This is a genomic window from Maribacter aquivivus (assembly GCF_900142175.1).
Lineage (GTDB): Bacteria > Bacteroidota > Bacteroidia > Flavobacteriales > Flavobacteriaceae > Maribacter > Maribacter aquivivus.
Genome location: NZ_FQZX01000003.1, coordinates 337,103 through 394,773 on the forward strand (window position 1 = coordinate 337,103; position 57,671 = coordinate 394,773).

61 protein-coding genes and 1 pseudogene (2 of these 62 running past the window's edge) are annotated in these 57,671 nt (G+C 31.2%); 13 read left to right on the plus strand and 49 right to left on the minus strand.

The features are described from left to right. The 5 genes from BUC31_RS17105 to BUC31_RS20395 form a co-directional block, all read left to right on the plus strand. Positions 1-509 carry the 3' portion of a hypothetical protein gene (locus BUC31_RS17105; protein ID WP_139252001.1) on the plus strand. It extends 148 nt beyond the left edge of the window, so the window shows 509 of its 657 coding nt (coding positions 149-657); its start codon lies beyond the left edge, outside the window; it ends in the stop codon at positions 507-509. Positions 510-706: 197 nt separating this feature from the next. Then, entirely contained in the window at positions 707-1,183 is a 477-nt protein-coding gene (locus BUC31_RS17110; RefSeq protein WP_073246538.1) for a hypothetical protein, read from the plus strand. 128 nt (positions 1,184-1,311) lie between these two features. Next, positions 1,312-2,490: a hypothetical protein gene (locus BUC31_RS17115; protein WP_073246539.1), complete on the plus strand. Its 1,179-nt coding sequence runs from the start codon at positions 1,312-1,314 to the stop codon at positions 2,488-2,490. Between the two features lies 1 nt (position 2,491). Continuing rightward, a complete protein-coding gene (locus BUC31_RS17120) occupies positions 2,492-3,601 on the plus strand; it encodes a hypothetical protein (RefSeq protein ID WP_073246541.1) in 1,110 nt (369 codons plus the stop codon). A 158-nt stretch (positions 3,602-3,759) separates the two neighbouring features. After that, positions 3,760-3,945, plus strand: a complete 186-nt coding sequence (locus tag BUC31_RS20395; RefSeq protein WP_073246543.1) for a hypothetical protein — start codon at positions 3,760-3,762, stop codon at positions 3,943-3,945. On the opposite strand, the gene BUC31_RS17130 is transcribed toward BUC31_RS20395, so the two are convergent. The 4 genes from BUC31_RS17130 to BUC31_RS17145 form a co-directional block, all read right to left on the minus strand. After that, a complete protein-coding gene (locus BUC31_RS17130; RefSeq protein ID WP_073246545.1) occupies positions 3,942-4,178 on the minus strand; it encodes a hypothetical protein in 237 nt (78 codons plus the stop codon). The two genes, BUC31_RS20395 and BUC31_RS17130, sit on opposite strands and share 4 nt — an antisense overlap. A 204-nt stretch (positions 4,179-4,382) precedes the next feature. Then, complete coding sequence (locus tag BUC31_RS17135) at positions 4,383-4,724, minus strand: hypothetical protein (protein WP_073246547.1); 342 nt, start codon at positions 4,722-4,724, stop codon at positions 4,383-4,385. A 47-nt stretch (positions 4,725-4,771) separates the two neighbouring features. Beyond that, entirely contained in the window at positions 4,772-5,134 is a 363-nt protein-coding gene (locus tag BUC31_RS17140) for a DUF2493 domain-containing protein (protein WP_073246549.1), read from the minus strand. Between the two features lie 5 nt (positions 5,135-5,139). Continuing rightward, positions 5,140-5,439 carry a hypothetical protein gene (locus BUC31_RS17145; protein WP_073246551.1) on the minus strand — a complete coding sequence of 100 codons (300 nt, stop codon included), beginning with the start codon at positions 5,437-5,439 and terminating at the stop codon, positions 5,140-5,142. Positions 5,440-5,822: 383 nt separating this feature from the next. Between BUC31_RS17145 and BUC31_RS17150 the strand changes: the two genes are divergently transcribed. Then, positions 5,823-8,036: an NHL repeat-containing protein gene (locus tag BUC31_RS17150; protein WP_073246553.1), complete on the plus strand. Its 2,214-nt coding sequence runs from the start codon at positions 5,823-5,825 to the stop codon at positions 8,034-8,036. 19 nt (positions 8,037-8,055) lie between these two features. Here BUC31_RS17150 and BUC31_RS17155 read toward each other — a convergent pair whose 3' ends face one another. The 19 genes and pseudogenes from BUC31_RS17155 to BUC31_RS17245 form a co-directional block, all read right to left on the minus strand. Beyond that, on the minus strand, positions 8,056-8,982 hold the full coding sequence (locus BUC31_RS17155; protein ID WP_073246555.1) for a hypothetical protein: 927 nt from the start codon (positions 8,980-8,982) through the stop codon (positions 8,056-8,058). 321 nt (positions 8,983-9,303) lie between these two features. Continuing rightward, the gene (locus tag BUC31_RS17165; protein WP_073246559.1) at positions 9,304-10,521 is read right to left on the minus strand and encodes a leucine-rich repeat domain-containing protein; all 1,218 of its coding nucleotides are present in this window, start codon (positions 10,519-10,521) and stop codon (positions 9,304-9,306) included. 82 nt (positions 10,522-10,603) lie between these two features. Further along, positions 10,604-11,452 carry a hypothetical protein gene (locus tag BUC31_RS17170; protein WP_073246561.1) on the minus strand — a complete coding sequence of 283 codons (849 nt, stop codon included), beginning with the start codon at positions 11,450-11,452 and terminating at the stop codon, positions 10,604-10,606. A 134-nt stretch (positions 11,453-11,586) separates the two neighbouring features. Then, entirely contained in the window at positions 11,587-12,291 is a 705-nt protein-coding gene (locus BUC31_RS17175) for a hypothetical protein (protein WP_073246563.1), read from the minus strand. A gap of 228 nt (positions 12,292-12,519) precedes the next feature. Beyond that, entirely contained in the window at positions 12,520-13,152 is a 633-nt protein-coding gene (locus tag BUC31_RS17180; protein WP_073246565.1) for a hypothetical protein, read from the minus strand. Between the two features lie 213 nt (positions 13,153-13,365). Next, a complete protein-coding gene (locus tag BUC31_RS17185; RefSeq protein ID WP_073246566.1) occupies positions 13,366-14,274 on the minus strand; it encodes a hypothetical protein in 909 nt (302 codons plus the stop codon). A gap of 148 nt (positions 14,275-14,422) precedes the next feature. Further along, a complete protein-coding gene (locus BUC31_RS17190; RefSeq protein ID WP_073246568.1) occupies positions 14,423-15,343 on the minus strand; it encodes a hypothetical protein in 921 nt (306 codons plus the stop codon). A 316-nt stretch (positions 15,344-15,659) separates the two neighbouring features. Next, positions 15,660-16,535 carry an ankyrin repeat domain-containing protein gene (locus BUC31_RS17195; RefSeq protein WP_073246570.1) on the minus strand — a complete coding sequence of 292 codons (876 nt, stop codon included), beginning with the start codon at positions 16,533-16,535 and terminating at the stop codon, positions 15,660-15,662. 163 nt (positions 16,536-16,698) lie between these two features. Beyond that, positions 16,699-16,926 (minus strand): hypothetical protein, encoded by a 228-nt coding sequence (locus BUC31_RS17200; RefSeq protein ID WP_073246572.1) that lies wholly within the window; start codon positions 16,924-16,926, stop codon positions 16,699-16,701. 33 nt (positions 16,927-16,959) lie between these two features. After that, on the minus strand, positions 16,960-17,544 hold the full coding sequence (locus tag BUC31_RS17205) for a ParA family protein (protein WP_073246574.1): 585 nt from the start codon (positions 17,542-17,544) through the stop codon (positions 16,960-16,962). A 2-nt stretch (positions 17,545-17,546) separates the two neighbouring features. Then, entirely contained in the window at positions 17,547-17,999 is a 453-nt protein-coding gene (locus BUC31_RS17210) for a DUF6730 family protein (RefSeq protein WP_073246576.1), read from the minus strand. A gap of 2 nt (positions 18,000-18,001) precedes the next feature. Further along, positions 18,002-18,865 (minus strand): relaxase/mobilization nuclease domain-containing protein, encoded by an 864-nt coding sequence (locus tag BUC31_RS17215; protein ID WP_073246578.1) that lies wholly within the window; start codon positions 18,863-18,865, stop codon positions 18,002-18,004. Further along, complete coding sequence (gene mbpA / locus BUC31_RS17220; RefSeq protein ID WP_073246580.1) at positions 18,862-19,167, minus strand: mobilization protein MbpA; 306 nt, start codon at positions 19,165-19,167, stop codon at positions 18,862-18,864. Before mbpA ends, BUC31_RS17215 begins: the two co-directional genes overlap by 4 nt. A 94-nt stretch (positions 19,168-19,261) precedes the next feature. Continuing rightward, positions 19,262-20,023, minus strand: coding sequence for a DUF6371 domain-containing protein (locus BUC31_RS17225; protein WP_170861979.1), 762 nt, complete (start codon positions 20,021-20,023; stop codon positions 19,262-19,264). An 84-nt stretch (positions 20,024-20,107) separates the two neighbouring features. Further along, positions 20,108-20,278, minus strand: a pseudogene (locus tag BUC31_RS20695) (PG0870-related protein); the annotation flags it as partial. Between the two features lie 200 nt (positions 20,279-20,478). After that, on the minus strand, positions 20,479-21,828 hold the full coding sequence (locus BUC31_RS17230) for a DUF3987 domain-containing protein (protein WP_073246584.1): 1,350 nt from the start codon (positions 21,826-21,828) through the stop codon (positions 20,479-20,481). Positions 21,829-21,922: 94 nt separating this feature from the next. After that, positions 21,923-22,213, minus strand: a complete 291-nt coding sequence (locus BUC31_RS17235) for a hypothetical protein (RefSeq protein WP_073246586.1) — start codon at positions 22,211-22,213, stop codon at positions 21,923-21,925. Between the two features lie 85 nt (positions 22,214-22,298). Further along, on the minus strand, positions 22,299-23,114 hold the full coding sequence (locus tag BUC31_RS17240; RefSeq protein WP_073246587.1) for a hypothetical protein: 816 nt from the start codon (positions 23,112-23,114) through the stop codon (positions 22,299-22,301). Beyond that, positions 23,105-24,379, minus strand: a complete 1,275-nt coding sequence (locus tag BUC31_RS17245; protein WP_244534071.1) for a tyrosine-type recombinase/integrase — start codon at positions 24,377-24,379, stop codon at positions 23,105-23,107. The genes BUC31_RS17240 and BUC31_RS17245 overlap by 10 nt, the downstream gene beginning before the upstream one ends. A gap of 605 nt (positions 24,380-24,984) precedes the next feature. Here BUC31_RS17245 and BUC31_RS17250 point away from each other — a divergent pair. Both BUC31_RS17250 and BUC31_RS17255 read left to right on the plus strand, forming a co-directional pair. Continuing rightward, positions 24,985-25,269, plus strand: a complete 285-nt coding sequence (locus BUC31_RS17250; RefSeq protein ID WP_073246591.1) for a TIGR03643 family protein — start codon at positions 24,985-24,987, stop codon at positions 25,267-25,269. Between the two features lie 138 nt (positions 25,270-25,407). Next, the gene (locus tag BUC31_RS17255) at positions 25,408-26,865 is read left to right on the plus strand and encodes a cryptochrome/deoxyribodipyrimidine photo-lyase family protein (protein ID WP_073246592.1); all 1,458 of its coding nucleotides are present in this window, start codon (positions 25,408-25,410) and stop codon (positions 26,863-26,865) included. Between the two features lie 475 nt (positions 26,866-27,340). Here the strand turns inward: BUC31_RS17255 and BUC31_RS17265 are convergent, their stop codons facing one another. The 3 genes from BUC31_RS17265 to BUC31_RS17275 form a co-directional block, all read right to left on the minus strand. Then, a complete protein-coding gene (locus BUC31_RS17265; protein WP_073246596.1) occupies positions 27,341-27,862 on the minus strand; it encodes a glutathione peroxidase in 522 nt (173 codons plus the stop codon). Positions 27,863-27,982: 120 nt separating this feature from the next. Next, a complete protein-coding gene (gene folE, locus BUC31_RS17270; protein ID WP_073246598.1) occupies positions 27,983-28,681 on the minus strand; it encodes a GTP cyclohydrolase I FolE in 699 nt (232 codons plus the stop codon). Beyond that, positions 28,644-29,054 (minus strand): 6-pyruvoyl trahydropterin synthase family protein, encoded by a 411-nt coding sequence (locus BUC31_RS17275; RefSeq protein ID WP_073246599.1) that lies wholly within the window; start codon positions 29,052-29,054, stop codon positions 28,644-28,646. Before BUC31_RS17275 ends, folE begins: the two co-directional genes overlap by 38 nt. Before the next feature lie 424 nt (positions 29,055-29,478). On the opposite strand from BUC31_RS17275, the gene BUC31_RS17280 reads away from it, so the two are divergent. Further along, the gene (locus tag BUC31_RS17280; RefSeq protein ID WP_073246601.1) at positions 29,479-30,801 is read left to right on the plus strand and encodes a GAF domain-containing sensor histidine kinase; all 1,323 of its coding nucleotides are present in this window, start codon (positions 29,479-29,481) and stop codon (positions 30,799-30,801) included. On the opposite strand, the gene BUC31_RS17285 is transcribed toward BUC31_RS17280, so the two are convergent. The 17 genes from BUC31_RS17285 to BUC31_RS17365 all read right to left on the minus strand — a co-directional run bounded on the left by BUC31_RS17285 (position 30,798) and on the right by BUC31_RS17365 (position 48,296). Next, a complete protein-coding gene (locus tag BUC31_RS17285) occupies positions 30,798-31,817 on the minus strand; it encodes an adenosine deaminase (protein WP_073246603.1) in 1,020 nt (339 codons plus the stop codon). The genes BUC31_RS17280 and BUC31_RS17285 overlap by 4 nt on opposite strands. Before the next feature lie 139 nt (positions 31,818-31,956). Continuing rightward, positions 31,957-32,997: a succinylglutamate desuccinylase/aspartoacylase family protein gene (locus BUC31_RS17290; RefSeq protein WP_073246605.1), complete on the minus strand. Its 1,041-nt coding sequence runs from the start codon at positions 32,995-32,997 to the stop codon at positions 31,957-31,959. An 11-nt stretch (positions 32,998-33,008) separates the two neighbouring features. Continuing rightward, a complete protein-coding gene (locus BUC31_RS17295; protein WP_073246607.1) occupies positions 33,009-33,392 on the minus strand; it encodes a DUF3037 domain-containing protein in 384 nt (127 codons plus the stop codon). Then, a complete protein-coding gene (locus BUC31_RS17300; protein WP_073246609.1) occupies positions 33,382-34,161 on the minus strand; it encodes a HipA family kinase in 780 nt (259 codons plus the stop codon). Before BUC31_RS17300 ends, BUC31_RS17295 begins: the two co-directional genes overlap by 11 nt. Positions 34,162-34,205: 44 nt before the next feature. Further along, a complete protein-coding gene (locus tag BUC31_RS17305) occupies positions 34,206-34,541 on the minus strand; it encodes a hypothetical protein (RefSeq protein ID WP_139252004.1) in 336 nt (111 codons plus the stop codon). A 32-nt stretch (positions 34,542-34,573) separates the two neighbouring features. Continuing rightward, positions 34,574-35,251: a hypothetical protein gene (locus BUC31_RS17310; RefSeq protein ID WP_073246613.1), complete on the minus strand. Its 678-nt coding sequence runs from the start codon at positions 35,249-35,251 to the stop codon at positions 34,574-34,576. Between the two features lie 117 nt (positions 35,252-35,368). Next, a complete protein-coding gene (locus tag BUC31_RS17315) occupies positions 35,369-36,100 on the minus strand; it encodes a YoaK family protein (RefSeq protein ID WP_073246615.1) in 732 nt (243 codons plus the stop codon). A 232-nt stretch (positions 36,101-36,332) separates the two neighbouring features. Next, positions 36,333-38,033 (minus strand): DMP19 family protein, encoded by a 1,701-nt coding sequence (locus BUC31_RS17320; protein WP_073246617.1) that lies wholly within the window; start codon positions 38,031-38,033, stop codon positions 36,333-36,335. Between the two features lie 97 nt (positions 38,034-38,130). Continuing rightward, the gene (locus BUC31_RS20400; RefSeq protein ID WP_170861980.1) at positions 38,131-38,448 is read right to left on the minus strand and encodes a hypothetical protein; all 318 of its coding nucleotides are present in this window, start codon (positions 38,446-38,448) and stop codon (positions 38,131-38,133) included. Positions 38,449-38,523: 75 nt separating this feature from the next. Continuing rightward, entirely contained in the window at positions 38,524-39,348 is an 825-nt protein-coding gene (locus BUC31_RS17330; RefSeq protein WP_139252005.1) for a hypothetical protein, read from the minus strand. 119 nt (positions 39,349-39,467) lie between these two features. Further along, a complete protein-coding gene (locus tag BUC31_RS17335) occupies positions 39,468-39,788 on the minus strand; it encodes a hypothetical protein (protein ID WP_073246890.1) in 321 nt (106 codons plus the stop codon). Between the two features lie 418 nt (positions 39,789-40,206). After that, positions 40,207-40,602, minus strand: coding sequence for a hypothetical protein (locus tag BUC31_RS17340; protein ID WP_073246621.1), 396 nt, complete (start codon positions 40,600-40,602; stop codon positions 40,207-40,209). A gap of 384 nt (positions 40,603-40,986) precedes the next feature. Beyond that, a complete protein-coding gene (locus tag BUC31_RS17345) occupies positions 40,987-41,178 on the minus strand; it encodes a hypothetical protein (protein ID WP_073246623.1) in 192 nt (63 codons plus the stop codon). Positions 41,179-41,184: 6 nt separating this feature from the next. Beyond that, entirely contained in the window at positions 41,185-43,482 is a 2,298-nt protein-coding gene (locus BUC31_RS17350) for an aminotransferase class III-fold pyridoxal phosphate-dependent enzyme (RefSeq protein WP_073246625.1), read from the minus strand. A 290-nt stretch (positions 43,483-43,772) separates the two neighbouring features. Continuing rightward, positions 43,773-45,119, minus strand: a complete 1,347-nt coding sequence (locus BUC31_RS17355) for an OsmC family protein (protein WP_073246627.1) — start codon at positions 45,117-45,119, stop codon at positions 43,773-43,775. Between the two features lie 678 nt (positions 45,120-45,797). Then, on the minus strand, positions 45,798-46,397 hold the full coding sequence (locus BUC31_RS17360; protein WP_073246629.1) for a GNAT family N-acetyltransferase: 600 nt from the start codon (positions 46,395-46,397) through the stop codon (positions 45,798-45,800). Between the two features lie 618 nt (positions 46,398-47,015). Next, a complete protein-coding gene (locus BUC31_RS17365) occupies positions 47,016-48,296 on the minus strand; it encodes a DoxX family protein (protein WP_084135081.1) in 1,281 nt (426 codons plus the stop codon). Between the two features lie 377 nt (positions 48,297-48,673). Between BUC31_RS17365 and BUC31_RS17370 the strand changes: the two genes are divergently transcribed. Beyond that, positions 48,674-49,210 (plus strand): DinB family protein, encoded by a 537-nt coding sequence (locus BUC31_RS17370; RefSeq protein WP_084135082.1) that lies wholly within the window; start codon positions 48,674-48,676, stop codon positions 49,208-49,210. A 357-nt stretch (positions 49,211-49,567) separates the two neighbouring features. Here the strand turns inward: BUC31_RS17370 and BUC31_RS20700 are convergent, their stop codons facing one another. Beyond that, on the minus strand, positions 49,568-49,900 hold the full coding sequence (locus tag BUC31_RS20700) for an immunity protein Imm33 domain-containing protein (RefSeq protein ID WP_073246636.1): 333 nt from the start codon (positions 49,898-49,900) through the stop codon (positions 49,568-49,570). A gap of 296 nt (positions 49,901-50,196) precedes the next feature. On the opposite strand from BUC31_RS20700, the gene BUC31_RS17385 reads away from it, so the two are divergent. From BUC31_RS17385 to BUC31_RS17395, 3 genes are all read left to right on the plus strand, one after another. Further along, positions 50,197-50,892: a cupin domain-containing protein gene (locus BUC31_RS17385; protein WP_073246638.1), complete on the plus strand. Its 696-nt coding sequence runs from the start codon at positions 50,197-50,199 to the stop codon at positions 50,890-50,892. Positions 50,893-51,074: 182 nt separating this feature from the next. After that, entirely contained in the window at positions 51,075-51,941 is an 867-nt protein-coding gene (locus BUC31_RS17390) for a helix-turn-helix domain-containing protein (RefSeq protein WP_073246640.1), read from the plus strand. A 32-nt stretch (positions 51,942-51,973) separates the two neighbouring features. Further along, positions 51,974-53,095, plus strand: a complete 1,122-nt coding sequence (locus BUC31_RS17395) for an acyl-CoA dehydrogenase family protein (RefSeq protein WP_073246641.1) — start codon at positions 51,974-51,976, stop codon at positions 53,093-53,095. A 189-nt stretch (positions 53,096-53,284) separates the two neighbouring features. Here the strand turns inward: BUC31_RS17395 and BUC31_RS17400 are convergent, their stop codons facing one another. The 5 genes from BUC31_RS17400 to BUC31_RS17420 form a co-directional block, all read right to left on the minus strand. Further along, entirely contained in the window at positions 53,285-53,674 is a 390-nt protein-coding gene (locus BUC31_RS17400; RefSeq protein WP_073246642.1) for a hypothetical protein, read from the minus strand. A 344-nt stretch (positions 53,675-54,018) separates the two neighbouring features. Further along, a complete protein-coding gene (locus tag BUC31_RS17405; protein ID WP_073246643.1) occupies positions 54,019-54,618 on the minus strand; it encodes a GNAT family N-acetyltransferase in 600 nt (199 codons plus the stop codon). 399 nt (positions 54,619-55,017) lie between these two features. Continuing rightward, the gene (locus BUC31_RS17410; RefSeq protein WP_073246644.1) at positions 55,018-56,301 is read right to left on the minus strand and encodes an alkaline phosphatase family protein; all 1,284 of its coding nucleotides are present in this window, start codon (positions 56,299-56,301) and stop codon (positions 55,018-55,020) included. 173 nt (positions 56,302-56,474) lie between these two features. Beyond that, complete coding sequence (locus BUC31_RS17415; RefSeq protein ID WP_073246645.1) at positions 56,475-57,392, minus strand: helix-turn-helix domain-containing protein; 918 nt, start codon at positions 57,390-57,392, stop codon at positions 56,475-56,477. Between the two features lie 60 nt (positions 57,393-57,452). Continuing rightward, positions 57,453-57,671: the 3' portion of an oxidoreductase gene (locus tag BUC31_RS17420; protein ID WP_073246646.1), read on the minus strand. It continues 648 nt past the right edge of the window; only the last 219 of its 867 coding nucleotides appear in the window; its start codon lies off the right edge, out of view; it ends in the stop codon at positions 57,453-57,455.

A 57,671-nucleotide genomic window follows, 5' to 3' on the forward strand; every position in this document is an offset into this window, starting at 1 on the left:
TTAAAAAAGCTAGTGCACAAATAAATGAAATCGTCCACGCTGTTGGAATAATAAATTCATTACCAAAAATCTTATCTGAAAATGAAATAGTGACAAACCTATCTCTTGCAGCCGGAGCAGAGGGAGATGGATTTGATTTGGAAACGGACAAAAGAGTTGCGGAATTTAAGTTTTCGAAATGGCAAGACGGAGGAGCGAAGAATGGAATGCGAAAACGGCACGTGTTTGCCGATTTCGTCAATCTAACAATCCTGAAGACAGATAAGAAGAAAGAATTGTATGCTGTTAGTGCTGAAAGTATTTTGAAATACTTAAGTGGACGAGCAAGTTGGGAAAGGGTTTTGTCTAAAAGCGGCGGTGTTCAATATAAATTAGCGGACTACTTAAGAGAAATCAATCGTACTGAAATAAAAACTTTAAGGGAGGTATTTGAAATTTCCAATGTGCAGGTAATTGATATTGAAGAAGTGCTAAAAAAGCCAGTTGCCAATACAGGCGATAGCAAATAGGGAGTAATGAGCTATATTTAAAGGCTTGGGCGCATTTTTAAAGTCCAACAAATCTTTTGTATATGGAAATTAAAAAAGAAAAAATAATTACAAAACAAAAAGCTCTGGCTCGTAGACCAGACGGAAACTAAAACTTTCCTTACCGCCCTACTTGCCATAAATCAGAACGTTGAGCTTAATTTACCGGAACCAAAGAAATGGAACAAATAAGAGATTATAATTTAGAAGAATTTGAGAAACTTACATTAAGTCATTTTAAGAATATATATGATTTAGAATTACTAATTCTTAAAGGACATATAATTACGGAATTTACTATTAACTGTTACCTTGAAAATTTATCCAATAATTTTGAAGCAAACTTTTTCAAAGAAAGATATAGTCATAGTTTGAAAATTGGAATGATAGAACATTTTGGGAAATTTGGCGGGAAAAGTTTGGCTTTAGTGAAATCTCTTAAACTCCTGAATAAAATAAGAAACGGAATTGCTCATACTTTAAAGGTTAATGAACAACTAATCCAAGAGTATATTAATTCAGTAAATCAGATTGCTAGAGAGGGATTTATAAATCCTGAATATGAATTAAGGTTAAAGTTCTCAATGGCTACAGGTTATATATGTGCCGAAATATTTAGCGAATATTATGAACTAAGAAAAGAAGAAAAAAACTAAGCCCAACACTGTATAAAAATAATTTTGGTTAGTGCTTAATTAAAGGTCAATTCGTGTTTGTAAGGTCTGATTTTTATTCGGAAAATCCTCGTATACAAAAACGTTGTGGGCAACAAAAAAAACAGATTATGAAATTAATAAATAACATTTTTGATAATCGAATTCAAGCTAACAATTTATTGTTTGAGATAAGCTTAGGAGACTATTATCAAATGTCTAAGTCAGTTTTGGACAAAAATGAATTCCAAAGACGAAGAGTAAAATCATCTTCAACAGTTTACAGCCTGCTCAAGAAAGATTTATTAGAAGGTTGTATTATTCCACCAATAGTTTTAGCCTTATCCGATAAAGATTTTGATCCTAAGAAGGGTTTTGAAGAAGATGTTATAACTGAATACATCCTAAGAGAACAAAATCGATTAATAATTTTAGATGGTCTGCAACGTACTTTTACGATACGAGATTTATTTCGAGATTTAGAATCTTCTGAAGATGAAGATAAATTGAAAAAACTTAAGTCTCAAAAATTGAGAATCGAAGTATATCTTGGAATCAATAAAATTGGAATTCTATATAGAATGTTGACTCTAAATACAGGTCAGACCCCTATGTCAATGAGACATCAAATTGAAATTCTATACTCAGATTATTTAGAGCAAGATTTAGACGGTATAACATTATTATTGGAATCAGAAGATAGAACACCTAGACATAATAAGGAATATAAATTTAAAGAAATTGTGGAAGGATTCAATTCTTATCTAGACAGAGACTATCTGCCAATGGATAGAAATTCCGTACTAGAAAATATTGAAAGCCTTGAAAAATTATCTACTGAAAATCAAAACAGCGATCTTTTTATTGACTATTTAAAAGCATTTGATCGCTTAATTCAAACCTTAATTAATAAATCTGATAATTGGGAATTTGATGATGAAAGTATAGAAACAACACTCTCCGGGCAGCCATTTGGGAAGAATTCAGAAAAACTTTTCAAAAGGACTCAGTTAATGACAGGCTTTGGTTCTGCAATAGGAAAATTAATTGATTTTAAGTCAATCGATAAACTAAATGATGTGCCCAATTTATATAAAGATATAGACTTAGGAGATATTAATGATACATTCAATAATTATATCGCCAGACTAGATTACATTAGAAGAGTTGCTAAGAAAATTGGTAATGATCAGCGTATGTTTTTTCATCATTTGTTTAGAGAATTATTTGATAAAAAAGGTGACTCCTATCTAAACTTTAATAAATCCATTGATGAAGCATTTTCAACTTACTTAAGAAAAACACAATAGAATGCCTATTTATTACAAGGGAATGGCCTTATCTAACCTGGAGTTTATAAAACAGGATATAAATGTTTTCGTTAAGGTTTATGATACTAAAGAGCAAAATGAAATTATCGTTGAATATCGTCCAGTTTTAGAGGAAGATTTTAACTATGAAAATTTTCAATTAGTTCTTTTCGAAAACAATTATTTGAATGCCGAAAATGACGTATTCCAAATTTACGATAAAGAAGAGAAAATTAGAATTGGATGGATTTTCCCTTTGTCAAACCTAGAGGGGAAAGAAAACGATTTTATTGATAATACATTCTTAAACAGGTATAAATACGTAGCTTTTCAATTACTACTATTAGCTAAAGAAAAGAATATAATTCTTAAGGAAATTAAAGAAGAATATTCGATTTCAGACTTTTATCCTAACAATCCTATTGTTTTAATTCTTTCTAATGAAAATACTTCAGAAATAGAAGACTTCTCACCTGAAAATTACATTCCTAGTCTATCCAAGTATGGCTACTACAAGCACAATGATTTCAAAAATCAATTAACTCTACGTTCAAAAAATAACTTCTGCCTAAAATTCAGAGGTAAAGAAAAACTAAATCTATTTAAGTCGCAAAGAGATCTAAATAGTGATAGGTTTTTTACTGAACTATTTTCAAAGCATTTAAAATCATTAGAACATCATTTAGTTAGGTTTCATATTCTGTACCAAATTATCGAATACATATTAACGGAAAGATTTGATGTTGTTTTTAACAAACTAATCGGAGAGTATAATGAAAATAATATTCTAAAAAATGACTTCATTGAAAAAATAAATGAACTCGGGAAAGAAAGAGTAAACATCAGAAAAGTGGTAGATTGTTTAAAACAAAAACAATGCGATTTTGAAGTAGTAGACCTTGAAAGAGATTGCAAGGATTTACTTATTGCCCATAACAAAAAAATTAAAAATTCTTTAGGTGATTTAATCTATGATGTCCGAAATCTTATAGTTCATAATTATCGTGATATAGAAGATTCCGAAATTGAGGTAATAGAAAATATTACCCACGAACTTGAACTTTTAACAATTAATATAATAGAAAAATACTGCCCAAAACAATGTGTATAGTGAATAGTACTCTGAGGGATGCTACGACACCAAACAGGGAACGTTAGCCATAATTGAAAAACATACTTAACGAAAATTGACTTATACCTAAAGTTTGAATAAGTTTTCACTGATGATACCTTGAAAAGGAATATTTTATCTTTTGTGTTCCTTAACACTTGAAAAATATCCAAATAAAGCATGCTTATAAATCAAAAAATGAATTATATAATCAAGGTCCATCTACATTGCGAGAATATGTCATTATTTATTTAGCAAGTCCTATTCGGGCACTACTACATTTACTATCAACGGAAGAGTATATTCCTGATATTCAACCAAAAGGGGAGGGTGTAGAAAATTAAAACATTTTAGGAAGGTTACTATACCGGTCTAAACTTTTTCCGGCAACAAAGCTAGAAATACCTATTATTTTATTTTCAAAAGAGTTGTATTGAACTTCCACCCAGAAATAAGATAGTGAATAGAGAACATATTTGACGTTGCCGCTTAAAACAGTATCAACAAATTTTCCTTTTGTAAATACTGTGTCATATTTATCGTGATCTGTAAGAATGTTAAAATCGTATATACCCATTTACTTCTTCAATTGGTCTTTGGTCGTTAGTTGCTTCAAGTTCTTTATCTATGCATTCTGTGACAATTTTCCGAGAATCATATAATGGGTTGGACACCGCAGAATTCCTTTACGAGAACACTATATGAAAATGAATAATTTGGGATTTTTTGAAAGGTAACACTTGATACTTAACCATTGTTTGAAGTGTAACAATCCAAACTGTTATAACTGTAATTTTTTTTCGTTATAATTTGAAAAAAGTACCCTTAGATCTTCCATTGCCATTTCAGTGGCGATTTGGTTTGGTAGCGCTATTGATTCGTAATAGCTAACCTGGTCCAATAGGTAGTAATAAGAGTGAATTATAAATTCGTCTACTCCTTCGCTCACGGATAACATTAAGCGTAAGTTCTCATATTCCTCAAGTGTCAATCTTGCAAAATCGATTAAGGGTACACTAGCTTCGCTGTCTATAAGTGAAAGGTTGAACCTGTAGGTTTCAGGTTCTGAAGTAATCTCGTCACGAACCTTTTTGTTGATGTAATATTCTTCTGCTGTAAGCATGTTCTTGTTTTTTAATATTAAGGATTGTTTGAAAGGTAACCATTGCACTATATGGCCACAATTTTAACCTCTATTTTATTCTTTTTAGCTAGCGATATCATCGACTTTGTGCCTCTGCTTTTACCATCCCAAAAAGAAAGCAAGTGTGTAGCATACTCCGCCATTTGAGCATTCCTTTTTGGACCTGCAGCTCTTCCGTATTTTGTCCAATCTGCAGGAAAAACAATTACATCTAAACTATTTTCTTCAGCAAAACGCTCACCCATGGAATCGACACCTTTAGCACCTCCGGAAACTATCTGAACGGCATCCCCGTTTTCTATTTCAGAAAGAAACAAAGAAGCTTCTTTGTTCAATAGTTCGTAATCATTAAAATCTCTGCCGCCCGCTATTATTACTTTATTGATCATAATTTTTATTTTAGAATATCATCTACAATATCCTTGTTAGGTATATTCTTAAACATTAAAGGCTTTCCGTGTTCGTGTATTTGTTGCAGAATTTCTTTTCTCCAATCATTGGAAGATTCAACTGTTAACATAGGCCACTCTACAGAAATTCGTACATAATCAGGAGTAATATCGAAAAATTGGATATTACCACACGAACAACCTTCTTTTATCCAAAGTGCCTTTCCTTTGTGATGGGTCGTATTACAAATTAAACAACCTGCTTTGCTGTCATCACCGAAAAAAGATTTTATGTGGATTTTCATTTCACTAAAGTACTTATTATTTGTAATTATTCCATGTTTATGGATTATATCCTTTAATTCTTAAATGAAATTTGCTATTCATTAACTGGGATTAGCTTTGTTTTTTAGGGGTTCTACAATTATATAAATCTATAATTATAGAAGAGTTATGTCTGGGGGTCAGAATCAAAACCCAAATCTTACCAAAACTAATACTATGAAGTGCGAGGTGAATTTATAGAGTAGGGGCAAGCAAAGATCAAGATATATAATGTAGTGTGTGAAATATGGATTTATGCAGTTAAATAAAATCGCATATTTTTAGATTCGATAAATTTATAATATGTAATACTCGGTCTCCGTTGTAGTTACAAATAACCATTTATTTTCTTAAAACTTTTAAAATGATTAGAGCAAGCTCAATAAAGAAACTACGAGATGAAATTATAATAAAAGGGATTATGCCTTTTTTAGAGGAGAATGGTTTTAAGTATTTTAAAAGTAAAAATTGTTTCCGAAAATCTCATGGTATCTATGAGCAAGTACTTAGTTTATCTACACCCCATTCCCCTTTGGAATGGGATGATGAAAAAGATGAGTTAAAGCTTAAATTTCATTTACGATCTAGTATTGAGTCTAGCCAATTTGATAAATGGAAGAAAAAAGAATTAGAGAATGATAGGTCTTTTAGTCATTTTATAAAGGTTATTCATGGTATTGAAATTGTCGACTTTATTTTATTGGAGAAAAGTGACTTTTTTGAGCCAACTGAAAGTAGAAAATTTAAAAATGCTGTTTCAAGTAGTTTAAGTGGACCGGATGAGGAAAATAGAATTAATTTAAGCCAACTCAAAATCGAGTTGGTTAGTCTTTTTAAAGAACTGGATGCTAATTGTGACTCGGTATCTCTTTGGGAAAATAAGAATTATCCAGACAATGGTCATATTGAATTGTTAGTCTTTACGGACAAAAAGGAGTTAGCAGAAAAAGCTTTAAAAGAGAGATACAACGAACTATGTACATCTATTGAAGAATCGACTATAGAATACGGTGTTGCTCCAAGAGATACAATTAAAATATTGGAATTTTTAATTCTTAGAACAAAAAGATTAGTGGGAGTTAATTTTGAAAATCCTTACCAAAGAGATATCAAAATAAAAGATAATCAGAATAAAAAAGTAAGATTAACAACTGACCTTGGTTATTCTGAACAGCTACGTTTAGATTTAAGTTTGGTAGAATTAAATGGGCATGCTATAAATGAGGAAGGGTTATGCCTTTTAGTATTTGATAAAAAGAACATTGTCCTTATGAATTCTGAAGGTATCAAACTTAAAGAGTTTGAAATCAATTATCCAAAAGGAGTTGAATATCCAGGATCTTATGTTATTACATGGATTGATTCTATAAAAACCTTCGTTTGCAATCATATCTTAATTAATACGGAAAGTCTAGAAGTAATAGAATTACCCTATAATATTGATTTTTCTAAATACAAAAACAAAACTATTAGACCCGCATTAAATGATATAGTTTATAACGAAAAAGCTAAAGAGTATGTTACTCTTTTTACAGTAGATTATAAAGAGAGTGTATTGTCTATTTACAATGGGCAGGGGAAATTAAAATCAGAATTAACAATTAAGGGGTATGCTAAAAAAATAAACCTTCCCCGTAAAGAGGTTTTTGTTACCGGGGAGAAAAACTCTTATGACATTTTTAATTTTAAAGGCGAATTTGTTCGGAATATGAAATTTGGGAATGGTAATGATACAATTACAATTGCACCCAATGGTAATTTAGTCGTCTTACATTCTTATTCAACAAAATCTCAATATTTCGATTTAAGCAAGAAAAGCGAGAAAGCCTTATGGGCACATCCCACATATTTAAAAGGTTACAAAGAAGCTTTCTACAATGATATAAACCATAATTTCGGTATGGGATATACCCAGTTTACACCGGATAATAAATTTATTATAGGAGGGGCCGATCATGGTAAATATGTTTATTGGGATACGGATAAACTGGAGAGAAAAGAATTAATTCCGAATAAAGTATATTGGGATATGTTTAAAAGCTCTAGTTCAACGACTTCGATAAAAGAAACTGTTGTAAAAGTTTTTAAGCCACACGTAGTTCAGCACGAAGGCACTGAATTATTTATAAATAGAAGAAATTTTTTAGGTGGTGTAAGTTTTATTGAGAAAAATAAATTGATTGTTACCCAGATGGGAGACAACAAATTGGTTTGGGATAATCAATTGAACAACATTGGGCATGTATACGGTTTGGGTAGTGTTAAGTTTGCTAGTCATGATTATTTCGTAACACAACAAGGCATGGAATTAATATTATTTCAAAAAACAAATGACTTGGATAATAACTTTGAAACATCCGTATTTAAAGAACCTTCGGTTTTGGTTGATCAAATAATCAAAAATAATATTTCTGAGCCAGAAGAGATAAAAGAGGAGATTCTGCCTGTAAAAGAAATTATTCCGGAGGAGAAAGTCACTGACATTAAAAAGGAAGTTAAAACAACTGAAAAACAAATTCCTGAATTACAGGTCGAGCCTAAAAGAAGTTTTTGGTCTAGGTTATTTGGTGGAAAATAAGAATTAATTGGTTTTAGACTTAATCATTCCACTCGTCAATTACGTCTCCAATAGGTTTTGGACCTCCTGACCTAGGATAGTTTTTATATCTACCAATCTGATCAACAGGAGTAATTGATAGGTGGACATCCCCATTTTCTCTTGGATATAGAAGATACGAGTGAAGTACTCCCGCCTTTATAATTATGTCCTGTTCAGGTATGAAGGTTCCGTTATTCAAAGGGTCATCCGAGGAGCTACGTTTTTTATTTTTTAACATCCTAAAACTAAGTTTTGAAAGTGTTTGCTTGGTCGTAGTTTGTGGATTTATAGAGGGATTTATATAGGGTTTTATGTGGTCTTCAAGATTATGTAACGGATAATGTTCAATAATGTAATTTTTGTTATTCTTTACTAGGTCAACAAGACCGTACTCGTCCGCTCGATATAAAATACTCCAATACTTTTTTTCTTTTAATTCAATTAGACGTTTAATCAAAACTTGGGTAGAGGGAGCCTGTAGCATTTGACTCAAGAGCTTTAAATCTTTTCTGTTCAATTTATACCATGATTGCTCTGATATTGCTTTAGCGAACTTGTTTGCTCTGTTTTCGAGAAGTAACTTTTGTTCATGTGCTAGTCTTTCGGATTCTGCTTGCTGATTTTCCTTTATACAATTACTACATATCCAGGAAGGTTTTAAGTATGCCTTTGCAATAGTTATAGTATCAGCTTTAAGCTCTTCAATTGATTCACAGTCAGAGCAACTTCTAGTGATTTTTAGGTAACTAAATTTTTTTGCGATTTTTGAAACTTCGAAACCACTTAACCCAAAAGCTTTACCGATTTTAGAAGGTGTTTCTATGAATTTGTCATTATCTAAAAACCAATACCTTTTAATGATATTAAGATTCTCTTCACTTAATTCTTCATTAATTACTATTTCAATTTCATATTTGTTATCCATAAAAAAAGCGTGGAACTGAACGTGAAGGAACCAGAGGTATCGCCAGACACCCAGACCACCAAACAAGAACAGCCCACGCAGAACGTGGGCGTCTTGGCTTTGATATTGGTAGTCTTTAAAACTGGCGATTTTCTAGTCCCAAATCAAAAGCTAAACGCTTTTGTATTTTATAATTCTTTACTGTTCCTTATAAGTTTTGATTTATTATTATTCAAATTTAGTTTAAATCTATATATTTTATATTTTGATTTAAAAAATCAGCTTAGCAATGATTACATCTGGTGTGTGACATTAGAAGCATGATGTTCATATATATTGTTATCAGCTTTTTTCATGAAGCTTCTTAAATATGAGTTTACGTTGTTCTTGGGTAATATTTGTATCATCAAAAGATAGGTACTCCAAGGATTCAATTGTAAAAAGTTCATCTGGTAAATCATTAATGGTATTACTATTCAAATACAGTGTTTTTAACCTCACTAGTTTTGAAATATCCTTTGGAACAACGTTGATTCGATTATTACTGATATCGAGAGTTTCTAAACTTGGGATGTTTATAACCCAATTTGGTAATTCTGATAGTTCACATTCTCTAAGCGTCAGAGATTTTAAGTTTTTAAATCCATTAATATCAGTACTTAGTCCGCTTAAATCTATTCGTGTGAAGGATACCTTCTCCAATGAATCTATTTGAGAAAAAACTGATAGCAAATTATCTGGCTTCAAATTGTTGTTCCCATAAACACGAAAATCTTTGAGTCTTTGACATTTCGCTATTTCAATCGGAAGGATTGTTAAGTGATTGTTCTCAATAGTAAAAAACTCAAGCTCTTTTAATTCTTTGATTTCAGGTGGAATAATTTGAATAGAATTATCGTATAGATGAATTTTTTTAAGTTTTTTGAGTTTTACTATATCTGTTGGTATTTCCTTGATGTAATTTAAATGCAAAGCCAACTCTTCTAACTCTATAAGGTTGAAAAGTCCATCAGGGAATTTAGATAGGTTTAGTCTCCCCATAGACAAGAATTTCAATTTTCTTAATTCGTACAGTTCACTAGGTATCTCTCCTTTAAACGAAGAGGTGATATCAAGGTAGGTGAGATTTTTTAGTTGAAGTATAGGCTTTGGAAAACTTGGAAGTCGATTGGTACGGAAGTTTAGATATTCAAGAGATGTCAGTTTAGATATTGCACTTGAAATAGATGATATTCTATTGTTGGATATATCTAATTTCGTAAGTGAAGTTAGGTTACTTATTTCATCAGGAATATTGGTTATTTCATTATTATTTAAGTGAAGCTCCTCAAGTTTCCTGAGTTCAAATATTTCTGATGGTATTTTACTTAAGTGTTGATAGTTTATACGAACTATTTTTAAATTAGGATAGTAAGGGATTTCCTTTATTATAGTTGAGTCAGTAATTTTTAGATCAGTGATAGTTATGTCATAGCTCAATTTAATATCTTGACTATATACCATACTAGCCATTAGAAAAAATAACAATATGATAACTGACGTTAATTTTATTTTTTTCATTTTATTGCTGAGAAAGATAAATATAACAAACGTTGTTCTCTCGAAGAGCAACTATGTTTTGTTATATAGTGTTATCTACTTTTTATTTTTCATAATTACTTTCATTCAAGTCAAATATCATCTCTCCGTTTACTGTTGACTCGAATAACCTTATTAAGAAATCAATATCTGATCCTTCCTTCCTTTCATATTGACTTCCTAACTCAAGCTTTTTTTCTTCTTGATTATTAGTCTCACCTGTAAGCAAGTCAATTTGTGAGATTTTAATTTTAGATTCTACTAATTCTGCAATTTGTTTAATGTTTTTATTAGAAGAAGTTAGCGTTATTCTCTTGTAAGGAAATTGTATAAAATGTGTTCTAATAAATATTTCTTCTATTGTCAGATTTCGCTTATATGGTCTTGAAACTTCCTCTTTTGTGTCATAAAGTTGATGATAGTTGGAGAAATTATAATAGGAAAAGTCATTAAAATAATAAGAAACAATATCACTATTCACAGTTATTCCCATTGGGATGCCATTATTGTATAACTTTAATTTCTGGAAAATAAATGCTACCCAGCTATGGTATATGTCATAACAGACATTACTTAAATCTCCATTATCCGATTCAAAATACGGGCTATAAATATCATCTTCATCTATAAACAGCATAAATTCCTTATCTATTTCCTCTTCATCAAGAGCAATTGACATTGGAAACTCACATAACTCTCTCCAAAAATAAAGTGTATTAGTTCTATCATATTCCTTTGGAGTTTTTAAGTCATTTAATTTTGAAAACTTATATTTTTCTCCAATTTGTTCCATTTTCATCTCCAGTTTCACTGTAGATTTATTTAAAGAGTCAAAGAATCTTTCTAGTTCAATTAAACCTTCTTGATCTATTGTAAAGTTTTCCTTTAAGTATTTAAAAATTTTGTTAAACATTTATATTTTGAAAATTGTAGATAAAGCTTATTGTTTAGTTTTATTTTTTCTTGTCCAAAGCTAAATCTATAAGATTTAGCGACTTTATAAATATACACAGACCTTTCCGGTTAGCCCTAAAGTCCGCATTACGTTTAGGTTTTGTTGCCTACCGGCTTATTTTTTTCATGTTCAATTGTAATTTTTATTATTTGATATATATAGTTTTCAAATATTTTCAAGAAATTAAACACGAATATTTTGTCATTTAATTTAATCCACCCGTTACTATCGATTACTATTCCCTCAAGTTGTGATAGTTCTTTAGTTAATTCAGACTGGTTATTACCAAATCTAGAATTATTGTGCGCTATTTTATTTCGTATTTTCTGATATTTAGTTATCGAAGACCATAATTTGTCGGTTTTTGATAAGTCAAGTCCAACTACTTTTTCTAAGTATTTTTTTGACTTAGAAATATAATTAGTTCCAGATAAATCATCTGCAGAGATATTAAATTCAAAGTATTTCATATAGTTCTCTGTCAAAGACTTTAAATAATTTTCAAAAAGTGAGTATGTTGTGATAAAAGTACTTTCCAATTTTAATTTTTTAAAACCTTTATTAAAGTCTTGATAATCCTCAATAAAAATTGTCATTCTCGAAGGGTCTAGAATATCATTGTTAGATTGGTATTCGCTTATCTCCTTTTCTATTTCCAAGCTTCTTGCAATAAAGTATTTATCTACTGTAGTTAAATAATATCTTATAGTATCAATCTTATATTTACCAACCATAAACAAGTCATATTCCAATTGATTTATAAACTCTTCAAATGATATTTCTCTTGACTTAGACATTTTAGTTTAATAGAGTTTTTAGCTTGTTTGCAACGATTAGTATATGGCAAGTAGGGCTGAAACAAGCGATTATTTTCGGTTTAGCCACAAGCCAAAACTTTTGCATTTTATTTTAATTTTTCTTCTTTAATACCAAATCAAAAGATTTGGCGACTTTGTAAATAGACAATAAACTTTGGGTTGAACACTAATTGTCCTATTTGCTTAATATAGTGTTAGCACCTTTTATTATTTAGAGGGTTTGAATTCATAGATTAGGATTTTTTCATCATCTACTGCGTAATCACAACCATTTTTGTAGATGTCTAAGTAGTTTACTAAATCGACATCAGCTTTAATTAATCCAGAAAGAAGTGCATTTACTAAATAGCTATCCGAAGCAATATTATAAAGAACTTCTTTTAGTGCATACAATCGTTTGTCATTATCAATATTTTCTATGACGAAATCTACAACTCCTTCATACAATATTGTATTGTTATCTGTCTCTCTAGCTTCATAAAGTTCATCTCTATCAGTAACAAATAGAAATTTAGGAGAGTCTATTATCTCTTTCAGTTCTTTAGAATCAGGTATATGCTCAATAATCTTTCGTTTTTCTCTTAAATCATTTATTACCCAATCTTTAACGTTACCTTGACTTTCTTTCTCATTGCTGAAAGCATACTTTATATTTTTGTAAATCGAGCTGTCAAAGTATTTTGTGATTTCCGTAATGAATTTGTCAAATTCAGGAGTGTATCCTTCTAAAAGAGTCTCCATTAACAAAGTTGAAAAATGAAAGCTATCAAATTCCTTTTTTTCTTCACAAAAGTCACACCAGTCATTAAGGAGGTCATTATCAAAGGAAGCCTTATACATTGTTTTAATTTTTAATTGGTGCTAACGTTTCGGCTATGGTTAGTACGGGATTTCGAAGGAATGAACTTTCGATTAAGCACTTAGCCAAATTTTTAATTTTTTCTTTATTTCAATAGACACGCAAAATTGAAAATTTTGCGGACTTTATTCAAGGTACTCCACTTTAGGTTAAGCACCAAAACCCGTATTAACTATAGCCATTGTTGTACATAGTTATTCTTCGATTAGACTTTTTAAAAGTTCTTCTTTAGGTGTTATATATTTTTTGTCTAGTTCCTCCCAAACAAGTTCATTATCTAGTTTTTTACAAAAGTGACCGCCATTTCCAATCGTCATTTTCATTTTGTTTTTATAAAGCATTGAAGTTGTAGCAACTTCTGGATATAAAAATTCATCTACTATACTTGTAGGTAAGACTAAATTTGCTCCAACATAGCTAGTTTGCACACTCGGATAAGTAATTCCTTGAACATCCTTGTGTGTCAATACTAATTCTGTATAAGCAGTTGAAATTTTATAATCGTTGTGACTTTCTGCAATACGAGCATATTCGTTACTTATAAAAATTAAGAAATCTTCAAAAAATCCTGTATCAACACCTTGTAATTCTTTTGCAAGCTGTTTTTGTTTTTCATATGAAGCTTTTATGTCTTCGTTATTTTTAATTGCCTCTTCGGCAAAAACAACTTCTGCGATAATTAGTTCTTTTTTATTTCTCCATCTACTAACTGTAAAAAGCTCTCCATCCATTTGCACAGAGTTGTTGTCTAAAAATAATCGTGAAGTTTCAGCAATTGCTGTTACACGTGCTTTGTCAAGTTTAGATGTTTGAATAGCTGAATAAAATAGTACTTCGTGTGGTTTGTTTGCTCTTCCAAATTTGCTAAGCTTTTTAATAACTTCTTCATTCTTTATATATCCTAAATCTTCGATGGATTTAAAAAGAGGAGTTCCGTTATTAGCTCTGGCTCTTTCAATAGAACTTTCAGGTCGGAGCTTTGCTAGCGGAATAGGAATTTTACTGATTGAGTTTTTAAGAATATCCATCAGTTCTCCATATTCAACACTTTCTAAGTTCTTTGAATACTCTTGTAGTTTTTTAAATGCTTCTATGTAGTTCATTTTCTAATTATGTACAACGTTTTTGTGTATGATTTCGTTGCGTGTTTCAGCAACTAATTTAGCAAATACAAACCGAATAGAAAATCCGCGAGGATTTTCGTAAGTAGGCGAGTACTAGCAATGAATTATACACGGTGTTATGTGCAGTTTATTTCTGCATTTTTTCTAATTCAACTATTAATGAAATAGGTGAAGCCGAAACAAACGAATTGAATTTATCATTATGCTCTTTAATATTAACTCCTAATTTTCCTATTTCTAAAAATCCTCCTACTAAACCTCCAATAGCCGCAACTCCTGGTGTTCCTAACATAATAGACCCAAAAACGATTCCTAAAGTTCCAAAAAGAGATTTCGAATTTGTTAATGATTTTAAGGTTCCATTAACCAAATCTATTCCGTGTTTTTTACAAGCGTTTTTATAATCTTCGGTTTGAATTTGTAAGTCATCGCTTATAAATGATATGTCTTTTCCTTGATAATTCTTGTTGATAAATAACCCGAATCTTTTGACTTTATCGATAAAATCAGAATCTTGTTTTGCTTGTAATATCTGATTCCATTCTAATGACTCTGTATTAATTACAGGTGCATTAATAATTTCAATTTCGAGTTTATTCGTTGATTTTTGAAACTTGTAATCTTCGATTAGTTTTTCTAACAAGATGCTTTCATCGAATATTGGTATCCCTAAATTATTTTCTTTATTAACCTGTTTAGATAATTCTAAAACGGATAAATTTCCAACTTTTTTATAGCCCTCGTTAAATACGTTTTCAAGGATTTCTATAACTTTATCTCTTTCAATATCAGTAACATTTTGTTTTTCAAAATATTCAGGAAGTATTCTGTCAGTTAAATAAGTTATATCTCCTTTACCGTGTTTTTCTTTATCAATTTCAATTAGTTTTTCAACTTTAGAATAATCAATTGGTATTTTAGAAATTAATTTTTCGGGAATATTATGTTCTTTTCCTATTGGAATAATAGAATCAAATAATATTGCTGCTAATTTCAGTTTATCCGCATCAGAAACAATTCCAACCGTATTATATTTATTGATAATCATTAAGTTAGTTTTTTTGTCAAATTGCACATAACGACTGAGCTAAGCGTAGTGCGGAAGTAAGGAAACTCTTCGTTTCCGTATTTGCACTAAGCTAAAGCTTATTGTTTAGTTTTATTTTTTTTCTAAAGCTACCCCGAAGCGTCGGGGCATTCCCGATAGCTATCGGGATTAGCGACTTTATAAATATACACAGACCTTTCTATTTAGCCCTAAAGTCCGCATTACGTTTAGGTTTTGTTGGCAAATCGTTTTTTTCTAGTTTATCGCTAAAATCAGTTCATTGAAATTAGTCCGACACGGTAAAAACTGAATCTTTTTAATTCGATTTTAATAACTTTAGTACTTCTTTAGAATTAAAATTATTCCATTGCTTTGCGGCTATTAATGCACTAGTTTTTTTACGCCCATTATCAAACACTTTGTTTGGGTCTGCACCTGCTTTTAAAAGTAAATCAATGACCTCCAAACAACCTTCTCTAGATGCATGTACTAAAGTATTTCCGCCATAGCCCTCAGGATTGGCGTCAGCACCTCTAGATATGAGTAAGTTGAAAATTTCAGGAGATTTTACAGCTCTATAAATTGCATAGAATTGGTCATTGTAATAATTTGTTCCATTTGGATTTGCTCCATAATCTATAAGGAAATTGACTATTTCTATATATTGGTGTTGAACAGCTTCCACTAAAAAACCGTCTAACATCTTATCTGTAATTTCATCTTTGTACATTTCTAAATACATTTCTAAATAGGGTAAATTACCGTTTTTAACTGCACCAGAATAAGGATGTTCTAAAACCATTTTTTTTGAATGTATCAATACAAGTAGCTCATTCCGTTCTTTTAAATCTTCCTTTTTCATAGTAAATCTTGGAGGTAAACAACCTTTTTGATTGCTATCGAATGATTCAATATCACCAATTACTGCTGAGAACAAGTATTTTAACGTGTTATTATGAAATGAATAATTTTTAAGTACATTGTTTAATAACTTGAGTTTATCTTTCCGATAAAGCCATCGTATACTAACATAATCCAAAATGCTGTCTTTGCCTTGATTTTTTTCATTAAAATATTTAATCCCTTCATCTTCATTTATTGCGTCATAATTAGAAAAGTTATTGAAATCATCAAATTGAGAAAAACAATTCAATGATAATAACACTACAAACACAAATATTAAGTTTTTCATTTTTTTTAATTAAAGGTTTGTTAAAATGTTTGCCAACGAAGGTATAATGAACATATGTTCATTATACCTTCTAATATAAGTTGTTTGCAATATCTGAATATTATTCGGGTAAACTTATTTGATATTTAAATTTTCTAAAGTAGACGGTTATAAATATCCAGATTTATTGATTTAGATAATTATGGATGCTTTCGTTAATTATAGATTTAACACTCCTATCTTCTTCCAAAGCTTTAGTTTTTAATTTTCTCAAAATTGTTTTATCAATATAAAAAGAAAATTGCTTTTCGTTTTTAGTAATTGATATTTCTGGAACTACTTTTTGAATGGATGTATTTGGCTTAGAAGCTTGCGCTTTGGCTATTAAACTATAAAACTCATTTTTCGACATGGTATAGATTTATATAATTATATATTTCCTGATTTATATTAAAGTTGTTAAGACCTCTTTTGTTAAGCTATCAATTTGCCTTTGCGCATTTCTATCGGCTGTAACACCCTTAAGCAAAGGAGATCTAGTAAATGCTACCAAATCACTTATCATTGTTTGCGCTATTTTTATTTTATGAGAATCAAGGCTTTTCAAGATATCTTCGGTAATGGTTGTATTAGCTTTTACCATGTTCAAGATAATCATGGTATTGTTCTCTTTCATTTCGTCTTTAATCAAACTTATCGTATTGTCAATAGCTAGCAAATCAAGTATTCCGGCTTTTGTTGGTACTAATATTAAATCTGCAATTTTGATAAGTCCTTTCAACTTTGACGATAGGTAAGGAGGTGTATCAATAAAAATAAAATCTAAATTGTTGTCAATCGTTAAAATATTTTCATCTGTGGTTATTTGAAACGAATTAACAATTTTTGAAAGCTGAGATAGACTGCCTTGAGCATCGATGTCGAGAATAGCAACTTTTGAATGCTCACTTAAATTTTGAGCAAGATTGTAGGTTAATGTACTTTTTCCCACTCCACCCTTTTGATGTGTAATTAAAATGATTTTTGCCATAGTTATTCAGTTTTAGTTTTGCTCCATTTTTGATAAGTATCGTTGGCTTCTTTATTTTCTTTCAAGAAGGTGCTGAAGTGATTTATCACTTCATTTTGACCCTTTTCATAATATTCGTTATTTGTTTTTGATGCATCCTTGATTTCGTAAATTGAATAGCTTGTCAATGAAAAACAGAACAAGATCAGTGTTCCAAATAAGACCAAAAGCCAAGTAGGGTAGTGGTTTGATTTTGATAATCTCTTGGTCAACTCGGAAATTTTTTTGTGTTGTACTGTGGATAGTTCTTCTTGCTGTTTCAGATTGATGTTTAAGACCGACTTCATTTCCTTTATATCTGGCGATACAGGAGTAGTTCTTAATTTTTCAGACAATTGTTCCATTCTATGGAGTTGTACCTTAAAATCGCTTAATTCCTCTACTAAAAGCTCTGCTAAATCATCAATTTTTGCCATGGTTATAATCCTATTTCAATTCCCTTAGTTATAATTTGTTTCACTGCCTTTTTTGTTAAACCCATTATCATGTTAGTACTTAATTCGAGGACTCTACCTGCTATGTTCACAGCTTTGTTAGAATGTTGAAGTATTTGTCCGCTACTATTAATGGATAGGCCATTTGCAATCTTACCACCGCTCATGGAACGGTGTACTTCACTTCCTTTGAGGTTTATACCTTTGTACTCAAATCTAAAACCTTGTAGTTTTCCTCCCTTATTAATACTTGGGATTACTTCTACATTTCTTGAAGCCATTTTTTTTATGTAATCGTTAAAAGTTTTGGGGTGTTCCTTTTTTAAAATTTGAAGATGAATTGAGTGTATTTCATTTCTAACTTTTTGTAATGGTTTAAGTTTCTCAGCTTGTACTTCTTTTACCGTTTTTAGGTCCATTTCAACAGCTACTTGTCTAGCAGCTTCATTACTACGTTTACCTATGAAACTATCTGGATATGCTTTACCTTTAAAATCGATTCTATTGACATACAAATGAATATGAGTGTGTGCTTTGTCTCTGTGAACAAAAGCGATTGCCTGTCTTTCGGTTAAATTCATATTTTCTATAAATTTTCTAGAAATAGTACCTAGTTGATTTTTAGAAAGTTTTTTACCATCCTCAATGGTTGGGCTTAAAACAAAGCTTAATGTATTTCTATTACAATTCTCGTTCATACTCTGAATGATTTCAAATTCCTTGGTAAGTTCCTGTGGAGTTTCTCCTGCTAGATATTCTTTTAATACTATAGATGCATCTTTTTCCTGATTCATACCATACGACATTGAGGCATTTGTATGTGATATGGATTTACCTTTCCCAATCATTTTTTGAATTTGTTAAGATGTTCTTTAAGCTCCTTAGATAGAGCATATACTTCATCGCTTAATTGAGGGTTTCTTTTTCGAAACATATTACCTATCAAAGTGAAATTTCTACTATAGGTTGAAATGGTTTTGAATGCTTCAATTTCCTCTTCGGTTAATCTTGCGGTTATTTCTTTATTGAACGCCGCCCTAAAACAAAATTCACTCAAGGATAGCCCCGAGTTTTTCGCCTTAATTTTCAAAAGTTTTTTTTCGTAAATAGTACATCTGAATTTGGTGATTACCCTTTCTTTTTTTCTCATTTGTTTCTATTTTATTTTGCGACCATCGGGAGAAAAATCAAGATTGTGGGCCCAGCACACACATCTTGAATTCTTACTCAAACTCTAAACTTGATTACCGCATTAATTCTAGGTCAAATACTTCAATTAGATTCTGTAGTTGAATGTTTAGTTTTAATAACTTATTTAGATTTTCAGATTTTATATCGTTAATAATTATTCTTTCTTTATTGACTTTTAAAAAATAATCTGCGATGTCATAACCCTTAGTTTTTTGTTCCTCGGTAGCCTTACTTTCTAATAAATCTGATGTGCTAATATTGTAACCTTTCCTAAATAAGTCATCTGATTTTTTCTTCCATTGTGTGTATGGATTTTCGTTAATTCTGGATACACCCAAGTCTGGATAAAGAATAATTCTTCTGTCTTTTATTGGACTTAATTTCTTTTCGTTTATACCATTTAAACTTCCTGCTGCTAACCAAATGTATTTGTCAAAGAGGATACTCATTATACAGGCAGTTTTTTCAGATTCGACTATTGCAATAGCATTGTTACTTTTATTAATCAAGTGTAGTCCAAAAAAGCATTGACTCAAGTTGAACTCCCTTAATTGATTATTTTTGATTTGATAGGAATGCATCCAGTTAATTATTTTGGAACGTTTACCGTTTTTAGAATACATCATCATTTTGCCACTACGTATTTTTTTAAAATTGTCTATTTGCCAAAAAATTGTAGCATTGTTCCAGAATGTTGCAGTACCTACTTGATATAAATTAATTATGTTTTCAACTTTATCAGTTGGGAATATTGATTTTAAATATTCAATGAAATTATTATTGGTATTAAATCTTAAACTCTGTTTTAAATCCACTTTGTTGTGATATGTTGTATCCTTTTTTACTTGCTTATAATTACTAGTTAGATGTGGAGTATATGTATTGGATGTATTTTTAAAATACATTTTTGGACTTAAGTGGTAACCGCAATTGATTTCTCTATCACATCTTCCGACTATTTCAGAAATATTTTTTTGGTCTACTATATCCAGATATACAACAAATCTTTTTTTATTGCATTTTGGACATATATACTTGCGGCTACTTTTATCTAATATATACCTGTACACTTCACTTACTTCATTTACTTCACAAAGCCCTGATATATGGGGTTTAGAGAATTAATTTAATTTCATTTCATTTTCACTTACTTCACTAACTATCATTTTGGATTTCACTTACTTCATTAATATTTCACAAATAAAATATTGTATTAATCTGTTTTTCAATTATTTACTTCTGTTAGTGAAGTAAATGAAGTAAGTGAAGCCTATAGTACTTTCTTATAATTACCTCTGGAAACTCTCTTGAACAACTTTCGATCGTTTAGATAAGTTTTGAATTGTCTATCACTAATCCTTGGTTTTCCATTTTTTCCTGTTTTACAGGCAGTTTTTAATCCCTCGGCGGTTGTAAACTCTTTATCTAGTTCTGCATAAATATTTCTTTGCAATTCAGTTAAAGATTCTAAGTAATTTTTTGTGCTAGTCTGTACTCTAACCCTAATAGCATTTACTTTGTAGTATTCGAATAATTTTATACCGGCTTTAATAGCGTTTAATTCTATTTGGATTCTATCACCTTCTTTACAAGCATAGCATAACAGTTGTATTATCAAAGAGAAGCGTAAAACATATTGTTGAAGTTTAATTTCAATACTTCTTTCATAATCAAACAAAAAATCTTCTGGTCTATCGTTTTGCCAGTTGAATAAATACTCCTTGGCGTTTTGTTCAATAGGAAGTAATTCTTTTTTATTATCTAAATCTAATAGTGATGTAATAATGTTGTTATAGTTATTCAACAGTCTTTTATCTACTTTGTTAATATTCCATTTTATAGTTTTTGGATTGGTAGGATAGACAAAAAGAAGACGGTCCATAAACCCGTTTGAATTTCTGCCTTCCCTTGCGAATTCTTTTAATACACTTATTTGTGTGCTTCCAATAACCCCTATAAATGGTTCATCAATTCGCATGCTTTTACCAGATGCGCGGTCCAAGAAAATTGGTGAACCGCTCCACATACTTAAATAGGTTTCTGCTTCTCCAGAATTATTATATCGGTTAAAATTTTTCAACCACCCACTCAGTTCGTCAACATAAATACATATTCCATTAGGATTATTTTGAAGAATATATAGAAGAGCTTCAGGTGTAAAATCACTTATTAAATTCTTTTTTAGAAGTGGTTTTTTAAGACTTTTATTGTCCTCTTTAGAAGTGTTATTTTTCTCAAAGTCATCTAATAGTTCTTGATACTCTATATAATATTCGCTGTCTTTTTTATGAATAGGATTAAAACAAAATTTAAGAGCATGACTTTTTGAGTCACCAGGTCTTCCAACTATTACCATAAATAAGTTGCACTTTTCATTCCAATCTTCTTTTACTGATAATCGGTATTTTAGACCTATAGCTGTTGAAGCTGCCGACAATATTCCAGAGCCTAAATAGTCTATAGAAAATTGAAATTTGTTATTAGCTTCTAATATAATTTCTTGAATAGCATTGGGAAAAATATCGAATGGAAAAATATTTTCATTGTCTTCAGTGTTTTTGAGGAAGTCCATTTCTAAATCAGCTAAACTTACACTTCCTAATATTTCATTTGTGGTCATAGTGTACTTGATAAAATCGTATATTTGACCTATACGATTGGAGGTTAAGGCTTCAATTGTAATAAAATAATAAAGCATAAAATGTTAGAGCATTTTATGCTTTTCGTGTTTTATATCCAAAGTGTTTTTTTTGATTTTCCGAGTCGAAAATTTGAAAATGGGGTATTATATATGGCTTTACCTTTGCTTTAGGAATAATCTCTCCTCTATTTATTCTATTTATTATGGTAGCAGGTGTACATTTTTGAATAATAGATGCTTCCTTGACTGTATAGTACTTTTTGGTAAAGTCTTCTTTAGGTGGGTTTAATAGTTTATCAAGTTTCTCATTAACTTGAGCTAGTTCATTGTAAATTGGATCGAATGGGTTTGTGACGTTTTTCATATCTATTAATTATAGTTTGATACGTCGAAAGTATTGGTTGTTTCTGCTAAAACTTGAGATTCTTAAGAATCTCAAAAAAATTAACTTAATTAACCTTATTTAATTCATCTAAAAAGTAAAATTGTTCTAGTTTGGAAAATAGTTTATCTCCTTTGTTGGATTCTGGTTCCTCTAGAGTTTTCAAAACCTTACATAATGTCCCATATGAAAAATTTCCGAATTGCTTTTCGAAAATCTCATGAACAATCCCTCTTGAAGGAAAATTTATTATTCCCATACTTTTTAATTTAAAAATTAAAACAGCATAATATTCTTTTCCTAAAACTATTCTATTTTGATTATTAATTATTTCATGTTTTTTTAATAATTCCATAAGTCTTATCAGCTTTGTTTTTTCAATAAAAATATTATCTAGTGAATAAGTCAAGCCTTTCTCGTAAGAGCCAATAATATGAATATACTTTAGCGTTTTTTTTGTGTTTTTTTTTAAGTCACTCAGAAATAAATATTGCATTCTGTCATCATTGGCATTTTTAATATCACTTAATAATACTTTTAAAATCCAATTCTCATGTTCTTTAAATGATGTTCTTTTTGCAGAAGAGCTTAATAGGTAGTAGTGTTTGAAAAGAGATTTGTGGATATTAAAGTCCAACTTATAATTTTCATAATCTTCTAGGTTCATTTTATAAATTACATTTTCAGTCTCTTTGAATGTTTCAATTTTAAGATCTTCATAGACTTTATAAACGTAATTTTTAATTGACCCATATTTAATGACTAAATAAATGATATAAATATTGGAAGTTATGATATCTAAAAAAGGTGTAGCTGAAGTATATTCAATTAAAAATTCTTCTTTATAATCAATATGCTCAAGATTATTAAAATTTAGTTCCATACGTTTTCCATAAATTTTATTCGATGATTTTCGTTTGGTCGGTAATAATTATTGAATACTTCTAAACTTTTATGTCCAGTATAACTCATGATGATTTTATCCGGAATACCTTCGTTTTTCATTATGGTAATAAAACTTCTCCTGGCTGTGTGTGAAGAGATTCTGTCATGCATTGGAGATTCGGTCTCAATGATTTCATTTCCAACTTTCATGGATTTTTTTATCATTTCATTATAACCAAGTTTTATAAACAGTTCCTTTAAGTAATCATTAAATTTTTGATTCGAATATTGTGGCAAGTTATAGTCGTACTTTTCTAAAATTTGTTTTGAGTAACTATTTAACGGTATCCTTAAAGATTTTGTTTTGTCTTTAACATCAATAACATTGATATGACCGTTTGAAACATCTCTTTTTCTAACTTTACTATAATTGGAAAAGCGCATCCCGGTCGATACCCCAAAAACAAAGAGGTCTCGAATTTTTATTAATTTTTTGTTCCTCCCTAAATTGAAAGAATAAATTTCGACTATTTGTGATTTGGTTAAGGCGATTTCATCTGTAGCAAATCTCTTTATGTTTTGAAATTGTTTAAAATCTTGGTTATAAGTGTACTTGTTATCCAAAGACCAATACATGAATGTTTTAAAAAGCCCGATATTTCGGCTAAGTGTATTTGCTGAATGTTCTTTTTTTTCAACACAATACTGTATGAATTTATTATAAAAGTCTTTATTGATGTTAGAGTACCGCATAGTATAATTGGCTTCCTTGCTAAATGACTTTAATAATTTTTCGTTGTACTCATAACGTTTGATTGTAGATTCACTATTGGCAGCTCCTGTCTTGTCATTCTTTTTTTCAATTAAAAAAATACTATATGCATTAAATATGTCTTTCGTTTTACCGGAGATATTTTTGAATTCAAGATTAAATTCTTCTTTAATTTTTTCGATGGTTAGTACTTCTCTAATAGAAATGTATCTATTTACTACTTCAGTGAATTTATTAGAATATCTGGAAAGTTCATTGTCTATTATTTTTCTATTGGATACATCCTTATCTCTACCTGTCAAATTTTTTGGACGTATGTTTCTGAAATCCCAATCAGATGGATGAATTCTAATTCCTGTAGAATACACAAATTTTTTCCCCTCTTCTTTGAAATATGCACTAAACAGAATAGGGGATAACTTATCTTTTTTTGGATATTGTAATTTGAAAGAGTAATGCATAAATATTGTTATTGCCAATTTCGTTGCCAATTCTTTTAGATATAGTTATATATTGTTAATGAAATTGGCGCTAATATTTATGCTAAATTATATATAAATTAGGGTTTTATAGGGGTTAAGGATAAAATTTAACACAATAGGTTCGAATCCCTCTTTCTCCGCTTAGAGCAAAGCTCAATATCGTTAAGATATTGGGCTTTTTTCTTTTAAGACATGTTGAAAACATAGTTTTCATAAATGGAGTGAAAGAAAAAAGACCTAATTTTTTTTGCAATTTGAGGTTTATTATCAGGTTCGTAGGTTGAGGGATGCATATTGTGTATTCCTGTTTGTGATATTATGGTTCTCAAAATCTACTTATTAAGTATTCTTTATATAAAAAAATGCTATCCCAAAAATTGCTTAATAAGCTAATTTCTCTCTTTGGTTATTAAGTCTTTCTTATTTAAGTATAATTCAATTTTTAATCTATTGGTAAGGCAGTAGTTTTAAAGTTTAATAAAGTTTTGTTTAATATATTTACAGTTTAATTAAACAAATTTGTAATTTTATTTATTGTTAAGAAATGATACTTTTTAAAAATTTTCAAATTATTTAAAAAGAGAACAGACAAATAAAATTTACAGGTAAAGTATATGGATATAAAATCATTCAATAGTATAGAATTAGATCGTATTATAGAGATGGCTTGGGAAGATAGAACACCGTTTGAGGCTATATTGTTTCAGTTTGACTTACCTGAAAAAGATGTTATTAAAGTAATGCGCGGCAATCTAAAAGAGTCTAGTTTTAAACGATGGCGTAAAAGGGTTAATAGTGGTACAAGTCAAAAGCATTTAAAAAAGCGCAGTTCAGAAATCTCACGATTTAAATGTTCACGTCAAAGAGCTATTTCGGGTAATAGAATAAGTAAGCGTTAGATTTATTTAATAGGTTCTAAAACTAGTTTTTTAATTAGCTATTACATTCTTATAACTATTAATTGTCACTACATACTTAAGATATACAAAAATAGGATGTAGCTATTTCTTCTTAAATAAATAAAAATCAAATTAATCTTGCGCAAAACAAAACTGAATATTGTATGGTTGAAACGTGATTTACGTTCACAAGATCATGAACCTTTACTTCATGCAGAAAGAGCAGGTATTCCATATATAATTATCTATCTATTTGAACCATCTCTAATTCAATATCCAGATACAAGTTTAAGGCATTTACAATTTATTTATCAATCTATTTTAGCTTTGAATTTAACGTTAAAGCCATATAATAGGTGTGTTACGCTCTTTTATGGTGAAGTTGAAAGTGTTCTGGAATACCTTAACAATCATTTTAAAATTAATTCACTTTTTAGCTATTGCGAAAGTGGAATAAAATTAACGTGGCAGCGAGATAAAAAAGTAAAACAAATTTGCAATAAATACAGTATAATTTGGCAAGAATTTCAGCGTGACGGTATTTTAAGAGGTATTAAAAATAGAGAGGATTGGAGTAAACAATGGCACTTAAAAATGCATCAACCTATAATTAGAAATAAGTATTCGGTATCTGATTTAGAGCCATTAAAACATCCCTTTTTATTACCACAAGAGTTTAAAACTAATATAGAAAAAACCAATAGTAATTTTCAACCTGGGGGCGAAGAGAATGCTATTCGCTATTTAAAATCTTTTGCAACCAAAAGAGGTAGTAATTATCAGAAGCATATTTCAAAACCAACAGAAAGTAGAAAAGGGTGTAGCAGATTATCACCATATTTAGCTTGGGGAAATATAAGTGTTAAACAAGTATTTCAATTTGTAGGTACTCACCCTAACGGAACCAAAAATAATAGAGCATTTTCAGCTATGTTAACTAGATTATTTTGGCACTGTCACTTTATTCAGAAATTTGAGGTAGCATGTAGTTATGAAACAGCGTGTATCAATAAAGGTTATGAACTGTTAACGCATAAAAAAAACGATACCTATATTAAAGCATGGAAGTTAGGGTTAACGGGCTATCCTTTAATTGATGCTTGTATGCGAGCTGTAGAGCAGACTGGGTGGATAAATTTTAGAATGAGGGCAATGGTAGTTTCATTTTTGACACTCAACCTAGATCAAGATTGGAGAGAAGGTATCTATCATTTGGCCAGGCTATTTTTAGACTATGAACCAGGTATTCATTATCCTCAATTTCAAATGCAGGCCGGTACAACTGGTATTAATACTGTACGTTTATATAACCCTGTAAAGAACTCTCAAGAACATGATGTTGATGGTGTTTTTATAAAAAAGTGGGTTCCAGAACTTGCAAACGTTCCTGTAGTGCACATTCACGAACCATGGAAAATGACAGTTATGGAACAATCTTTCTGTGAAGTTATTATTGGTGAAGATTATCCATTACCAATTGTTGATTTACAAGAAAGTGCAAGGCTTGCAAGAGAGAAAATTTGGGAACATAAAAATCATCCTGCCGTGCAAAAAGAAAAATATCGACTACTAAGAACTCATGTGAACAGCAAATAGCATGATTTTTAAAAGCTTTTTTAAGAGCACAGTTTTAAAATCTAATGGTTATTCTTTATGATATTTATTTAAATAAAAATACATTCTAAAAGAAAAATCAATGTCCATAGTATAGTTCTTGACCAATTCTTTTTATTGAGCGATATGAGTACTTTGTGGTCAAAATCTTTATTTGTAATGCGGTTATGAAGTGGTACAAATTGTAACATTGTAATCACCCAGATAATGATTATAAAAAATAATTTTATCAACTGATAGGGTTGGGTTTCAATAATACAATGGTATATAGATAGCGTTAATTGACCAACCATCAACGGACCAACGATACAGGCAATTAACCTAGTATATTTTTTATGCCATAAGACTAGGTTCTTATGATTGTAAAACTTAAAACTCGGATAAATGATTAATTGCACTATCCAAATGAGTACTACTAATCCAAAATCAATAAGTATTCGTAGTATTTTAATTGACATTATAAATGCTTGATTATTTTTGAACTAAAAGGCTTCGTTATTGAATAAAAATAATCAACTAAGTCTCCATCTTTATTAATCAAATACTTCTGAAAATTCCATTTTACAGTGGAGCTTTTTTTGCCATTAAATTCTTTTTTTGTCAACCATTCATATAAAGGGTGTTGTTTGTTACCCTTTACTTCGATTTTTTCTGTAAGTAAAAAATTAACACCATAGTTACGTTCACAAAAGGTTTTAATTTGAGAACTATCACCAGACTCTTGTCCTCCAAATTGATTGCAGGGAACCCCTATGATAGTTAGATTTTTATAGGTATCACTTAGTTTTTGTAAATCTTTATATTGATTGGTGAAGCCGCATTCTGAAGCCACATTTACAAATAATATATGGTTACCAATAAATTTAGAAAGGTCAATGGATTTGCCTTCAAGTGAATTTATTTTTATGTCATAAATAGAAGTTTTGGTAGTCATGGTTTTTTTGATGGGAGCTGTTTTTGCTTTCTCTACTTTTTTCATTGACTTAATTTAAAGTGAATTATAGGAAACTAAGTACCAGATTAGAATGATATTCAGTTATAAAATTGTAATGCTTTTTCTTTACACTTGCCACTGTTATTATAAGTTCGAGCTAGTTTGTTAATTCAAATAATTTTGTAATTCTGCAATCTTACTTGATGTATTAAATATACCTCCATAAAAAGAAGTTACTGTCGCAGAAGTATCATCTTTAATACCTCTCGATGAGACACATAAATGCTTGGCGTCTATTATTACGGCTACATCTTCAGTTTCTAATATTTGTCTAAGCTCAGCAGCTATTTGATTTGTTAATCTCTCTTGTACTTGCGGTCTCTTGGCATAATATTGAACAATTCTATTAAGCTTCGAAAGTCCGATCACTTTACCAGAAGAAATATACGCGATATGAGCTTTACCTATAATCGGTACAAAGTGGTGCTCACAGTTCGAATAAAAGGTTATATTTTTTTCTACCAGCATTTGATTATACTGATATTTATTATCAAATAATGCTACTTTAGGTTTATTAGCAGGGTTTAAACCTGAAAAGATTTCATCTATATACATTTTAGCAACACGATTAGGTGTTCCTTTCAAAGAATCGTCTTCAAGATTCAGCCCCATAACATCCATTATTTGTGAAAATAAATCTGCTATTTTATCTTTTTTTTCTTCGTCAGATATCTTGAAAGCATCTGTTTTCATTGGAGTTTCAAGACCTGTGTAGATATGGTCATCACCTATTTCTTCTTCTGAAAATCCATTTAAATTGTTTTCTTTAGTAAGGGTATTCAACATAATTTCTTGGTGTTTCATATAGTTTAATCTTTAACTCTAGATTTGATTCTATCTCAATTTTCAAAATATCGTAAATGACTATTGCTATATTTTCAACAGTTGGGTTAAGGGTTTTAAATTCTTCAGTGTCTAGATTTAGATTTTTATGGTCAAATCGATTTAAAATTTTTTCTTCAATCAAATCAGATAAAATTTTGGTATCTATTACGTAACCAGTATCCTTATTGCAATAACCAATGACTTTAACTTCTAGTTCGTAGTTATGCCCGTGAAAATTTGGATTATTACATTTTCCGAAAATCTCTTTATTTTTCTCATCGCTCCAATTTGAATTATGCAATCTGTGTGCTGCATTAAAATGTTCACATCTTACTATGGCTAGTTTGTTCATGTTTTAAAGAAAATGTTTGTAAAAATTTCAACACTCAAAGGTATTTAAATTTGTTTAAGTAATCATGTTAAATATTAAACAAAATTTAAATCTACAGAAAAAGAAATGATAGGGTAATGTTCGAAGTAAATGGTTGCATACCGTATTTGATTCATGAAAACATAGTTTTCATGAATAGAATGAAAGAAAAAAGCTCCAAATCTGATTTTACAATGTGGGCTTTATTTGTAGGACCAGTGCTTAAGGGATGTACGAAGTGAATCACAATTTAGTACTTTACCATAATTGTAAAATCCAATTTCATTCGCCAGCTCTGTATTTTCATAGGTTAATTTTTTTAAAAGGATTATATTATATTTATTATATCAAAAGTAACCTGCGTCTTATATTTGCTGCTGTTAAAACAACTTCTCTTAGATAGACTATGATAAAAGCCAAAATTCATGATAGGGAACAAGAGCGTCTTGCGCTTCTTAATTCATATTCCATTTTAGACACACTGCCTGAAAAAGATTATGATAACCTTACCAAGCTAGCGGCTGAAATTTGTCAGACACCAATTTCATTAATTACACTTTTAGATGATAAAAGACAGTGGTTTAAATCTCACTACGGACTAGGAGTTTCTGAAACACCTATTGAAGATGCTTTTTGTGCACACGCTATTACAGGTAATGACCCCATTTTTACTACTGAGGATGCTCGTGAAGATGAACGATTTCATGACAACCCTTTAGTTATCGGTGATCCCAACATTGTTTTTTATGCCGGTATTCCTTTAAAGAATGCAAGTGGTTTACCATTGGGTACTTTATGTGTTATTGATAATAAGCCAAGAAAGTTAACTGAGAGCCAAAAAGAATCACTTAATATTTTGTCTGAGCAGGTCATTAATTTACTGGAACTTAGAAAGAATAAACTAGAACTTGAACGAGCTCATAAAAAACTTAAAAAATTTTCTAAAAAACTTGAGAAAAAGGTTTTTCAACGTACCAATCAATTAGAAATCAAGACCATAAAGTTAGAGTTGATGATAAATGATTTGGCTTCGTTCAACCATATTTGTAGTCACGATTTGCAAGAACCGTTACGAAAAATACAAATGTTCATTTCTCAGTTTAGTGATAATGAGTTTCATAATTTATCTACTGCTGGTAAGCACAAATTAGAACGAATAGATTTGTCTGCTGCTCGTATGCGTAATTTAATACAAGATTTACTTGTATATGGAGCTACCGAAACCATAGATAACAGTTTAACTACTATGTCTCTAAAAAGGCTTGTTTTAGATGTAAAGGATGTTTTAAGTGAAGAGCTTAAGGAGCATAAAACGGTACTTAAAATTGAAAAAGACTGTGATGTTACAGTTAGACCAATACAGTTTAAGCAGTTGCTATTCAATCTGTTTACCAATGCTATTAAGTTTACCAAAAAAGAAGAAAAGCCTGTAATAAGAGTGAAGGGCAAGGTTGTTCACGGAGCAGATTATCCTCTTTTACACTTAAATGGCGAAAAGCGATATTCTCATATTATAGTTTCTGATAACGGTATTGGTTTTGACCAGAAATATGAAAGTAAAGTCTTTAAAATTTTTCAGCGCTTACACAGCGACGAAGAATATCAAGGCACCGGAATTGGACTCGCCATTGTAAAACGTATTGTTACTACACATAACGGACATATTACTGTAGAAAGTTCGCTTGGTAATGGTGTTGTTTTTGAAATATTTATTCCTCTCGCAGATTAAAGCGATTTAAAATAATCTTTTACTTCTTTTATATGTTTTTCTTTGGATGCAACACTTAACCAACTTGCTTCAAAACCATTAATAGCTAATTGCTCTATTTGTTTTAAACTTAAATTAAGCGCTTTCGCAGTTTGGTAGTAGTTCTCATTCATATACCCACCAAAATAGGCAGGATCGTCTGAATGTATTGTGGCTAAAAGTCCCTTATCAAGCATCTTAGCAACGGGGTGCTCTTCCATCTTCTGAATCACCTTTAAGGCAACATTACTAGTAGGGCAGAGGGTAAGGGCAATTTTATCATCTACCAATCTTTTTACCAAAGTTTCGTCGGTTAGACAACGATTACCGTGATCTATACGTTCTACATTTAAAATATCTAAAGCTTCCCAAATGTAATCTGCCGGACCTTCTTCACCTGCATGGGCAACTAGTTTATAGCCTTGCTCTGCAGATGCTTTAAATACTTTTTCGAACTTACTTGGCGGATTTCCCATTTCTGATGAATCCAAACCTACGCCATCAATAATGTCTTTAAACGGTAATGATTCTTCTAAGGTTTTAAAAGCGTCTTCTTCACTTAAATGACGCAAATAGCTCATGATGAGTTTATAGGAAATATGTAATTCATTTTTTCCTTTTTCTAAAGCGCGGTGAATTCCTTTTATTACAACTTCAAAAGCTACACCTCTTTCTGTATGTGTTTGTGGGTCAAAAAACACTTCTACATGCTTTACATTTTCGCTGTGCACCTTGGTAAGATATGCCCAAGTCAAATCAAAGAAATCTTGCTCATATAACAGTACTTGCGCACCAGCATAATAGATGTCTAAAAACTCTTGAAGGTTATTAAATTTGTATGCTTCTTTAACCGATTCAATAGAGTCATATGGTAACGTAATATTATTTCTCTTTGCAATCTGGAACATTAATTCTGGTTCAAAACTCCCTTCTAAATGTAAGTGAAGTTCCGTTTTTGGAATGCCTTGAATTATTCTCTGTAGTTCTGATGATTGCATTTATCTGAGATTTAAATAATTTTATGAGGTATGTAGGTCAGTATATTTTGATAAACTTACTTATTCTATTTGAAATTTAAGCGAGTGATCGGTAATAGCGTTAATAATTGACCCTATTTTATATGAAATACTTCTATTTCTACTTTATTCCATAGCCAATACACATTACTGTTTCGTCCTTATTTACTGGTGGTGTGCCTATTTTGTATAGTATAATACCAGAATTGGGTGCTTTTAGTACTGTTAAGGGTGTACCAAAAATGTCTTGTATCTGACCAACAATTTCCCCTGCTGTTACTGTATCTCCTGCTTCAAAATTACTTATAAATATACCTTGGTATTCAGATTTTAAATAGGATTGCTCCGTAATGCTTTTAAAACTTGTAGCACTCGTTTTTTCGGAATTATACATGTTCATTTCTGATAACATATTGTATACTCCCATTTTAATTAGATCTACCGCTTCGTTTTGTACTTGACCGAGTTTGCCGCTTTCCAGGCTTAACGCAATTTTATCATCTTGCACAGCTTGTTTAAAAGCGTATTTGGCAGGTTCTGTTTTTTTAAGGGTATATGGATAAGATACTATATAACTAAATCCGCTTGCTTCAGCTAGTTTTTTTGCCATAGCCGTTTCTTTTGGGTTGTCGGTATTGTTATAGTAACATGCAAATGGTAATAAATCTTCATTGGCATCGCCACCATGTATATCTAGAAATACATCGGTTTTTGCTATAATTTCATTCGTAATAAAATCTGCTATTCGTTCTGTAATTGAACCCGATTTATAACCAGGAAAGGTTCTATTCAGATTTATATCATCTTTCGGATTTACAAACGGAGTACGACCAAAAAACGCAGATGGGTTTGCCATTGGAAGCATTATTATTGTCCCCGTAAGTTTACTGGTGTCAAATTCGTTCAGTAGTTCTTGTGCCGCTATAATAGGAGGATATTCATACCCATGAACTCCAGACACCATGGTAAAAACCGGACCAGTATTTTTACCTTTAATTATGATAACAGGAATAGAATCTAAGTTGCCTTTATCATCAGTAAATGTTACGTAAAAGCTTTTACTACTTGGTCTGTTGGTGTCGTTAAAGTTGGTTTCAAATTCGTTTTGGGCTTGAATAAAATTGCTAATAATTAATAGCAATAGTAATATCGCTTTCTTCATCTTTTGAATTTTTACAATATGTACTTATTAAATATATCTTCGAGCTCTTTTTCTGGATCGGTACTAAGTCCGGATCGGGTAGTAGAGCTTTGTATGACTGTGCTTCTGCATGCTGTTAACCATCCAAATCTATCAGGTAAATCTAACTTTCCTATTGGTCCGCCAGCTTCCTTCCCTTCACAGATTAATTTCCAGGCTTTTAAATAATCATTCAGTATTTCATATTCTATTTCTGGAGAAAAGGCTTTTAACTTATCCTCACTGATATGATATTTGATATCTAAAAATTTTGTCCGTTTACAAAATAAAATCACACCAACATTAAAGAACTCTTCTCTTTCAACTTTGGGTACGATCCTAACTATCGCAAATTTGAAGGTATGTCTATCTTGCATCTTCTGCTTCTTTTACTAAAACATCGATCATAGATAGCTTAGTGGTTATAAATTTAATATAGGCTGCTCTTTTTTCATCCGCATTTAAAATATCAGATTCGCTCGTCAACCAATCTTCAGGTATTTTAGTTACAATCTCTGTTATTTTTTCTAACGTGATAAATTTTTGAATTTCTGCAGCAGCTTCAGATAGGGCAGTGGCTTGTTGTAAAAGCACATGGTCTTTTATAAACGGAAATGTTCTGGTAAGGTGACTCTCCCAAGTCTCCCAATTATGATGAAAGTAGAAACTTGCTCCGTTATCTATCACCCATAATTCATTATGCCAATATAATAGATTTGCATTTTTAGCCGTGCGGTCAATATTGCTTATTAAACTATCTAAGACCACAACTTTTGATGCTGTCATGGCATCTGCCGTAGAAATTAAAGGATCGAAAGTAATAGCGCCAGATAAAAAGTGTAAACCAAGGTTAAGCCCTACACTAAACTTCAATAAATCTTGAATTTCTTCGTCTGGTTCGGTCTGCCTAAAAGAATCTTCTAAATTCATAAATACCAACTCAGGTACTTTTAAACCGATTGCACGCGCCAATTCGCCACCAATAAATTCAGAAATAAGCGATTTTTTACCTTGCCCAGAGCCTCTAAACTTCAGTACATAGAGAAAATCATCGTCGGCTTTTACAATGGCAGGCATAGAGCCACCTTCACGTAAGGGCTGTAAATACTGAACAACATCTACTGTTCTAATATCAAGTGTATTCATACTGCGAAGATATTGTTTGTAGTGTTATTTATACTCTGGTCTAACTAAATAACATTGATTACTTTTTCTAAAATATAATGCGTGACCCCAACAATAACAGCTATTAAAGAAATAATAATAAAACGAAATAACGTTGCTTTGCTATTGCCTTGAAGTTTGTTGTTCAAATAAAATACGTCGAATAAAATGAATATAAGTGCAATTATACAGCCAACGATTGCGCCAACTTGTACTAAAGCCCATTCATATACCATACTTGCAAACGAGAATTTGTCATCGTCAGATTCTGGTGGTGCACCTAAAACAATGCGCATGTGTAGTAACCCTAGAAGTATGGCTACAATAAACCAGCCGAGGTAATTAAGTATTCGTTTTACCATATATGGTTAACGCTTTTTGACTCGCTTTGTTATTACTCTACTTCATTTTCTAACGGAGAAATCATAATATGAGCTCTGTGCGTACCAGGATTCATGATCCATGGGTGATTGGGTGCAGACGGAGTTTCTGGTAAGCCTATAGATGCTGATGTAGCAAATGGTGTGTATATCACATAACGAAGCCTTGCGCCATCTACTTTTGATGTTTCTACATCATAAGCAGTATTAGGGCCATAGTAAATGTGTAAGGTGGAACCGGGAGTAATTTTAATTTTACCAGATTTTACTTCAGCCTCTCTAATCGCAAATATTTGGTCTGCTGATTTGCCTTCGGCACGTAAAGCTCTACCTCTTGCCATAAAAGGGTCTAGGTCTTTATGATAGCAAGCAGCATTGAAACCATCTTTCTTTGGGTCATCTGCAAGTACAATATATTCGCTATCACCTTCCTTTAAAGTTACAAACTCACCAGCCATATTATAACCAATTACTTTACTTGTAGCCCTACTTTCTGCAGGTGCTGCCATCAATGCCGTAGCAATAAGGTCTTCATTTGTTTCTATGGTTTTTAATTGCTTTTCTATTTTCGCAACGGCTTCTGTTGTTGTGTCTACATCTGTGCTTTCTGCAGATGTTGATTTAGATTTATCAGATGAATTACAAGAAATTAGTAGTGCAGCAAAAAGGAATGTAGAGAGTAGATGTTTCATGGTTTATGGTATTTAGTTTCAGCTTTATTAATACTCAAAGGATTATAGAATACTTTTAAAATTACGCAATCCTTTTTTATAAAATATAACTGAATTTTTCAAAAGGGTAATTAAAACTCAACGCTGCGTATATTTTCTTTTGGTGCGTATAAATTGATATCTAAAATCATCATAAAACAAACTTGCCAATAAAATTAGCGCACCAACAATGAGTGCATTCAATTTTAAGTTGAGTTGCAGGTACAGAAATCCGCCAATAATACCTCCGAGAAAGAAGAAGCAAATGATGTAAAGACGGAGTTTAATATTAGATTTTAATTTTTCTCTATTTGGATGCTTTTCTGGAAAAAATAATTGCGACAGCTCAATTCCTAAATCTGTAAATAGTCCCGTTAAATGTGTTGTTCTTACCACTGCATTTGAGATTCTTGTAACGAAAGAATTTTGAAGCCCCATAGCAAAGAGAAGCGCGCAGATAATTAAATCTGGATAAGTGATTTCAAAGGCATCGCTATAAAGCGGTATGGCTATTAGTATTAAACATTCTATTGCGGTTGGTAGTACAAAAACATTTAGTCTTTTATTCTTTCTAAATTTTTCAATCAGAAAACTAGAAAAGAACGATCCAAAGAGAAAAGAAAAAATATAGAGGAAATAAACAGTGCCTTTCCAGAACTCTAAATTAGCCACATCGTTCATAAACAATGCAAAATGCCCAGTAACATTGGTAGTCAGCTGGTTGTATGCCAAAAAACCAGTAACATTTACAATTCCTGCAACAAAAGATAAAATAGTGGCAATTTGCAGGTTGTGCTTTAATTTTCTGCTTTTGCCTTGATGTCTAAACATTCAACTATTAATTAATTCGGTATTAGAAAACGAAACTAATAGAAATAACTATTTTAACTTCATGTACTAAAAGCGGAGAACTTTTAATGAAGTAATTATACTAATCAGTAAGATTTCTATAAATACAAAGGTATCTAAATCTAGTACCAAACAAAGTATTCATATTATTTTTTTAAAGACGTAATTATCGAATGGAAGTTCATATTTAAATCTATCTATCATCTAATAAGCATTATGAGCTAAGCCTTAATTTAAAGTGAATGATCATATATGAATTTACTGCTTTACCATTTTTTATAGCTGGCTTAAACTTCATTTTATGAATGTTAGATTCTACTTCCTCTTTTAGAAAACCATTGTCTGCCATTAAAAAATTTAATTTGATTGGTTTTCCATTTTCATCAATTGAAACAAAATAGTTGTAGCTTAATTCGTAATCTTGTGTATAGCCATCAAATACAGAAACCGATGCTTTAAAGGAGTCTTCTAATGCTGTTTTATTTAAGATAATGGGGTAGGAGTCTGCAGTTTCTAGTTCTCTATTTATAAGCCACTGGTCTTCCATTTTACAAACGATGGTCGTTTTTACTTTAGGGTCAATAAATAGGGGTACATCTTTTTCAGAAACTATCTCTCCACTTTCATAGTACTTTTCGTCCTTTAAATTGCCGTTATTATAGAAAGACCTAGTGTACCCATGTTCTTTTCCATCTTTAAATTCTTGATATAGTGTAACTTTACCATTTGTAATACTTTTAGAAACACCATCTCTTAAGTAGTTTTTATATGCTGTTTCGTAAATATTTGTACTAGAACGAGATATCCATTCTGAATAATGAATACCTGTACCGTTTATTAGTGTTTGCTCGCCGTTTTCTTTCCAATAATTTATTAAACGTACTTTTTGGTTTATAGCTTCACCTTCAAGTTTCTTACTACCATCTTTCCAGTATAGAAACCATTTACCAATTCTTGTAATATTATTGGCAAAATTACTTTCTTCCTTTAATTGACTGTTGTCGTACCACTCTTTATACTCACCAAATTTTTTGTCGGTATCAGCTTTTCTTGTCTCTAATTTTTTAGGTATGCCGTTTTCATAAAACCATTTGTGTATTAATATATTCTCTTTATCACCGTTAGTTACTTCATATTTTAAGATTCCATTTTCATAAAACTTTTGGTAAATACCGGTTTTATTACCTTCGTTATATTCTATAAACTCCTCAAGATTTCCATTTTCAAAATAGGTTTTATAAGCTCCGTGAATTTTGCCTTTTTCAATACTAAATTCTTCTTTTAAATTTTGGTCGCTGTAATAGGTTGTATACGTGCCAGAAAAATTTAAATCGAATGATAAACCGTCTTCGTCTATGCAGATTTCATTGGGGTGTTTACGTATGTATTCTTCAATTAAAGACATGGTATTACTGTTCATGTCATAATATTTATCATCAAGTAAAGAAAGCTCATCCAACCTTTCATAAAGGTCGCTACCAAACAAATCGCTTTGTTGAGCTTTGTTCATTAGTTTCTTATTTTTTTGATAAATATTTTCTGCTTTTTGTACCAATTCAGCCATATCAATATCACCAATATATTTTAGACCTTTTATAATGGTTGGCATATAATCACCATACCCGTTATAGTAGAATTGTACAAAGCCACCATTTGTAACCTGTGCGTCTAAATACCACCAATAATAGAGTGCTTTTTGACCGTATGATAATGATTTACCACGCTCAATTTCATGTTCTTTATCTTGTACGAAATTTGATAATGGTTCAAGAACAAACCACCCAAAATCAAAACCACTTAACTTAAAGTAATCACCTTTATTAAGTTTTGGTTTAAAATGTTCTTTTTCATTAAACGCCCAGTAAGGATCATTCTTATTGTTGTCTTTGCGACCAAAGAATTGAAATAAACTCATTTTCTAAATTTTAAGGGATTTTTTTTTCTTTAAAAGCTATAAATGATAAATATAGAAATCTTCTACATGATGGAATAGAAAGCGATATTGTTGATTTTTAAATTAAGTAAGGAAGAATTTCTATGACTGAAGATAGAAATAGTAAACCAAGTGAAATTGTAATTATCGAATTGATTATAAGTCCAATTATTTTCTTTGTTGTATTGGGCTCTCTAATACCCATAAAAGAATACCCTAAACCGATAACCGCAGTAAAAGCAATGGCTAAAATTAAAATACCTAGTAACATTGATTTTAAGTCAGATCCTTGTTGTGTATCTAAAACCAAACTTGTTATTATGATGATAACAATTATTATTAATGCGACTATTGCATATTTATAGCTTATATTGGATTTTGGATTCTTAAATGTCATTTAGTTTTGATTGATTAACTAAGTCATGTAATAAAAGTTATAATTACATGACTTAGTATTTTAAAGCCTGTAGTATTATCTTGATCTGTGTTCTGGTAATAACGTGTATGTAAAGATATTATCATTTTGGTAATCTAAATAAAGCTCTTCGTTTCCATTACCATTTTCATAAGTAAAAACAGCTCTGCTAATTCTTCGATAATCTTCATCATTTTGACTATAAGAAATGACTTCAACGAGATTGCCATTTTCATAGGTGTATTCAATTTTACGTTGCCCTCTTTGATAGTAGATAATTTTTTTATTATCAGTATACTCAAACTTAAACGACTCTACTGTCTGAGCGATATTTTTTAGTTTATCTCCATCATACGTATAGATATATGCAGGATTTTTGACATCTTTCAGTTTTAAGTTTTTCTTTTTAGTTGCATCGGCATGGAAAGCTTCGATTATTTTACCGCCTTCGTAATTATAGAACCACTTACTTATTTGTGGTTTTTTAGCTCCGTGATATTTGATGTTTTTTAACGTCGCTATTTTACCATTTTCATCATAAGATAGTTCAAGATTGACACTGTAATAATATTGCTTAATCAAAATTGGTTTGTTGTTTTCAAGGTCCATTTCAAACCTAATCTTGTTTTCAGGATTGGTGGCTTCAATATGATTGTCACTGTATTTAAAATCTAAAGTAAAACTGTAATCAATGCTGCCATCTTGATTTTTAGTTGTTATTTTTTTTAATTTATCACCTTCATAACTTAATGTCGACCTGCCTTCAAGACTTTCTTTTTGAGTACTATGTTCATACCTATAATTTTTAATTTCAGATACACGCTGTTGTGCATTCATTTGCAAGCAAATAGCAAAGAATAATAGGGAAAATGTTTTTTTCATTGTTTAAGGGGTTTGTTGTTAATTGAATTTTCTTAATAATTAAGTAATAGAAAAAATATATTTAAAGGTTAATGATTTTTCTTATAAAATGCATTGCTAAACTTTATTCTAAGGTGAATTTACAACCCATCAAGAGCTGCAGATGAAGCTCCAAATAATGCAAGATTAGCAAAAACAAAAAGTAATAGAATGATGCCTATTAATGAGATGAATAAACCAATCATAGCAAGAGTTCTTGGTTTTTTAAAAATACCAATAAAAGAAAGTAGTAATCCTAAAAACCAAACGAACCAACCAAGAATAGGAATACAACCTATAATAAGTGTCAATATAGATAGTACAAAACCAGCAGTTCCAACACCATTACTATTACTGTTTTGATTAATTATAATGGTTTGACCATTGTTATTTTGGGAGTCGTTTTGTTGCGTTTCACTCATAATATTCAAGTAATTGGTGGTTGTGCTTAGTTTATTAACTAACCGTGGTTGTTCTTTAGAATTATTCTTCAGCCAAAATAGTAATTTCTTTTGGTAGAATTGTCTTACATTTTTTTGTAGTGTTAACAAGGTTGTCTTAAATCCCAGAACTTTTCAAGTGCTGTGCTCCAATTTTTGAAGTTTACTTTATTAACTAATGTAAGATTTGTGACGTATAAGGTTTACGATGTTATTGATTATAATTATTGTAGTTTCTGAAAAGTCAATATTAAAACAGAAGTAGCATAAATGAAAAGGGTAGTAGCCTATGACATATATAAGTACTTAAAAAATCACGTATTTAATAGCTATAATTTTCTTTTTGATATAAACTGAATTAGAGAACTGCCAGATTTGTTAATTAAAAAGTTGATCAACCTTAGATTTTTTTAAACCCAATTTGACCATTATCCATTTCATGCAATTGCCATGTAAATTCATATTTACCCCCGTAAGTATAAATATCTATCGTTTGTTCTTCTCTTTTGTATTCATATTTACCCCATTGGTTAGTTTTTTTTACAATGTAGTTTCCGCAACGTTGTGGGCTATTTAAATTCGCCGAATAAAGTCGATAAACACCACTCTTTCTAAAATCGATATTTAATGAACCTGAACTGGTATTACAATTGCCATAAACATTCAAATTTCTATTTTGATGTGGAACTATAGATTTTGTCCAGCAACCTATGATGTCAATGTTTTTATTTCTCTGATTTTGTGCAGAAATAGATAGGCTAAAAAGAATTATTAATAATAATATTATTCGTTTCATGAATAAATTATGATTCAAGAAGTGTACCAATTTAATTTAATTGAAGAGATAATTAATTTTCAATCTTTTGAGAGAAGAAGTTAATTGCACTGATACTAAATCATTCCCAATCTAAAATTTCTAATCCTATTCCTCCACTTTCAAGTGTAACTATTTTGAGCTCCATTGAATTATATTTTTCGGGTAAGCCGAGATTTTTAAAATCTTCAGGACTTTGTTCTTTGAATTCTTTTAACAACTCCTTAGAATGATAAATATTTATTATATCTGAATCCTTGTTAAAAGACCAGCTGTAATCCTTAAATGTTTCATTGCCACAAAATCCTGAAGTTAGATCGTAGTTTACTCTGCATTTGCCTGATTCAAGAAAGGTGACTATTATATTTAATTTTTCTTCTTGATTATTTGATGACTTCTCTTTTTTGAAAATGTATATATATCATCTTCTAATTCATATTCATTAAGGTCAAGCGTCCAATTGCCATAGAAATCAAATTCATAGTATGACTTATCTTGAGCATTTGCTGTTAAAGCAATTACAAAACAAATTAAAACCAAGTACATCGCTTTCTTCATACTTAATTAAACATCAAAAATTGCCCCATTATTATAATATGCATCTAGAATATCACTGACGGTCGTAACTACTTTCTCTGCATTTTCTTTACTAAAACAAAGTGGTGGTTTTGTTTTAATAACATTATCGTAAGGACCGTCTGTGCTTACTAAAATATGTCTATTTCTTAGTTCATTTTTTATATGGCTTGCTAATGCAGTATTTGGTGTTTTGGTGTTATCCTTTACGATGTCAAAACCTATAAATAGTCCTGAGCCCCGTACATCGCCAATACAGCTATATTTTTGCATAAGATTTTTTAGAAGAGACCTATAATAATCGCCAACAACTTTTGCGTTTTCTTGTAGTTTTTCTTCTGCTATAACATCTAACACAGCACTTGCAATTGCGCAAGAAACTGGATTACCTCCAAAAGAGCTGAAAAACTCTACACCTTTTTCAAAAGATGCTGCAATTTCTTGTGTGCAAACAACCGCTCCCATTGGGTGACCGTTTGCTATGGGTTTTCCTAAAATTACTATATCTGGTATGACACCATGGGCTTCATATCCCCAAAAATGATCTCCTAATCTTCCAAAACCTGTTTGTACTTCATCACTAATACATACTCCGCCTTGTGCTCTAATAGCAGGGTACACCTCTTTTAAATATCCATCTGCTAGGGGAACTTGCCCTGCGCATCCTAAAATTGGTTCACTTATAAATGCAGATATAGTATGTTTACTTTGTGCTATTTGGGAAACTGCATCTTTACCGTATAGCGTTCCTGCATTTGCAATATCAGCTGTGTATTTACCTCTGTACGTATCTGGTAAGGTTGCTTTGATTATATGATTTTTTTGACCTTCCCCTTTAGGGTTATTAAACTTGTAGTCACTAATGTCTATGGCTATTTGAGTGTTGCCGTGGTAACCAGATTCCATGACCATCATGGTGTTACTTTTGGTGTGATTATTTGCCATCCGTACCGCTAAATCACTCGCTGCGCTACCTGAATTCACAAAAAAGACTTTACTAAGATTGGGCGGAAAATGTTTTAATAATTTTTCTGCATAATCTGCTAACTCGTCATAAATATAGCGTGTATTGGTATTTAGTTTCGCCATTTGCCGTTGCGCTGCTTCCACGACTTTTGGGTGTGAATGACCAACATGCGGAATGTTATTATAGGCATCTAAAAACGTATTTCCTTCGGCATCATACATATATTGAAATGCAGACCTAACCATATGAATGGGGTCTTTATAGCTGGTAGATAAAATAGGACTTATATGTTCGTGCCTTCTTTTTAGAAGACTAGAAGTTGATACAGGTTTTTCAAAAGGAAGATTAGCTGCTTTTCTAAATTCGTTTTCAGCATGTATAGGGTTTATGGTCAACCAACGGTAAAGCATTTTCCAAGCAGATTGCTCACTTACGGATGCGTAGCTATTATCTGGATTCACCTTTTGTGCATGTGAAGAATTACAAACACTGGTGCATAACCTAGCTGCTATTAGGTAGTATAGTATACTTATTTCTTTAGCTTCTAGCGGAAGCTTTTCATGATAAGATTTTAGTAATACTACAGCCCACTCTAACGGATTCTCTTTATCATAACACGTATAGGTGATGGCAATTGCTAGTTCATTAATAAGAAAAGAATGAGCTAGATCTCCAAAATCAATAATGCCGGTAACTTTGTTGTTTTGGACCAGAATATTCCATTCGTTAGCATCGTTATGTATAATCTGTTTTCTTAATTCAGGAAAGAGTGGTCTAATATTTTCTTCAAATTGATTAAAAAAGTATCGGACAATATTGCGATCAGTGGCGTTTGTAATATCATCTATATACTTTCTGTTTAGATCAAAATATTGAAGGTCCCATTCCCATTGTCTGCTCTGTATCGTATAATTTTTAAACTCTTTTAATTTTAGGTCTAATTCCGCTAGAAATGCACCCAGAGATTCAATTAATTGCACTGTGTGTGAGACATCACCTAAAAAATCACCTTGTAAAAACGATAGCATACGGCATATAGAAGGTTGCTCTTTTATGGAAAAAGTACCTAGATAAGAACCATCTTTAAACGGAATTGGTTTTGGAACTTTATTTTTAAAATCACTTTGTAGAAATAACAGGGTATCATTCTCTGCTTTCACCATGTCAAATGATACTTCTGAGTATTTATAAGTTTTATAAATATAAGAGGAATCTGAGGTGCTAATGCTGTAATTTAAATTATCATAACCGTCAAGTTGTTTACAATCAGTAACTTGAATCCCAAATTCCTTTTCTATAAAATTATTCACATTAGACATATTCTCAAATTATATTCTAGCTAAAACTTCATCAGAAATCTAGCTATCTCATAAATATACAACCCCTAAAGTTACTATTGAAGTAGAAATGTTTTATTTGATTTCATGAATTACATTGATAAGCTAGATGGTACTTTATCATAATTTAAACTTTTAAAATATGTTGATATTATAGGCTAGGGGTAGTCTATGATGAGGAATTTGATATAAAAAAAGCAGCAAAAGCATAAAGTTTTTGCTGCGTGGGATAACAGCTTAATAAATGAACCTGTTTCCTAAACTGATCAGCTTTAATGAATAGGTTGCCCGTTCAAATAGAAGTGAGTGTTCATTTCAGTTGCACTTTTTAATCCTTCGCCTGCAAAGCATAACGATAAAGATTTCTTATAAAAATACTCTAACCTTTCTTGAGATTCATTTGATGCTACTAGAACGTATGAATGAACTGTACCAATGTGATCAACCATTTTTGTAGAATCTATAGCTTCTTGTTTAAAATCAATCTGGTCTTCAACTCGGTAATCAGTATACTGTAAATTCATCATAGCACTCGTTAATGTCGTCTGTGAAGTTAAACAAAGCGCAGTACCTAAAGTGAAATATTCAAGCGAGGTAGGTGCAAGAGGCTTATCATTTTTGTCGCTAAATTCATCTGCATATATTTCCCATGTTTCTTCAGAAGGTGTTGAAATAGTGATTTTAGTTAGATAAGGTCTTTCACTATTATTTGTTGATTCAGAAATAGCGAATATTTCAAATTCCAAATCATCCATAGTATTTAGCATTTCAAAAACTCCTTCGTTTTTAGGTACTTCTAATTCTAAAAATTCTGGTAACGTAGCGCTACTGGTAACAGAGGTCAATAAGAAATCTACATCATAAGAAATTTCAGAGGCAGATGTACCTGGTGTTGCCTTATAAGTGTCAAAATTATTTCCGTTAATTACTAAGTGCGGTTCTATAACTGTTTCATTTTTTAAGGCATTTCCTGCTGTCCATGCTTGGAGGGCAAGGTTGATTACATCTTGAACTTTAGCTTGAGATACATCGCTATCAATAATAATATTGGTAGTAGTTACATCTAAAAATCCTGCCCCATTGCTTGATGACATTTTGTTCCAACGAAATTTATTTAATACTTCTACTTTTATATTATTTAATAACACATCTTTTTCTTTTGCCGTTTTCAACAGTTGTGTATGTAAATTTGAAGAGATACCTGCAGTGTAATAGCTAAGTGGTGATGGACCAAACGGATAAGCGCCTTCCGCTGCACCTTCATCTGCAAGTACCTGCCAACCTGTGTAATCATCTATACCTAAAGTTTGAACCATGCCTTTTTTAAGCATACGTGACTTTTCATTTTTCACCATTTCTGTGATTGCGACTGTATAGCTATTTTTAGAAATAGTATCAACCACACTAGGTTCAAAAGATGCCGGAGCTAAGGCTTCCTCATTACGTTCAATTACTTGATATTCTTGATAGTTATCATAGCTTTCACCTTTAGACATCATGAACAAAATCATGTTTCGCTGCTCTGTAGGCATTGAAAACCAAATTACTGCTGCTACAACACCTATAATTGACAGAATGACTACTAAAGTTTTAAGGATAAAATTTTTCTTCTTTTTCATGATTGTAGTTTAATTGTTTGAAAAACAAATAAATAGTACCGCAAGTTACTTTGTAGTCTGTTGAAAATGTATGACTTAAATCAGTAGCTGCGCTTATATACAGGTTTTTTCAAAATCGATGATTTAGAAGAATAGGTTATCGGGATTTTTGTTGGTTAGAAATCTGTTTGTTAAGATATTTGGTATTTGTTGATATGGACTTACTCTAAAAAAAATTGAGCAACATTACGTATATCTGTAGCTAATTGTTCATTCTCATAAACAGATTTCATTAGCAGAATTTAAATCACCTGAAGCCAATATCTTATTTTCAATTATTTCGCACTGTCCATAATAAATATGTCATAAGCTTTTATTCAGTGACAAATTATTCTTTACAAAATGATGAGAATAAGAACTGTTTTTTGCAGTATACATAATACCCCAAATGGATCATATAATTAATTTTGAGAAAAAGAATAAAGGAATATAAGTATTCGTTTTCAGTGCTTTTTAAATTGAATTTTAACGGTAGTAAAATATAGAATAACAGTTAAGTTAGTGTTGCAGTTATAATTCGTTTCAAAAATCAATTTAGCAGAATCTAAAGCTATTTTTTAGACGTAATTTCTGTTTAATAAATTCGAAGGCAATGCATTTTAGGGGTTAAAGTATCCGTTTTTTTTTAATACTAATCTCTTAATAGGTTTCAAATTCAGAAAAGAGTTCATTTTTAAGCTCGCTCCATTCGTTTTTAATGATACTATAATAGACGTCAGTTCTACTTTCTCCATTAGATGCGATGTAATTATTTCTAAAAACACCTTCCTTTTGTGCGCCTAATTTTTCAATTGCTTTTAATGACCTTAAGTTAGCTTTATCTGCACTAAATTGTATTCTTCTAAACCCAATTTCTTCAAAGCCAAATTTCAATAGTTCATACTTGCAGGCTTTGTTTATACCTGAACCTTGAAATTCTGTTCCGTACCAGGTCCATCCAATTTCGCATTTTTGGCTAGAGGTGTTTAAGTTGCCGTATCTTGTACTGCCTGCAACTTTATTGGTTAGTTTGTCTATAACTAGAAACGGATAGCACAAGCCGCTGTTTTTGTCTTTAATCGTCTTTGAGATGTAATTCTTTAAGCCTTGTTCGTTATTTACGCTCATTCCCATAAATTCCCAGATTTCTTTATCGAAAATTATTTCTTTGAGCTCTTCATTTCGTTCATTCTCAAAAGGGAGCAATAGTACACGATCGTTTTCAAGCTGAATTTTTGTTTTTAATAATTTTGGTTTCATTTTTAATTTCTAATAATTTTTAATTTATGGTAAGTAGGGTGGTAGACAAACAATTATTTTCGATACATCTACAATTCATTATTTTTAATGCTAAATCAAAATATTTGGTAGATTTTGTAAACGTATAATGATTCGAGAGATAACCGCAAATTGCTCTATCTTTTTTAGCTAATATTAATCAATCGTTTCATATACTAAATGTCTCAGTTTCATTAAAACAAAAGTGAATACACAGAAAATCATTAAAAAGAGCTACAATAGATACCGTAACATTTTTTTTCTAATGATTTTCAGCTTGTTTCTTCTCAAGTTCTATTCCACATAATTTCACCATCATTTCCTATATGGAGCCACCTATATCTCTATAAATTCGCACATGTAGCATTCTTAATGTAAACTATGAATAAAAATAATAAGTGGAATGGAAAGGAGCTAATTGCCATTCTTACTTTGTTTTTTTCAATCTTTTTGCTTCTTTCTTTTCTTTAGCTGTTTTTACTGGTTCCTTTTTTACATTTTTCTTTGCATCTTGACTTTTACCCATAACTTTTTATTTAAATAATTAGTAGCCTATTTTCAATCGTTCTTTAAACCTATTCTTTATGTAGAATTTGAAATTTATTCCAAATCTCTAATCCAACGAATTCTATTTCGTGTTAATCTATAATCGTTAAGAGTTTTGGTGCTTGTTTTCATCCAAAGGGAATCCCCTTTAAATATGCCTTGATAAATATAAACTTTATTCTCAAGGGCTTTGTAAGTTAATTCGTGAGAGGTTTGGTCATCACCATATAAATCTGTTAAATGTAATTTTTTGGTCAATGTATCTGCTGTAAACTTGTAACGATCGGTTGTATTATCTTCATTTAAAACCATTAAGGTTTCGGGTAAATAAGATAAATCGTTTATCCTTATAACATTCCAGCGATTACCATTAATTTTATTCTTAGGTATTGTATCTCCATTCTTTACAAATATTTCAATGTCATGTGAACTTGTAAAATTTTCATAATGATTACTATGCTGTTGTTCTATTCTTTCTGTCAAGTCAAGGCTAAACGAGACAAAAACATATAGCAATAATGCACCTTTAGTGATATATCTAATGTTTCTGCTTTTTGATCCTTCAAAAAGAGGCATGTAGATAGCCGCAGTGGAGGGTCTATTTCTTAAGAAAAAAACATATAATTGTTTTAAATCATCCCACATTAAAACCACAATCATAATAAGTAAATGAATCGCAAACATCTTAACAATGACGTCGTACCCGATATCCATTAATACAACATTAGTCATCGCTATTAACAACAAAAAAGCACCTAAAGAAGTTGTTCTTCTAAATAGTAACAGCAAGCCGCCTACAACCTCTATCAACCCTGCAGTAATACCATAGAATTTAGAATAACTCATAAAAGCCCATACCAAATTCATTCCATTATGTTCGCCAATTGGAGTTTCTAAGCTATCAATATCCATTGTGCCAAACTGTAGTAAGAACACTTTTGAAAGCCCATAAAGAATTAGCGTAAGACCTATATGATATCTAAGTATTGTTTGTAAAAGTATTTTAAGTTTATTGTTGTACTCTTTTTTAATTTTAGAATCAATGAATACCCAAATTAATGCACCTATTAAAGAAATTACAGCAACCAAAAGAAACCTGGTAAAATCATATTTAGAGTCCAAACCGTTTAACAATATATCTTTGTTGTATTCCCAACCCAAAAATATTTCTCCAAACCCTATTGTAATTCCCTTCCAAAATGAAAAATTATTTGTATCAATCTCATTGATATACTCAAATCCGTATGGATAGATGTACAAGAGAAAATATAGAAATACAAATCGTAATATGAGCTTCTGTATTGTAGTCAATGGTTTTGGTTTAAGAGAACTCAATGAGTGTTAATTTTTAATCTTTGGTAGCGGTTAGTCTAGTATGTTTAGTTCTCAGTTTGAAGATACTATAATTATATAAATAGAGAATAGTGATTAAGTGGTTGAGTACTCAATTACTATTTAATTTTTACTAACGAGATTTACTGTAAACCATTGATATATAGGGTAGATTGTGTTCGTTTGGTTTTTAATTGGCTAGCTTTTAAAAAAAACAAGAAACTTCGACCGCTGAATATTCAAAATCTTGCTTGTTATTTTGTTTATAAGTAAGGGGAATTCCAACTTTTAACGATTAGACCGCAATGGTTTATAAGAGTAATTGAAAGATATTTAAAAGCTTATATCTATCTTGTGTAATCGTTTAATTCTTTTTAATTATGAAAAATTTAGTTCTAATAATAGTGGTCATTTTTTGTACGGTTATGACTTATGGGCAAACTGAAATTGTTCCAAAAACTCCCTTCACTAAAACCTATTTAGCTGTTTGGCTTGCAGCTAGTGAACACTCATTAGATGTAGCTAAAGCAATGCCAGAAGAACTGTATTCGTATAAACCAACAGCTGTAAGTAAGTCTTTTGGTGAACAAATGGTACATATTGGATATACAGTGGAGCTACTTACAAAACGTTATGTGCAAGGAATGGAAGTAAAACCCAATACACCTGATGCTTTGAAGATGACGAAGGCTGAGATTATTGAATTGTTACAAAATGGGTTTGCTTATACTACGAATGTAATTGGTACCATAGAACAGGAACAATTAGATGAGTCTTGTGTAATGTATCATAGTGGTAATATTGTGAGTAGGGCATTTGCCTTTTTTTATGTACAAGATCATATGACCAACCACAGGGCCAAAGCAAATTTATATCTTCGAATGAATAATATACAACCACCAGAATACACTTGGTAAAAAAGCACATTAACTCTTTGAAGTTCTGTTTTTATAGATGTTTAACGACGCCTTTGCAAAGCGTAGTTCAAAGGCAAGTAAACTTTAGGATTCCGTTTTCGCACTAAGCGAAAGCTTATTGTATAGTTTTATTTTTTCTTGTAGATAGCTAAATCCATTCCCGATAGCTATCGGGATTAGCGATTTCATAAATATACACATACCTTTCGGTTTAGCCCTAAGGTCCCCATTGTGTTTAGGTAGTGTTACCCAACCTATTTTCTGTCCGAGTTGTTTTCCCCTCAATATTGGTAAGACCATCAGCACAACAGTTGCGTTTGAGTAAGAAGTACATCCTTGTAATGTTTTCAAGTACATTTATTCCAACCGAGTTATTTTCTCGTCAAACCATACATTTTCATAACCTTTATCATCGATTTGAAATCTAAAACCAATATCAAGGCTTAGATATTTTAAAATTGCGGGTTGCATTTCGATTAAATGTTCAGCGTGAATAGGTTTGAAAAAATCAGTAGAATCTGACCATTCTTCGCTCCAAATGTACCAACCATTCATTGTTTCGTGTTTTGGATGACGTAACCCGTTTATCGGTGTAAATTCTAAATCAGTTCCTAATCCAATAAACAGCTGTTCATTAATCGGTATTAAGTCCGAACTATACTTTTTGCAAATTGCTTTTTGAGCTTCGATATGTTTTTAAAATTTTTAAATTTTTCAAAATGTTAGCTAACGTGTTAGAATATGAAAAGTTCCGTATTTACATGCTAAAAATTTCCGAAGAAAATTTAGACATAGCAAACGTGCAACGACCTTTTGACTAAGTTGAAAATATCAATTTTATATGTTCTAAGTGTTATTCTTTCAAAATTATCATTTTGACATACTCAGTCAATTTATTGAAAGCCCTAGTCAGTTAAAGTACTTATATTCTCTCTAGTTTTGATTTGTGAAACAAGAAGTTAATAATAATCATAAATATTTCGACCATGCTTAAAAACAAAAAGAACATTAAAGTAATGAAATTAGTTGCCATTACTATATTATTTACCATCGCTCAAGGTTGTGGTGAAAATGTGGATAAATCTGAGAAGAAAGATGACTCACTAGCTGAACTTTCTCTTGACGAAAAAGAAGAATCTCATATTCATGATAGTTCCACGCATTCACATACTAGCAAGAGAATAGTAAAGCCAGAGGACGCTCAACAATTGTGGATATTTCCAGAGAGCAAAGACAAACTTGGGTCAGGTGGGTTGCTTCAAATTTATATGGACCCTGAAAGTCACCCTGATGCTTCTTCAGGTTTTTCAAAATACGAGTTGGGTGTAGGTGGAGCCTTACCAGAGCACAAGCATAACAAAACGGAAGAAATCGCTTATTTTCTGTCAGGAACAGGTATCGTTATTAGTTATAAGGACGATGTTCGTATAGAAACAATTGTTAAAGAAGGCTATGTATGGTATACTGCACCTGGTGAGTGGCATTCATTTCAAAACACTGGTAATGAACCTTTAAAACTGGTATTTGCAACGGTGCCAAATGCTAAACACGGTCTATTGAATTTTTTCAAGAAAGTAGGGGTAGAGCCAGGGCAAGAACCGTCTAATGCCTTAAGTGCAGAGGAATTTGCCAAATTGGCATCGGACAATGATCTTATTTTAAAACCTGCAGAAATCGATTAAAAATCTATTTTTGGTTTTGTATTAAGTTGATACGAGAAACTTGTTTATCTCATGATAAAATAATAGACAATTGAGATGTATACTTGGTGAAAAGATAAGTTGTATCAGTATAATCTGTTTACTATGAGTTAGTTCTATTGAAAAATTGTACTTTTCAAAGTGAAATATTTACAAAGTAAATTATGGGTAACGGTTACGACATTGCAAAAAACACACCTACATTCAAGAAAATAGAAGTGTCGTCACTTCTATTTTCGGAATATAGATGTACGGAGACAAAATCCATATTCACTACTTGGAACCATCTTAATTATTTTATTTACGTATTAGAAGGTAAAAAGAAATGGCGAACGCTAGAGCATAGCTATATGGTTCATGCCAATGAGGTACTTTTTGTTAAAAAAGGGGCAAATATTATTGAGAAGTATTTTGATTCGGATTTTTGTGCCATAGTAATCTTTATTCCAGATTCTTATGTCAAGGATTTTATGTCACAAAAACCTGAAATAGGAGCCAATCAAAAAAGTAGTCTTCAAAGTGATAGTGCAATTCCTCTGAAAATGGATAGAACGTTAATTACGTATTTTACTTCCATATTAGATTATTTTTTTAATGAAGAAAAGCCTTCAAAATATTTGATGGAAATTAAATTTCAAGAATTATTGGTCAATATTTTGTCTTTGCCCTATAACCCAGAAATAGGGAGCTATTTTAAACAGATAGCCCAAGAAGTAAAACCATCCCTCAAAAATATAATGGAGTCTAATTTTGTGTATAATTTGTCTCTAGAAGATTTTGCAAGATTATCGCACAGAAGTTTAAGTACTTTTAATCGCGATTTTTATAGTGCTTATGGTACATCACCAGGAAAATGGCTCACTAAAAAAAGGCTTCTTCATGCGAAACGATTATTAGAGAATACCAACCTAAAAGTATATGAAGTGGCTTTTGATAGTGGATTTGAAAGCCCAGCCCATTTTGCCAGAGTATTCAAAAGCGAAAATGGTATTACTCCTTTAAAATTTCAAAAAGCACAATTGCCTGTTTGAAAGGCGTCATTGATTAAAATTTCAGATGTATTATGAATACTTATGAAAACAATTTAAAGAAATGGTTGGGGCTAATAGACCAACTCGGTAATCAATTAACTGAAAATGGAATAGCCCATGATCAGGTAGATACTTTTGTAGCCGATAATTATGGATTATTGAAAAAGCATGGATTTCTAATAGCCATGATACCGCAAGCATTAGGAGGTTATGGAGTTTCCTTTACCAACATGTGTGCTATATTGGTTAGAATAGCGCAATATTGTTCTTCTACAGCTTTGGCACTTTCAATGCACCAGCACTTACTAGCCGCAAATATTTGGAAATATAAACAAGATGGCACTGGAGAAGAGTTTCTAAAAAGTGTAGTAGATAATAAGTTAGTGTTGGTTAGTACCGGTGCTCGTGACTGGTTAGATTCTAATGGCACCATGAAAAAAACTGAGAATGGTTATTTGGTCTCGGCAAAAAAACAATTTGCGAGTCAATCTGCAGTAGGCGATCTTTTGGTGACCAGTATTCCTTTCAATGATCCAAAAGAGGGGTGGCAAGTACTCCATTTTACGGTACCAATGATATCTGAAGGAATACGACTGTTAGATGATTGGCACACACTGGGAATGCGTGGTACAGGGTCACAGACCGTAGTGCTTGATAATGTATTTGTTCCGGAAGACGCTATAGTAATGAAAAGAGCAAAAGGTGAATTTCCTATGTTTTGGAATGTTGTTTTAACTGTTGCATTACCTTTAATAATGGCACCTTATTTAGGCATCGCAGAAAAGGCGATGAAAATAACGTTAGAAAAGTCAAAAACAAAACAAAGCAGACCTCTTCATTGTACTTTGATGCTTGGAGAAATTTATAATAGCCTTACATTGGCTCAAGTGCTTCATAAAGATATGATTGAAATAGCTAATGATTTAGATTTTCAGGCTGAAGAAAAAACAGGTGTTGAAATATTGACTAGAAAGACATTGGTAGCAAATGCATGTACAGAAACTGTCAATAAAGCAATGGAAACAGTAGGCGGACAAAGTTTCTACCGAATATTTGAACTTGAGCGACTCTTCCGCGACATGCAAGCAGTTGGTTTTCATACATTGCCTGAAAAACAACAGCAGCATTTTACAGGAGAGTTTTTATTGAAATAGTAAATTATTGCTAACGGTTTGGCTATAAGCGGTATGGGAACAAACTATCGTTTGCATTTCGCCACGCACATAGCGTTTCTTTTGTTTTGAACAACCGTACCGAAGGGGTATATTCGGTAGGGTTTTTTCGTTTTCTTGTCGAAAGCGAAATTCTAAAGATTTATCTTCTTTATCATTTTTTCGACTACTCTAATCATCCATTTTAGCTTGAGTAATATCGCTAAAAGTAGGAGGGTTTTCAGTAAAACTTCCAACCCCTTTTTTATTTACTTTGAAAAGCACATCTTTTGTTGTGGTGAATAATACAACTGTCAAGAAAGATGTTTTAAGATGAGATTTCAAAATAATAAAAGCCTCATCTAAAGTGAGCTCTTCGGTTTGATCTTCGGTCTCTCTAGATCTGTAACGTAATTTAAGTAAGACTTTAAAGCCATTTTCAGAATAGATGGGTCTTACGAATATATTTCTCAAATTAGGCTTACCAATGGTCTTTGCCATGGTTAGTTTCGCAAAGGTACCTTCTTCAACACTTTCTGTTACTTGTTTCCAGAAAATAAGAAATTCATCTTGATAGGTCATAAATTATATATTGAAGAGCAAAACTACGAATTACCTAAGTAATGAATTTTGTATTCCTTTATAATATATACAGAAGCAAGTGTCAAAAAAGGGGCATTATAATGAATATTGAAAAAAGAATAAAGGTATATAAGTATTCATTTATAGTGCTTTTTAAATTAAATGTTGATAAAAGTCAATTATGGTATAAGAGTTAAGTTCTTGTTTACTGTTATAATTCTTTTCAAGAATCAATTTAGCAGAAACTAAAGGTATTTTTCAGAAACCCTTTCTGTTTAATAAAATCAATGACAATGCATTTTAGGAGTAACTGTATTTAGTTTTTATTTTAAAATACTAAGCTCTTAATAGGTTTCAAATTCAGAAAAGAGTTCATCTTTAAGTTCGCTCCATTCGTTTTTAATGATGCTATAATAGACATCAGTTCTACTTTCTCCATTTGATGCGATATAGTTATTTCTAAAAACACCCTCCTTTTGTGCGCCTAATTTTTCAATTGCTTTTAAGGACCTTAAGTTAGCTTTGTCTGCGCTAAACTGAATTCTTCTAAAGCCAATTTCTTCAAAGCCAAATTTCAATAGTTCATACTTGCAGGCTTTGTTTATACCTGTGCCTTGAAATTCTGTTCCGTACCAGGTCCATCCAATTTCGCATTTTTGGCTAGAGGTATTTAAGTTGCCGTATCTTGTACTTCCTGCAACTTTATTGGTTAGTTTGTCTATAACTAGAAACGGATAGCATAAGCCGCTATTTTTGTCTTTAATCGTCTTAGCAATGTAATTCTTTAAGCCTTGTTCGTTATTTACACTCATTCCCATAAATTCCCAGATTTCTTTATCGAAAATTATTTCTTTGAGCTCTTCATTTCGTTCATTCTCAAAAGGGAGCAGCAATACACGATCGTTTTCAAGCTGAATTTTTGTTTTTAATAATTTTGGTTTCATTTTTAATATCTTAGAATGTTTAATTTATGGTAAGTAGGGTAGTAGACAAACAATTATTTTGGATACATCTACAATTCAATTTTTTATATTTTTTTAAAGCTAAATCAAAAATGCTTGGTAGACTTTGTAAACGAATAATGATTTGTCCGAAGGAAAATTCAGCCAAATCTAAAGATAGCTATTAGCGCGTGATTTCCGTTTGGGAAATCCGCAAACAATGAATTTTAGGCTTTTTTATACAGTGTTTATTATTCATCCAATAAATCTAATTTCCAACCTGGGTTTATACGTTTTTCTTTCCAATCCCAATATGTTTCGTAAAAGTCATCATGAAGCATGGAGTCCATTTTATTTCCATCATTAATCTGCTGCCTTTACTTTATAGTTCTTGCTTGTTTTTTACTCTTTTAAAACGCTTTCGATTTGATGTATATCACCATCAATTAATTTTGGAATTTCTAGGTCTAATATCTTACACATTAATGGATAGAGATGAATGTTTTTTACGGAAGGTATTTCGTAACTATTTTTAAAGGCTGGACCAATCGCATAAAATATCCCATGCATTTCTTTGTATTTGCTATCATACCCATGAACTCCAAAGGTTGTAACACCCTCTTCAATTAGAGCGTCTTTGCGTCTTTGATTCCAAAAATGATAACCGTAGTCTGGTATTAATTGTATTGCACCCCAGTTTTTATTTTTTGGGATATACTCAAAACCTGGTGTATTCTCAGTTTTATAAGCTTTGAAATTACTTTCCTTATTTCTTAAATATTGAAGTACAGAATCTATTTCAACATCTTTTTTAGGATGAATATTTACTATTGTACCATTTTCAATCGTCATGAACAAGTCATCGTTTTCGATGGAATCTATGGGAATAATTTTGTCAGTAGACTGATTTCCCATGCCATGATCAGAGACTATCATAATATTTACAGGAAGTTCGGTTTCTGTTACTCTTTTAAACAAATCGCCTAAATTTCTATCCAAATCAAATAACGCCTTTTTTAATTCTTCATCATTGATACCAAATTGATGTCCAATTTTATCTAAATCATTAAAATATAAAGTAATAAAATGTGGTCTGCGTTTATCTTTCAAGTTTAACCAATGTATTGCTTGATTAACTTTTTCATCATTTTTAACGCTATTGTCAAATGTATAATAGTACGTAGGTCTTATTCCTTGAATAGCTGCTTCTGTACCTACAAAGAAATAACTGGCAGTGACAATATTTGCCTTACTTGCCGCTACCCAAATTGGTGAACCTCCATAAAAGCTTCCATCTTCTGCCATTCCCGGACTTCTTTTATTAAAGAGTGTGTCCTTTTTATAATCATAAAATATATTCCCTATTATTCCATGTTTTTCAGGATAAAGCCCAGTAGCAATAGTATAATGGTTTGGAAAAGTCTTGGTAGGAAATGAGGGTATTAATGATTCTGCTTTAACACCTTCTTTAATGAATGCACTCAAATGTGGGGGCTGATATTTTTCTACATAATCCCATCTAAAACCATCAAGAGAGATTAAGATTAAATAAGGATTTTGTTGAGCAGTTTTTGAGTCTGTATTCGCATTGGAATTAGCCGGACTTACTATTTTTTTATTACAGGAACTCAATAAAATCATTCCAATAATAAAAACTGATGTAAGTAATACTTTTCGTTTTATCATTTTGGTTGATTTTTAGAGGTAGCAGGTAACGGTTTTGTGTATGGTTAGTTGTTTGTTTCGGCAACTGATTTAGTATACAAAAACGAACGCGAGAAAATTCCGAAGGAATTTTCCAAATAAGCACTTGCCCAAGCAATAAATTATATACGTTATTGTGCGTTCGTTTTTTTTGTTCAATTGAATGAAGCTCTAAATTCCAATGGTGTTTGATTGGTCTTGGATTTAAATAATTTGTTGAATGATTGTGAATGTTCATAACCCAATTCATACGCAATTTCACTTACAGACAAATTTGTGGTAGATAACTTTATCTTGGCTTTTTCAATTAATTTATTGTGAATATGTTGTTGTGTTGTTTGTCCTGTTAATTTTTTTAGCATAGTACTTAAATAATCTGTTGTAAGATTTAAGTTTTGTGATACTTCTTGAACAGTAGGCAAGCCTTTGTCAAAAACACTATCTTCTTTAAAATATTCTTCCAATAGAATTTCCAATTTATCCAATATTTGGTGATTGGATTTTTTACGTGTCAAAAATTGACGCTGATAAAATCTCTCAGCATAGTTAAGTAATAATTCTAATTGACTTATGATGATTTGTTGACTGAATTGGTCAAGGTTCGCTTGATATTCGCTCTTTATATTTTGAAGTATTTCAAAGATTTTTTTTTCTTCCTTTTCAGATAAAAAAAGCGCTTCCCGAACGGAATAATTCAAAAACGTATATTTTTTTATGTCTTTCGCGAGAGAAGTGCCAAATAGAAAATCAGGATGGATTGCTAAAATCCATCCTGATTTTCTATTGCTCAAATCTTCTTCTATCAATTGGACTGAAATTACTTGTTCTGGTGAAAAAAAAGTCATTAATCCCTCATCAAAATCATATGATTCTTGACCATAACGATATTTACCAACAACATTTCGTTTTACTGAAATCGTATAAAATTCTTGAACCCACTTTAATTCATTGTTTATAGGTGTTGGTTTTATTTCGCTATAATCTATCAGACTAATCAATGGATGTTTAGGTGAAGATATGTTGTTGAATCGATGAAGTTCGCTTATTGTTTTTAACCTTGTTGGAATAGACATTTATAATAGTATTACGGTTATTAGCGCTTTTTTATCATACAATTTAGTTGCATAAACTATTTAAAAAGGAAAATCTGCTTTTGTTGTTTCTTTAGCCCAATCCCATAGCTTAGCATTTAAGGTTTCATCTAAAGCTGCTGCATCAATTTTTGCTAAAGCTGGTTTTCCTTTTTGTTCATTATGACCATCTGGTCCCCAATATTGTCCTCCCTTTACATCTTCACGCAAGCAAGCGGCTAATGTAGGTTGAGCACCTTCTTTGGCAGTCATTAGTTCAAG

What these genes read in the sequence shown, in the direction of transcription:
- BUC31_RS17110 (WP_073246538.1), top strand. Translation starts at nt 707, where the DNA reads ATGGAACAAATAAGAGATTATAATTTAGAAGAATTTGAGAAACTTACA.
- BUC31_RS17115 (WP_073246539.1), top strand. Translation starts at nt 1,312, where the DNA reads ATGAAATTAATAAATAACATTTTTGATAATCGAATTCAAGCTAACAAT.
- BUC31_RS17120 (WP_073246541.1), top strand. Translation starts at nt 2,492, where the DNA reads ATGCCTATTTATTACAAGGGAATGGCCTTATCTAACCTGGAGTTTATA.
- BUC31_RS17130 (WP_073246545.1), bottom strand. Translation starts at nt 4,178, where the DNA reads ATGGGTATATACGATTTTAACATTCTTACAGATCACGATAAATATGAC.
- BUC31_RS17135 (WP_073246547.1), bottom strand. Translation starts at nt 4,724, where the DNA reads ATGCTTACAGCAGAAGAATATTACATCAACAAAAAGGTTCGTGACGAG.
- BUC31_RS17140 (WP_073246549.1), bottom strand. Translation starts at nt 5,134, where the DNA reads ATGATCAATAAAGTAATAATAGCGGGCGGCAGAGATTTTAATGATTAC.
- BUC31_RS17145 (WP_073246551.1), bottom strand. Translation starts at nt 5,439, where the DNA reads ATGAAAATCCACATAAAATCTTTTTTCGGTGATGACAGCAAAGCAGGT.
- BUC31_RS17150 (WP_073246553.1), top strand. Translation starts at nt 5,823, where the DNA reads ATGATTAGAGCAAGCTCAATAAAGAAACTACGAGATGAAATTATAATA.
- BUC31_RS17155 (WP_073246555.1), bottom strand. Translation starts at nt 8,982, where the DNA reads ATGGATAACAAATATGAAATTGAAATAGTAATTAATGAAGAATTAAGT.
- BUC31_RS17165 (WP_073246559.1), bottom strand. Translation starts at nt 10,521, where the DNA reads ATGAAAAAAATAAAATTAACGTCAGTTATCATATTGTTATTTTTTCTA.
- BUC31_RS17170 (WP_073246561.1), bottom strand. Translation starts at nt 11,452, where the DNA reads ATGTTTAACAAAATTTTTAAATACTTAAAGGAAAACTTTACAATAGAT.
- BUC31_RS17175 (WP_073246563.1), bottom strand. Translation starts at nt 12,291, where the DNA reads ATGTCTAAGTCAAGAGAAATATCATTTGAAGAGTTTATAAATCAATTG.
- BUC31_RS17180 (WP_073246565.1), bottom strand. Translation starts at nt 13,152, where the DNA reads ATGTATAAGGCTTCCTTTGATAATGACCTCCTTAATGACTGGTGTGAC.
- BUC31_RS17185 (WP_073246566.1), bottom strand. Translation starts at nt 14,274, where the DNA reads ATGAACTACATAGAAGCATTTAAAAAACTACAAGAGTATTCAAAGAAC.
- BUC31_RS17190 (WP_073246568.1), bottom strand. Translation starts at nt 15,343, where the DNA reads ATGATTATCAATAAATATAATACGGTTGGAATTGTTTCTGATGCGGAT.
- BUC31_RS17195 (WP_073246570.1), bottom strand. Translation starts at nt 16,535, where the DNA reads ATGAAAAACTTAATATTTGTGTTTGTAGTGTTATTATCATTGAATTGT.
- BUC31_RS17200 (WP_073246572.1), bottom strand. Translation starts at nt 16,926, where the DNA reads ATGTCGAAAAATGAGTTTTATAGTTTAATAGCCAAAGCGCAAGCTTCT.
- BUC31_RS17205 (WP_073246574.1), bottom strand. Translation starts at nt 17,544, where the DNA reads ATGGCAAAAATCATTTTAATTACACATCAAAAGGGTGGAGTGGGAAAA.
- BUC31_RS17210 (WP_073246576.1), bottom strand. Translation starts at nt 17,999, where the DNA reads ATGGCAAAAATTGATGATTTAGCAGAGCTTTTAGTAGAGGAATTAAGC.
- BUC31_RS17215 (WP_073246578.1), bottom strand. Translation starts at nt 18,865, where the DNA reads ATGATTGGGAAAGGTAAATCCATATCACATACAAATGCCTCAATGTCG.
- mbpA (WP_073246580.1), bottom strand. Translation starts at nt 19,167, where the DNA reads ATGAGAAAAAAAGAAAGGGTAATCACCAAATTCAGATGTACTATTTAC.
- BUC31_RS17230 (WP_073246584.1), bottom strand. Translation starts at nt 21,828, where the DNA reads ATGACCACAAATGAAATATTAGGAAGTGTAAGTTTAGCTGATTTAGAA.
- BUC31_RS17235 (WP_073246586.1), bottom strand. Translation starts at nt 22,213, where the DNA reads ATGAAAAACGTCACAAACCCATTCGATCCAATTTACAATGAACTAGCT.
- BUC31_RS17240 (WP_073246587.1), bottom strand. Translation starts at nt 23,114, where the DNA reads ATGGAACTAAATTTTAATAATCTTGAGCATATTGATTATAAAGAAGAA.
- BUC31_RS17250 (WP_073246591.1), top strand. Translation starts at nt 24,985, where the DNA reads ATGGATATAAAATCATTCAATAGTATAGAATTAGATCGTATTATAGAG.
- BUC31_RS17265 (WP_073246596.1), bottom strand. Translation starts at nt 27,862, where the DNA reads ATGAAAAAAGTAGAGAAAGCAAAAACAGCTCCCATCAAAAAAACCATG.
- folE (WP_073246598.1), bottom strand. Translation starts at nt 28,681, where the DNA reads ATGAAACACCAAGAAATTATGTTGAATACCCTTACTAAAGAAAACAAT.
- BUC31_RS17275 (WP_073246599.1), bottom strand. Translation starts at nt 29,054, where the DNA reads ATGAACAAACTAGCCATAGTAAGATGTGAACATTTTAATGCAGCACAC.
- BUC31_RS17280 (WP_073246601.1), top strand. Translation starts at nt 29,479, where the DNA reads ATGATAAAAGCCAAAATTCATGATAGGGAACAAGAGCGTCTTGCGCTT.
- BUC31_RS17285 (WP_073246603.1), bottom strand. Translation starts at nt 31,817, where the DNA reads ATGCAATCATCAGAACTACAGAGAATAATTCAAGGCATTCCAAAAACG.
- BUC31_RS17290 (WP_073246605.1), bottom strand. Translation starts at nt 32,997, where the DNA reads ATGAAGAAAGCGATATTACTATTGCTATTAATTATTAGCAATTTTATT.
- BUC31_RS17295 (WP_073246607.1), bottom strand. Translation starts at nt 33,392, where the DNA reads ATGCAAGATAGACATACCTTCAAATTTGCGATAGTTAGGATCGTACCC.
- BUC31_RS17300 (WP_073246609.1), bottom strand. Translation starts at nt 34,161, where the DNA reads ATGAATACACTTGATATTAGAACAGTAGATGTTGTTCAGTATTTACAG.
- BUC31_RS17305 (WP_139252004.1), bottom strand. Translation starts at nt 34,541, where the DNA reads ATGGTAAAACGAATACTTAATTACCTCGGCTGGTTTATTGTAGCCATA.
- BUC31_RS17310 (WP_073246613.1), bottom strand. Translation starts at nt 35,251, where the DNA reads ATGAAACATCTACTCTCTACATTCCTTTTTGCTGCACTACTAATTTCT.
- BUC31_RS17315 (WP_073246615.1), bottom strand. Translation starts at nt 36,100, where the DNA reads ATGTTTAGACATCAAGGCAAAAGCAGAAAATTAAAGCACAACCTGCAA.
- BUC31_RS17320 (WP_073246617.1), bottom strand. Translation starts at nt 38,033, where the DNA reads ATGAGTTTATTTCAATTCTTTGGTCGCAAAGACAACAATAAGAATGAT.
- BUC31_RS20400 (WP_170861980.1), bottom strand. Translation starts at nt 38,448, where the DNA reads ATGACATTTAAGAATCCAAAATCCAATATAAGCTATAAATATGCAATA.
- BUC31_RS17330 (WP_139252005.1), bottom strand. Translation starts at nt 39,348, where the DNA reads ATGAAAAAAACATTTTCCCTATTATTCTTTGCTATTTGCTTGCAAATG.
- BUC31_RS17335 (WP_073246890.1), bottom strand. Translation starts at nt 39,788, where the DNA reads ATGAGTGAAACGCAACAAAACGACTCCCAAAATAACAATGGTCAAACC.
- BUC31_RS17340 (WP_073246621.1), bottom strand. Translation starts at nt 40,602, where the DNA reads ATGAAACGAATAATATTATTATTAATAATTCTTTTTAGCCTATCTATT.
- BUC31_RS17345 (WP_073246623.1), bottom strand. Translation starts at nt 41,178, where the DNA reads ATGAAGAAAGCGATGTACTTGGTTTTAATTTGTTTTGTAATTGCTTTA.
- BUC31_RS17350 (WP_073246625.1), bottom strand. Translation starts at nt 43,482, where the DNA reads ATGTCTAATGTGAATAATTTTATAGAAAAGGAATTTGGGATTCAAGTT.
- BUC31_RS17355 (WP_073246627.1), bottom strand. Translation starts at nt 45,119, where the DNA reads ATGAAAAAGAAGAAAAATTTTATCCTTAAAACTTTAGTAGTCATTCTG.
- BUC31_RS17360 (WP_073246629.1), bottom strand. Translation starts at nt 46,397, where the DNA reads ATGAAACCAAAATTATTAAAAACAAAAATTCAGCTTGAAAACGATCGT.
- BUC31_RS17370 (WP_084135082.1), top strand. Translation starts at nt 48,674, where the DNA reads ATGAAAAATTTAGTTCTAATAATAGTGGTCATTTTTTGTACGGTTATG.
- BUC31_RS17385 (WP_073246638.1), top strand. Translation starts at nt 50,197, where the DNA reads ATGCTTAAAAACAAAAAGAACATTAAAGTAATGAAATTAGTTGCCATT.
- BUC31_RS17390 (WP_073246640.1), top strand. Translation starts at nt 51,075, where the DNA reads ATGGGTAACGGTTACGACATTGCAAAAAACACACCTACATTCAAGAAA.
- BUC31_RS17395 (WP_073246641.1), top strand. Translation starts at nt 51,974, where the DNA reads ATGAATACTTATGAAAACAATTTAAAGAAATGGTTGGGGCTAATAGAC.
- BUC31_RS17400 (WP_073246642.1), bottom strand. Translation starts at nt 53,674, where the DNA reads ATGACCTATCAAGATGAATTTCTTATTTTCTGGAAACAAGTAACAGAA.
- BUC31_RS17405 (WP_073246643.1), bottom strand. Translation starts at nt 54,618, where the DNA reads ATGAAACCAAAATTATTAAAAACAAAAATTCAGCTTGAAAACGATCGT.
- BUC31_RS17410 (WP_073246644.1), bottom strand. Translation starts at nt 56,301, where the DNA reads ATGATAAAACGAAAAGTATTACTTACATCAGTTTTTATTATTGGAATG.
- BUC31_RS17415 (WP_073246645.1), bottom strand. Translation starts at nt 57,392, where the DNA reads ATGTCTATTCCAACAAGGTTAAAAACAATAAGCGAACTTCATCGATTC.